Genomic DNA, 57,314 nt, shown 5'->3' with positions numbered 1-57,314 from the left:
GCCGGTGTCGTGGGTGACCGACACGTCAGACAACATCATCATGTTCAGTCCGAACGCGAGCGGGTCGAGGTCGGCGGACACGTCGGTGATGACGTCCTTCTCCCGGAGCTTGTTGAGTCGGTAGTGGATGGCGGACTTCGAGAAGCCCAGCTCCTCGGAGAGTTCCTCCAAGTTGACGTCGAAGTCGTCCTCGATGCGTTCGAGAAGCTGGAGGTCGACGTCGTCGAGGTCCGCGACGGGGCGATCTGTGTTTTCCATACGACCTTCAACTTCGGACAAACTCAAAAAGATACTGGTGACATCGAACGCAGACAAACAATGTGGTTAATTCCCGCTCATTTTTGATTTCTGTTCGATTCGCGCGGTCGCTCGGCAGTCCTACGCGGGGACTGCCTGCCGGCTACTCGCAAGCGACTGGACTGCCGGCCGGCTGCTCGCGCGCGGCCGGTCACGACCGGCCGCGCGCGAGCAGCCACCGCGTGGCGGCCGTCCCACCGCGCGACGGCCACGCAGCAACCGTCCACCGACCGCGCTCGGTTCTCCGTCCACCGACCGCGTTCAGTCCTCCATCGCGGCGTCGGAGACCGACAGCGCGTCGTCGATGTGCGAGACGGCCTCGTCGACGTCGTCCTCGGTGATGGTGAGCGGCGGCGCGATGACGAGCGTGTTGATCATGTTGGCGACGTAGGTGCCGTTCTCGTAGGCGCGCTCGGCGACCTCGTCGACGACCGTCGACCCCTTCGAGATCTTGTCCTCTCGGCGGCCGAACGGCACCCGGCCCTCGCTCGACTTGGTGAGTTCGACGCCGCGGAACAGGCCCACGCCGCGGGTGTCGCCCACGCTCGGATGGTCGTCGGCGAGGTCGTCGAGGCGCTCGCCCAGATACTCGCCCACGTCGGCGGCGTGCTCGACGAGGTTCTGCTCCTGGTACGTCTTCACGGCGGCCAGCCCCGCCGCGCAGGCGACCGGGTGGCCCGAGTACGTGTGGCCGTGACAGAGCATCTCGTCCTCGAAGTGGTCGGCGATCTCGCTCGTGACGATGGTCGCGCCGAGCGGGGCGTACGCGCCGGTCAGGCCCTTCGCCATCGTCATGATGTCGGGCGTGACGCCGAACACGTCGGAGCCGAACCACTCGCCCGTCCGGCCGAATCCGGACATCACCTCGTCGCAGATGAGGAGCGCGCCGTGGTCGTGGGCGATCTCCTTCAGCCGCGGGAGGTACTCCTCGGGCGGGACGAGGATGCCGTTCGAGCCCACGATGGGTTCGACGAGCACGGCGGCGACCGTGTCGCCTTCGAGTTCGAGCATCTCGTCGATGTAGTCCAGACTCTCCATCGGGTCCATGTTCGAGCCGTAGGCGTACGGGTCGGGGGCCTTGATGGTGCCCGGAATCCCGGGCTCGGCCTTCAGCCGCCGGGGGTCGCCGGTGACGCTGATCGAGCCGGCGGTCGCGCCGTGGTACGACCGGTAGCGCGAGAGGATCTTCTGCTTGCCCGTGTAGAAGCGCGCGATCTTGATGGCCGCCTCGACCGCCTCGGTCCCGCTGGTCGAGAAGAACGTCTTCGAGAGGTCGCCCGGCGTCACGTCCGCGAGGAGTTCGCCGAGTTCCGCGCGCGGCTCGGTCGTGAACCCGGGCGCGAAGTACGCCCCGGTCTGGGCCTGCTCGGCCATCGCGTCCGCCACGTCGTCAGCCGAGTGGCCGAGGTTCGAGCACATCAGCTGTCCCGAGAAGTCGATGCGTTCGCTCCCGTCGGCCTCCGTGAACCGGACGCCGTCGGCTTCCACGATCTCGGTCGGCGAGACCTCGCTCTGGTACGACCACGTCCCGAAGACGTACTCCTTGTCGGTCGCTTCGGTCTCCGTCGGGCGGTCGTCTACCGTCTCCTCGTATGCCATATATGGGGACAACTGACACTGCACGAATTAATAAACCTTCCGACCTTCGGGATAATCTTCTTACTCTATCCACGATAGCGGTGATTACTCCGAATTTTGTTCACTACTCCATCGCGACTGGAACGCCTCCGCGACGCCGCCGCTGGCGAGCTGCTGGACCACGTAGAACGCGGTGACGGCGATTGCGGGGCCGGCTCCCGCGCCGAGCGAACCGGCGATTATCAGCCCGATGCCGAGGTTCTTCAGCGTCGAGGAGAAGAAGACGGCCGTCAGTTGTCGTCGCCCCGGGCCGATCGCCTTCCCGCCGGTCGCCTTCCCGCCGACCGCCTTCCCGCCGACCGCCTTCCCGCCGACCGCCTTCCCGCCGACCGCCTTCCCGACCGCCAACACGAGCGCGAGGCCGACGCCCATCACGGCGAGCGCCGCGAGCGCGACCTCGCCGAGGTACGCGACCGACGTTCCGGCCACGTCGCTCGACGCGACGCTGACGTACACCAGCGCCACGATTGCCGCGAGCGACCCGCGTCGGAGGTGTGTCTCGTCGAGCGCGCGCTCCGGGACGGCCCAGTACAGCGCGACGGCCCCGCCGACCACCACGAGGAGCCGCCGGACGACCGGCACCACGTCGAGCGACAGGTCGGCGGTCAGGGTCGCGGAGAGAATGACCGGCGCGACGACCGGTGCCAGCAGGATGGAGACCAGCGCGACCACGGCCGCTAGCCCGGTGTCGCCGTCGCCCAGCCGGGTCCAGACGATGGCGCTGCCCGCGGTCGTCGGCGCGGCCACGGCCACGAGGACGCCGGTCGTCGCGGCGGGCGAGAGGACGACCCGGCCGAGCACCACGGCGACCGCCGGGAGTGCGAGATAGCCGATACTCAGGCTCTCGGCGACTGCCCGCAACGAGGGCGAGGGCCCACCGCCGGTCCGGGCGTCCCGGAGCGACCCGAACACGAGAAAGACCACGATGGGCGTCGTCAGCGGCGCGAGCGCGTCGCCGACCGAGGGGACCGCGACGCCCGCCAGCGCCGCGACTGCGACCAGAATCACCTTGTAGCCGCGCACGAGCGCGCTGGCGAGCGCGTCCGCGACGCGCTCGCCAGCGCGCCGCGCGGCGACGCGACTCCCGTTCACACTGGCCCAACGAGCGAGGAGCTACAACAGTGTACTGATGCCCGCCGACCCGCTGGAAATTTTTCAGCGAGGATTGCCGTTTTCTCCGCTTTCGGTCGCCGATAGCTGTCGGTTCAGCAGCTCGACCCCGCCAGCAGTGCGAGCCCGGGGGAAAGCGCTCGCTCCAGCAGTGCGAGCCCGGGGGAAAGCGCTCGCTCCAGCAGTGCGAGCCCGGGGCGAGAACGCTCGAACGGCGTCCCGAGGACGTAGGTTTATTACTAGCTGTGTCAATCGATACCCCGTGACGAAGGAACTGTGTTTCGAATCCGCGGCCGACCTCGTAGACGACATCCGAAACGGCGTCGTCTCGCCGGTGGCGGTCGTGGACGCGTATCTCGACCGCATCGCCGAGCGCAACGACGAGGTCAACGCCTACGTGACGGTGCTCGGCGAACGAGCCCGCGAGGCGGCCGAGGAAGCCGAGCGGGCGGTCGAGCGCGGCGACGACCTCGGCCCGCTCCACGGTCTCCCGGTCGCCATCAAGGACCTCACCGAGGTCGCGGGCGTCCGGATGACGTTCGGCGCGAAGCCGTTCGAAGACCACGTCGCCGAGCGCGACGCGGCCGTGGTGCGCCGACTGGAGGATGCGGGGGCCATCGTGCTCGGGAAGACCAACACCCCGGAGTTCGGCCTGAAGGTCACGACCGACAACCTGCTCGCGGGACCGACCTCCACCCCGTTCGAGATCGGGAAGAACGCGGGCGGCTCCTCGGGCGGGTCGGCGGCCGCCGTGGCCGACGGGATGGCACCACTCGCGGAGGGGTCCGACGCGGGCGGGTCGGTGCGCATCCCGTCGGCGTTCTGCGGCGTAGTCGGGTTCAAGCCGTCCTACGGCCGCGTGCCGGTGGACAGCCGCCCCGACGCGTTCGGCACCCACACGCCGTTCATCCACGAGGGCGTCCACGCCCGAACGGTCGCCGACGCCGCGCTCGCGCTCGACGTGCTGAGCGGTCCGGACCCATGCGACCCGTTCAGCCTGCCCGACGACGGCACGGACTTCAAGGCGGCGGCCGAGCGCGACGCCACCGACCTCTCGGTCGCGTACACCCCCGACTTCGGCATCTTCCCCATCGACCCCGCGGTGCGCTCGGTGGTCGAGGCCGCGGTCGAGGACCTCCGCTGGGCCGGGCTGTCGGTCGAGGAGGTCGAGGTCGACCTCGGGCACACCCTCGACGAGCTCATCCAGGACACCTCGATGGTCCAGTGGGAGGTGTCGGTCGCCACGCTCGCCGACCGGCTACAGGAGGCGTTCGACCTCGACGTGACGGGCGCGGACAGCGACCAGTTCCCGGACGGGATGGTCGAGATGGCCGAGAACGGTCGCGAGCACAGCGGGGTCGAGTACACCCGCGCGAGCCGGGGCCGGACCGACGTGTTCGACGGCGTGCAGGACGTGTTCGACGAGTACGACATCGTGGTCAGCCCGGTGACGACCGTCCCGCCGTTCGAGAACGGGATGCTCGGCCCGAGCGAGGTGAACGGCGTCGAGGTCGACTCCCGGTCGGGCTGGTTCCTCACGATGGTGTACAACCTCACGGGCCACCCGGCCGCGTCCGTACCGGCGGGGCTGACCGACGACGGCCTGCCCGTGGGGCTGCAGGTCGCCGGCCGGCGGTTCGCGGACGAGGACGTGTTGGCTGCCAGCGCGGCCCTCGAAGCCGTTCGCCCGTGGCGCGACGATTATCCCGGCGCGCCGTGAGCGGCACCCGGACGCCCTTCGGCGAGGCTTCGGCGGCAAGCTGGCGGGTCATCGCCTCGACGGCTCCCTTCGCGGGCGTGTAGTCGGCCGTGGCTCGCCAGCCCACCAGCGCCGCGATGGAGCCCGTGTTCACGATGGCACCGCCGCCCGCGTCGTCCATCCCGGGCAGGACGGCTCGGCAGCCGTTGAACGTCCCCTCGACGTGGACCCGGAACGTCCGTCGGAGGTCCTCGACGGTGATCTCCTCGAAGCGGCCGCCGCTGCCGACGCCCGCGCAATTGACCGCGACGGTGGGGTCGTCACCGCCTTCCTCGGTCGCGACGCGGACCGCCTCGTCGACCACGGCCCGGTCGGACACGTCGCCTTCGAGCAGTCGCCTGCTCTCGACGCGCTCCTCGAACGACGCCCGGCCGTCCGCGGGGTCGGCGTCGAGGTCGAGTCGTCCTGCCCGTCGCCGGTACACCCCGCGAGCGACGCCGCAGCGGCCGCAGTACCGGCGACCCGGAGCACGGGCCGACGACTGACCTCGTCGGCAGACGATCTATCCGATGACATAGCAGCGCCCTTGGTACTTACCCACATAAAGGTTCCCCGAGATCTCCTCGTGGCACAGAAATTTTTCACGTTCAACACGATGTTCTGAAGAACGTTCGAAAAAATGCCGATTCAGCCGGACATCCAAAAGACATAACGTCTCCGCACCGCTCTACACCGAGTATGAGGATTCCTCACAGTGACGTCGACGTACCGACCGACCTGTACGTCGGCGGCGAGTGGTCGCCGGCCGGCGACGGCGGGCGGCTGGAGACGACGAATCCCGCGACCGGCGAGCCGATCACCGAGGTCGCGGCGGCCACGGCCGACGACGTGGACCGCGCGGTCGCGGCAGCGCGCGAGGCGTTCTCGGCGTGGCGCGACACCGACCCGGACGAGCGCGGGCGCATCGTCCGCCGGATCGGCGAACTGGTGCGCGAGCACCGCGAGGAACTGGCCGCCATCGAGAGCCTCGATCAGGGCAAGCCGCTCTCGCAGGCGAAAAGCGACATGGGCGGGGCCGCCCGCTACTTCGAGTACTACGCGGGCGCGGCCGACAAACTCGAAGGGACGAGCGTCCCGGTCGGCCCGGACCAGATCGACTTCACCGTGCGCGAGCCGTACGGCGTGAGCGCCCAGATCACGCCGTGGAACTTCCCGGGTAACCTGTTCGCCCGCGGCGTGGCACCCGCGCTCGTCGCCGGCAACACCGCGGTCGTCAAGCCCGCCGAGCAGACGCCGCTGTCGTCGCTCAAGCTCGCCGAGTTGTGCGCGGAGGCGGGCGTCCCCGACGGCGTCGTCAACGTGGTGAACGGCTTCGGCGACCCCGCGGGAGCCGCGCTCTCGTCCCACGAGGGCGTCGACACCATCACCTTCACCGGGAGCGTGCCGACCGGACAGGCCATCATGAAGCAGGCCGCCGACACGGTCACGCCGGTCACGCTCGAACTCGGCGGGAAGAACCCGGCGCTCGTGTTCCCGGACGCCGACCTCGACGAGGCGGCCACCTGGATCGACCGGGCCATCTTCACGAACGCGGGACAGGTCTGCTCGGCCGCCGACCGCGCCATCGTCCACGAGTCGGTCTACGACGAGATGGTCGAGCGCCTCGTCGCGCGCGCCGAGGACTACGACCTCGGCCCCGGCGCGGAGGACCTCGACATGGGGCCGCTGGCCTCGGCCGAGCAGTACGAGAAGGTCACCAGCTACATCGAGACGGGAGTCGAGGAGGGCGCGACGCTCGCGGCGGGCGGGAATGCGCTCGACCGCGAGGGCTACTTCGTCGAGCCGACCGTCTTCACCGACGTGGACAACGACATGCGCATCGCCCAGGAGGAGATCTTCGGCCCGGTGCTCACCGTCATCCCGTTCGAGACCGAGGCGGAGGCGTTCGAGATCGCCAACGACGTGGACTACGGGCTCACGAGCGGCATCTTCACCAGCGACGTGCGCCGCGCCCACCGCTTCGCGCGCGACGTGCAGGCGGGCAACGTCTACGTGAACAAGTGGTTCGGCGACACGAACCAGACGCCCTTCGGCGGCTACAAGCACAGCGGCATCGGCCGCGAGAAGGGCCTGGAGGCGCTCGACTCGTACCTCCAGACCAAGAACGTCGCCATCAACCTCGCCGAGGGCGAGTCGGACTCGCTCCCCGGCGCGTAATCGGCCGGACACCCCGGGATCTGATCGACCGCGCTCCGCAGTCGCCTGGGGTGTCCCCGGCCATCGCCTTCGGCCGGGCCGTTCCCGACCATCGCCTTCGGCCGGCGCATCCCCATCTAGGACGGCGGGGCTGGCGACGACCCGGCGACTCGACGGTCGCCGGGTCGTCGCCAGCCTCGACTTCGTTCGGACGCCGTTCACTCGCCTACACACTTCTTCGAAAAATTGCGCATAGATTGGCGATAGTTTGATACGGGAGAGAAATAACACTGTGGTATGGGTTTCACCGACAAGACAGCAGTCGTCACGGGAGCGGGCTCCGGGATGGGTCGCGCGACGGCGCACCTGTTCGCCGAGCGCGGCGCGAACGTCGTCGCGGTCGATCTCGACGCCGAGGCGGCCGACGAGACGGTCGACGAACTCGACGACCTCGGCGACGGCGGTACACTCGCCGTCACCGCCGACGTATCCGACGCCGACGACGTCGAAGCGTTCGTCGAGCGCACGGTCGAGGAGTTCGGACAAATCGACGTGCTCCACAACAACGCGGGCATCCCGCAGGAGTCGACCCCGGTCGAGGACGTGACCGAGGAGACGTGGGACACCATTCAGGACGTGAACCTCAAGAGCGCGTTCCTCGGCGCGAAGTTCGCCGTGCCGCACATGCGCGAGCGGGGCGGCGGGGTCGTCCTCAACACCGCGTCGACCGCGGGCATCCGACCCCGGACCGGCCTGTCGGCGTACGCCGCCTCGAAGGGCGGGATGATCACGCTCACCAAGCAGTTGGCCCACGAACTCGCCGAGGACGGCATCCGGGTCAACGCCATCTGTCCGGTCGCGACCGACACCGACATGCTGCCGGACTTCGCGGGCGGCGACCTCAGCGTCCAGGGCATGGCCGACACCATCCCGCTCGGGCGGCTGGCCGAACCGGAGGACATCGCCAACGCCGCGGTGTTCCTCGCCAGCGAGGAGGCCGAGATGATCACGGGCACCGCGCTCGAAGTAGACGGCGGGCGGGACATCTGACATGGCCGAACGCACAGCCGTCTCGAAACAGGAGATCTACGACGCGGTCGAGGCTCGCGAGGACGACATCGTCGAGTTCCTGCGCGAGTTCGTCGCCATCGACACCGAGAACCCGCCGGGCAGGAACTACCGCGAAGGAGCCGAGTTCCTCGGCGAGGCGATGGCCGACCGCGGCTACGACACCGAAACCATCGAGGTGCCAGACGATGTCGTGGCCGAGCACTACCCCGACCGGACCGACCACGAGCGGGTGAACGTGCTCGGTCGGAAGTCGGGCGATGCCGACAGCGAGGGCGAGCGAGACGACGACGGCCCGCACGTCCACTTCACGGGCCACTTCGACGTGGTGCCCGCGGGCGAGGACTGGACGTACGACCCGTACGACCCGGTGGTCGAGGACGGCCGCCTCTACGGCCGCGGCTCGAGCGACATGAAGTCCGGCATCGCGGCCAGCCTGTTCGCCGTCGACGCGCTCGAAGCCGCGGGCGTCGACCTGCGCGGGTCGGTCACCCAGAGCATGACCGTCGACGAGGAGACCGGCGGGTTCACCGGCCTCGGCCACCTCGTCGACGAGGGATACATCTCGCCGGAGAACACCGACTACTGCGTCTACACCGAGTGCTTCGACTCCTCGCGTATCTGTCTTGGCCACCGTGGCGTGCTCAAGTTCCACGTCACCGCGCGCGGCGAGAAGGCCCACGGCTGTATGGCCCACGACGGCGCGAACGCGGTGATGGCGATGAACGACTTCCTCACCCGCGTCGGCGAGTACGAAGACGAACTCCACGAGCGCACGACCGACCTGCCGGTCACTCCGGCCGAGTCCCGCAACGCCGACATCTCGGCGACGATGGTCGACGCGGGCTACTCCGAGAACGTCATCCCCGACCGCTGTCGCGCGACGTTCTACCGCGTGCTCGTCCCGGGCGAGACTGTCGAGTCGGCCCGCGAGGAGATCCGGGACCTGATGGACGCGGCCGAAAGTGCGACCGGCCACGGCTTCGACTACGAGGAGATCATGTTCGCCGAACCCGCGAGCGTCCCCGAGGACTGCGAGGTCGGCCGGGCGTACACCGACAACATCCTCGACTTCTACGACGAGACCGATCCCGTGGTCTCGCCCGGGTCGGACGACCAGCGCTTCGTGGTCAACGACGCCGGCATCGAGGAGTGCATCGTCTACGGGCCGGGACTGCTGGACCAGGCCCACGTCGTCGACGAGTACGTGCCCATCGAGGAGGTCGTCACCGCGGCGAAGGTGATGGCCGCCTCGACCGCCGACCTGATGGGGGTGACCGAATGACGACCGACCCGCTGGGGGTGACGGGATGACGGCAACCGACTCGGGCCCGAATTCGGGCTCGGACTCGCCGTCGGGAACTCCGGCCGAGCGCCTTCCCGACCCCGAACAGGTCGTTTCCCGCGCGGAGGAAGCCACCGCGGACGGCGACGTGAACCTCGTCGTCGCGGGCGCTGTCGACCCCGAGACCGTCGAGCGCACGGACGATGGCTACGTCGGCGAGTCCGCCGGAGCCGTCGGGCGTCTCGCCGCCGCGGTCGAGGCCTGCGAGACTGTCGCGGAGACTGGCGGCGCTGCCGCCGACGTGGCGCTCCACTACCCGGAACCGGCGTTCACTGCCGACGGTCCGTGGCTCGTCCTCGCACCGCTCGGAGGGTTCGCCTCGACCGTCACGAAGGGCACCGGCCGGGCCGAGGTCACGGTCGAGTACGACGCGCGCTCGGACCACACCCTCGACGGCCTCGACGAGCGCGTGTCGGCGCTGACCGAGGCGCTCGCGCCCCACCACGACCACTATCCGGTGGAGTCCGACGACCGGGGCACGTTCACCACGGGGCTGACAACGTTCGCGCTCGACTCGCTGTCGGTCGACGGGGACCTCACCGCGACGTTCGACGTGTCGACGACCCCCGCGACCAGCCCGAGCGCGGTCGAAGCTCGCCTCGCGGACGTTGCAGATTCCGCCGATCTCGACGCTCGCGACGCCAGCGACGGCGTCGCTGGCGTCGCGAGCGTCGAGTCGGTCGACTTCGAGACGGTGACGGGCGTCGAGCGCGCCGCGCCCTCGGCGAATTTCCGCGAGGCAGTCGAGGCGGCCCACCGCGAGGTCCGCGGGGACTGCGAGTACGAATGGCTTCCCCAGCCCGGCGTCTTCGCCGAGATTCCCGGCGCGGAGAAGCTGGCGCTCGGCACGGGGACGCCCGGCGCGCAGGAGTTCTCCGCCGAGCAGCACCGGACCTGCGTCGACCTGCTGGCGTCGACGCTGTCGAGGCTGGAGGTGGTCGCGTGAGAACCGTCGCCAGCCCCGTCGAGGGGACGGAGGTCCGCGTCGAGCCCAAGCAGTCGCCGGGAATCGAGGTCAACGGCGTGCCCGCGACCGTCGACTACGTCGGGAAGGCCGACGTGCGGGTCGACCTCGTGGACGAGACGCGCTCGGACCTCGTGGACGGGACGCGCTCGTTCGTGGTCGAGCACGTGCTCGGGGTGCTCGGCCTCCGGGGCGTGACGGCTGCGAACGTGGTCGGGACCCGAGAGGAATGGGACTTCGCCCGGCCCGAGCACCGCTTCTGCTACGCCGCCGAGATGGACCCGGGCAACGTCGTGGGTCACGCCGCAGGCCTGCCGAACCCCGCGCTCGCCGAGGCGCTCGGCGAAGCCGACCTCGCGGCGGGCGATTCGCAGCCCCGCCAGACCGTGACCGAACCGGTGACTCACGCCGCGAACGGCGGCGAGATCGAGCTCCGGCCCCGCGAACACGGCGCGGGCGTCCGGTTCGACGTGACGTACGGCGACGCGACCATCGAGGCGGAGGTCGACCCGCGCGCGGACAACGACGAGGAGCTGATCGAGTCGGTGATGGACTCGAAGACGCCGTATCTCAGCCCGAGCGAGGAGGAGGCGGTCACCCACTCCATCGTGGATCTGGTCTCGGACGTCGCGGTCGTCGGCGGGTTCGACGACCTCGTGGTCGAGGCCGAACTGGCCGACGCGTACCACGAGCTGACGATAGGTGCGTCGTGCAAGGCCCACGAGAACGGGCTGGTCGAGCGGCGGCGGGAGTCGTAACCTCGAAACGTTCCGAAACTCCGCGCTCGGGTTCGCGATGCCCTCGCCGCCGAGGTCTGGAACGCTGATTAATGTTTGTGCGGACTCCGTCTCGGAACGATTCTGTTCAACGACACCGAATTATTTTCGTAGATTTTCGGAGACGCAGAGAATCTTATAGAACGCGACTCGAAGCGACGCTAAACTTTTATGGCGCTGCCCGACCATCCCCTTGCCAACGAATGACGGCCGATCTCCCGAGCGTGTACGGCGGCGACGTGCTTCACGTGGACCTCGACGCTGGCGAGCACCGGATCGAGTCGCTGGACTCCAAGACCGCGCGGCGATTCCTCGGCGGCAACGGGCTGGCCGCGAAACTGGTCCGCGACCACGTGCCGACCGACGCGGACCCGTTCGACCCGGAGAACGTGGCGGTGTTCGCGGTCGGCCCGATGACCGCCACTCCGTTCCAGAGCACCAGCCGCGGCGTCGTCGGGTTCGTCAGCCCGATGACCGACGGTTTCTTCGACAGCACGTTCGGCGGCACGTTCCCCGCCGCCCAGAAGTCGACGGGGTTCGACGCCATCGTGCTCCACGGAGAAGCCGACGAAACGGTGTACGTCCGCGTCGACGAAGATGGCGCGAGCCTCGAACCCGCCGGAGAGCTGTCGGGGAAGGGCACGTACGATACCTGCGCGGAAATCCGCGAGCGCGAGGGGCAGGGGTACGACACCCACGTCGTCGCGGCCGGCCCCGCCGGTGAGAATCGGGTGCGGTACGCCTGCCTGCTCCACGACTCGGAGCGCCGCGAGGGCGTCGCTGGCCGGGGCGGTAGCGGGGCCGTCCTGGGGTCGAAGAACGTCAAGGCCGTCGCGGTCCGCGAGGGCGACTTCCAAGCCGAGCCCGAGAACGAAGGCGAACTCCGCGACCTCGCGACCGGCCGGATGGGCGAACTCATGCAGGAGACCGAGATGCTCCAGACCCACGGGACCGCCGGGCTCGTCAACCCCGTCAACGAGATGGGGAAGCTCGGCCGCCGGAATCTCCAGTCCGAGCAGTCCGGTGAGGCGGAGGCCGAGGCGGTCAGCGGCGAGCGCATCAAGGAGGAGTTCGTGGTCGAGGACACGACCTGCACGGCCTGCCCGGTCGCCTGCGGCAAGCACGTCACCGTCGAGTCCGAGGGCATCACGGAAGGAAAAATTCCGGAGTTCGAGAGCCTCTACGCCACGTCGACGATGCAGGAGGTGTTCGACGTCAAGCGCGTGATGAAGGCCAACGATCTCTGTGACCGGCTCGGGATGGACACCATCAGCTTCGGGGTGACCGTCGCGTTCGCCCGCGAGTGCTACGAACGCGGCCTCGTTCCGGACGAGGCGTCCCCGCATCTGGAGTTCGGCGACGCGGACGGGCTGGTCGACCTCGCCGAGCAGATCGCCCACCGCGAGGACTTCGGCGACGACCTCGCGGAGGGGTCGTTCCGGCTCGCGGCCGACGTGGGCGACGGCGCGGACGAACTCCTCTACGGCGTGAAGGGCCTCGAAATCGCGGCCCACTCGGCGCGCGGGCTGAAGGGGATGAGCATCGGCTACGCCACCGCGACTCGCGGCGGCTCGCACCACGACACCCGGCCCACGCTCCAGTATCAGGGCGAGCACGACGAGACCACCGAGGGAACCCCGGAGTTCGCCGCGCGCTCCCAGCACTTCACGGCGCTGGGCGACTCGCTCACCCAGTGTCGGTTCGTCAGCGAGGGCGGGTGGGGCAAGTACGTCAACGACCGCTACCGCGACGCCATCAACGCCGCCACCGACTGGGACCTCACGACCGAGGAGGTCGAGGAGATCGGCGAGCGCGTGTACAACCTTGAACGGCTCATCAACGTCGAGCGCGGGGTCGCCTCGGCCGAGACGGACACGCTTCCCCACCGCGTCCAGCACGAGGCCATCCCGGACGGTCCCGCCGAGGGGATGTACTGTCCGCCCGAGGAACTCGACGAGATGCTCGAGCGCTACTACGAGTTCCGCGGCTGGGACGCCGCTGGCGAACCCACGAGCGAGACGCTCGACAGGCTGGAACTCGCGTAGCGTCTCGGCGCTTCGCCTCGACTGCACCCCGTTTTCGCCCACGTTTTTCACCGCTCCGACCCAACCGCGGGTATGACCTGTCCCGACTGCGGCGGCGACCAACTCGCGTTCCGCGTCCCCGCGGACCTGCGCGACCACCTGCCCGAGGCATCCGCCGCGGTGGCGATCTGCACGCGGTGTCTCGCCATCGACCCCGTCGAGGAGTCGGACGTTCCCGAGGGGCCGCCCGACTTTTCGGCCATCAGCGACGCCTTCCCCAGCGGCGACGCGGGCGTGGCGATGGCGCTGGCGGTCGGGCTGCTCGACTCGCTGGCGCTGTACCGCGCGGAGCTGTCGGCCCTGCTGGAGCGCGTCGAGCGTGCGGGGTCCGATCCGTTGCTGGTGCTGGACCGGCTGGCCGCCAACTCCGGCGTCGACCCCCACTTCGACGTCGACCGGCGACGGACGCAGGCCGAGCAGTTGCTGTACGGCTGAGAGGACGATACTCGCTGAGTAGCTGGGCCGGGCCGGTCGGCGGCGCGCGCCGACCGGCCCGGCCCAGCCAGTGGCGTTAACTCGCTGGACGCCGTCCGTTGCATCCGTCATGGCCGACTCCCTCTTCGACCGCGAGACCCTGCTCGACATCTCGGTCAACATCATCCCGATGGTCATCATCCTCTTTTTCACGCTGTTCCTCCTGTTTTTCTCGCCGTTCCCGGACTACCCGTTCGCACAGGTCGTCGCCATCGGACTGCACGTCGTCCCGTTCGTCCTGCTCGGGCTACTCACCTACGTCGCGGCGACGGTCATCGAACGCTGACCGACTGCATACCGGCCCGAAGAGCCCAGTGAGGTCCACGCGGCCGCAGTCCGTCAGTTTCACTTTCGCTCCGGACGGCTCACCTTCTTACCCTCGCACCGACAGGTAACGAGTATGAACGCTCGATTCGCTCGCGCGGAACGCCCGGCTGACGGCGACGACCGCACCGTACTCGACGTGTCCGGCGTCGAGACCGACCGCGTGGACGAGTACGTCGGCGAGTGGCTCGCGGACGCCGAGGTGTACTTCGAGCGCAAGGGCGGCAAGACGTTCCTCGTCGCCGGGGAGTGAAGCCGTCGCTCGCAACTCGATCAACAGCCGAGCGGACGCGACCGGCCGACGGTCCACCGGGGGCGCGCTGGTGAATCGTCCACCGGTCGCGCGCCGGTGGCCTTTCCACTGGGGGCGCGCTGGTGGATCGTCCACCGGTCGCGCGCTGGTGAACCGTCCACCGAGAGCGCACCAGCAGTTCTCCCGCGAGCGAGGCGGCGGCGCTCTGCGCCGTCGCCGAGCGAGCGGCCCAAGCGAGGACCAGAGCGAACGCAGTGAGGGGCGGGACGAGCGCAGGTTTTTGATCAACCTCTTGCCAGCGAGGCCGCGGCGAGCCGACGGCTCGCCGGGGCCGAGCGCAGCAAAAGGTTGTACGTAAACGTTTAGGCCAGTCGGCGAGTAGCCTCGGTCATGCCGGACTGTCCACTGGCCGACGAGTGCCCGAGTTTTCAGGAACGGATCGAGGGGATGGGCTGTCAGCACTACGGCGACCGCGGGGGAGCCGAGTGGTGCAACCACTACAGCCAGCCCATCTCGGAGCTCAAGACCGCGCCGGTCCAGCCGGGCGAGGAGGTCGTGGTGGACGTCGAGGACATCCACGAGAGCGGTGCCGGCGTCGGCCGCACGGAGGACGGCTTCATCGTGATGGTCGACGGCGTGCTCCCGGACGCCCGCGCGAAGGTGAAGATCACGAACGTCCACGGCAACCACGCGCAGGCCGACGAACTCGAACGCCTGCCCATGGACGACGAGAAGGAGTCGGCGACCGACGCCGACGGCGAGTCGGAGGAGGCCGACGGCGAGGCCGACGACGCCGAGGCGGCCGACGACGACGCCGACCAGAGCGACAAAGACGACCGCGGACCGCGCCTCGGAAGCCGCGACAACTTCTGGGGTAGCTGAACCCGGCCCTCACCGGGCCGACGGGGTGGACAGTCCCAACAGCGTTCGTCGCCGCACAATAGCGTTCGTCGCCGCGGGTTTTTTCGGGTGGCGTGCGTACACTGGTCCATGAGGCGAATCTACCGCGCTCCGGTCGATGGTCCACCGGAACGACAGCGCCCCCGGGCCTCGCCCGCCGGACGGGGGGGTCGACCGTGAGCGACGACCACGACGTGGACGAGATCCTCGACCGGACGGGGTTCGACGCCGAGACGAACGTGCTGACTCGGCGACAGGCGGAGGTGCTGGTCCTGCGCGAGCGCGGCGTCGCGCAGGCCGACATCGCCGACCGACTCGGCACCTCCCGCGCGAACGTCTCCAGCGTGGAGGCCAGCGCTCGCGAGAACGTCCGGAAGGCCCGCGAGACGGTGGCGTTCTCCGAGGCACTCCGGGCGCCGGTGCAGGTGACCGTCGAGGTTGGGACCGACCTCTACGACGTGCCGACGCGGGTGTACGACGCCTGCGACGAGGCCGGCGTGAAGGTCAACCACGCCGCGCCGGAGCTGATGAAGCGCGTGAGCGACGCGGCCGGGGACGCGGTGTCGGGCCGGGAGGTCCAAGAGGACCTGCTCGTCGGCGTGACGACCTCGGGCGAGGTGACGGTGCGGACTTCGAGAGAGTCACACACGGAGTAGCGTTCCGTCCAGAGTACGGGTCTACGTCTCGCGTGTTCCGCAGCCATTCTCCCGATATTCGTTATCTCGACAATAACCGTCGGTAGCCGACTGGCCGAAGTTCTCCCGCAGATCATCCGCCACCCCGAGAACTTTTAGCTCGGACTCCGAACCGGTGAGCATGGACCTCGGAATAGCGGGCAACGCAGCACTGGTAACGGCGAGTTCGAGCGGGCTCGGCCGGGCGTCGGCGAAGGCGCTCGCGGCCGAAGGCGCGAACGTCGCCATCTGCGCGCGAGGCGAGGAGAAGCTACAGGACGCGAAGGAAGAGATCGACGCGGCGGGCGACGGTGACGTGGTCGCGGTGCCAACCGACATCACCGACCCCGACGAGATCGAGGCGCTGGTCGATGCCACCGTCGAGGAGTTCGGCGGGCTGGACCACATCGTCACCTCGGCGGGCGGACCACCCAGCGGGAGCTTCCTCGACACCACCGAGCGCGACTGGTACGAGGCGTACGACCTGCTGGTGATGAGCGTCGTGAGACTCACGAAGGCCGCCCACCCGCACCTCGTCGAGAGCGACGCCGGCAGCATCGTGAACGTGACCTCGACCAGCGTGCGCGAGGCCATCGACGGTCTGGTGCTCTCGAACGCGGTCCGGCGCGGCGTCGTCGGCCTGATGAAGACCCAAGCTCGCGAGTGGGCACCCGAGGTGCGGGCCAACGCGGTGCTGCCCGGCGCGCACGAGACGCCACGCATCCAGGAACTCGTGGAGGCGTCGGTCGAGCGCGGTGAGTACGACAGCTACGACGAGGGGCTGGCAGACTGGTCGGCCGACATCCCGCTCGACCGCGTGGGCCAGCCCAGCGAGTTCGGTGACGCCGTCGCCTTCCTCTCCAGTGAGCGCGCCAGCTTCGTCAACGGCGTCGCGATGCCGGTGGACGGCGGGCGGCTCCGGAGCTGACGTGGCGGGGACGGCCGACGGCGACTCGCCGCCCACGGTGCTCTCGTGGAGCGGCGGGAAGGACGCCAGCTACGCGCTCCGGGAACTGATCGAGTCCGGCAACGAGCCAGTCGAACTACTCACGACAGTTTCGGCGGACACCGGCCGGTCGAGCATGCACGGCGTCCGTCGGGCCCTCTACGAGCGACAGGCCGCGGCGCTCGACCTGCCGATCCGGTTCGTCGAAATTCCGGACGACGCCTCGAACGACGAGTACGAGTCAGCGATGGCCGAGGCGACCGCCGAGTACGAGCAGCGAGGAGTCCAGCGCATCGCGTTCGCCGACCTCTATCTCGAAGACGTGCGGGCCTACCGCGAGGAGCGCCTCGCCGACACAGGAGTCGAGGGGCACTGGCCCATCTGGGGCCGGGACACAGGGACGGTCGCCCGGGAGTTCGCGGACGCCTTCGAGGCCATCGTGGTCGCGGTTGACGGCGAGGCGCTGGACGCCTCGTTCGCGGGTCGCCGCCTCGACGCCGACTTCCTCGCGGACCTGCCCCAGGGCGTCGACCCCTGCGGCGAGGACGGCGAGTTCCACACGTTCGTCTCTGACGGGCCGATCTTCGACCGCGCCGTGGCGGTCGAGTGCGGCGAGCGGGTCACGAAGCAAGTCGGCCCCGACGACACCCCCGTCCATTATTGGGACCTGCTTCTCCAAGCCTGACTCGCGGAGACCGGTGCGTCTAACTCCCCCGAAAAGAACGAGCTTCGTGTCCTCACTGCGCCCCGAGCACCTCGTCGGGTTCGATCCAGACGACGTGGTCTCCGTCAGCGAACACGCCCTTCACCGAGCCGCTGGCGACCGTGTCGTCGAGCGCGTCGGTGGCTACGCGGCGAACCTGATACACTTTGTCGACGAGCCACCCGACCGCCTCCTCGGCTTCGAGGACGACGACCTTACTCTTCGAGCTGTCGGTGTCGAAGTCGAGCAGTTTCGTCGGGTCCACTATCGCCGTGGTCTCGCCGCGCAGGTCCATGACGCCCTCGACGTGCGCCGGGGTGTCCGGCATCGGCGTGACCCCGCCCGTCCGGACGACCTCGACCACGCACTCGATGCGCATGCAGCACCGCTGGGAGCCGAGCGCGAACTCGAGTACGGTGAGGGCCTCGGTCCTGTCGTCGGCTCCGGTGTCGGTCTCTCTCGCGCTCATCGGTCTCCCTCCGTCCATTCGAAGCCGTTTCCGTCGGCGGTCAGTCTATGGCCGCTAGAGTCGCCCGCTGCGGGCGCGACGTCGTCCTCGTCGACGGATACCTCGAACTTCCCGAGGAGCGAGTCGAGTTCCTGGGACTTCTCCGAGAGGCTCTCGACCTCGGTAGTGACCTGGCTCAGCGAGGCGGTCTGCTCTTCGGCGGCCGCAGAGACGGTCTGGGCCTCAGCGGAGGTCTCCTCGCTGATGCTCGCCACTTCGCTCGCCATCGAGACGATCTCCTCGGTCGAGGTGGCCTGGTCCTCTGTCGCCTCGTTGATCTCCTGGACGCCCTCGTTGGCCTCCTCCACGTCCGCGACCACCTCGTCGAGCGTCCCGAGGCCTTCGTCGATGGTCTCCATGCCGGCGTCGACGCGCTCGCGCATCTCCTGCATGTCCTCGACCGTTTCGGAGGTCGAGTCCTGAACTTGCTCGATGAGGTCGCCGATCTCTTGGGTGGCGTCGCGGGTGTCCTCGGCGAGATCTTTGACCTCGTTGGCGACGACCGCGAAGCCCTCGCCCGCTTCGCCCGCCCGGGCGGCCTCGATGGAGGCGTTGAGTGCGAGGACGTTGGTCTGCTCGGCGATTCTATCGATCATCTCCACGATGTCGCCGATCTGGGCCATCTCGTCGTCCAACTGCTCGACGGTTTCGACAGTCTCGACCGTGGTCTCCTCGATGCGGTCCATCTCGTCCATCGCCTCGTCCGAGAGTTCCCGGCCCGTGGCACCCTTTTCCGCCGCCTGGTCGGACAGGGTGGCAACCTGATTGGCCGACGCCGCGATCTCCTCGATGGTGGCCGAGAGGGTGCTCATCTCGTTCGTGACCTCGTCTACGTGGTCGGCCTGCTCGACCGCGCCTGCAGAGATGTCCTCGATGGACTCGGCGACCTCCTGGCTCGCGTTCTCGACCTCCTCGGCCCCGCTGCTCGCCTCTTCGCTGGTGTTGGCAACGTCTACCGAGAAGTCCTTGATCTGCGTGATGGTCTGCTCGATGTCGGCGATCATGTCGTTGAACTGTTGGGCGATCTGCTCCATCGCCTCGCTCCGGCTCTCGGGGTCCATCCGCTGGGTCAGGTCGCCCGCGGCCGCCGCTTCCATGACGCCACCGAACTCGTGGGCCTTCTGTTCGAGCGCGGCGTTGAGCGCCTCGGCTTCGGCCTGCGCCTCTTGGGCCTCGGCTTGCGCTTGTTCGATGTCTGTGATGAGCGCTTCGAGATCGTGGTGCATCGCATCGAGCGACTCGCCGAACTCCCCGGGCACCTCCTCGTCCAGCACCGGGTCATCGAAATGCTGGTCGGCCAGCGCGTCGGCCTGATTCGCGGCCGTGTTGAGGTAGGACTTCATCGACCCGAACGCGGTCGTCACCTCGCCGACCTCGTCGATGCGGTCGGTCTCGTCGATCTCCACCCCGAGGTCGCCAGCCGCGATGGCGTTGGCCTTCTCCGCGAGGTCGTCGAGCGCGTTGACAGTGTTGCGACCGATGGTCGCGCCCAGCACGACGAATCCCAGCACGAACATCCCGAGCAGCATCAGGATGTCGTTCCGAACCGTCGATTTGAGGGCGTACGCGTTCGACTGCGGGACGTGCATTAGGAGGACCCAATCGGTGCCCTCTATCGGTGCGACCGCCATGATGTGTTTCCGGTCCATGACGCCCTTCATCGGGCCCATGTCCATCGTCTCGGTCTTCCCGTCGAGCCCTTTCTTCAGCGCCATCGAGTCGGCCTTGCCGTACTCTGTGAGGATGGCCGATTTGTCCGACGCGACGACGACGGTCCCATCGGCGTTGACGACCACGGTCTTGGTCCCCTCGATGGATTGCTTGAAGTGGTTCGCCCGGGCGGCCGTGTCGACGGTCAGCAGGATTGCGGCGTCCCTCCCCTCGACCGGGGTGGCGAACGCGGTGACCTTGCTCCCACCGAGACTGAACGGCTCGGAGACCGCGGTCGTCCCGTTCTCGCCGAACGCCAGCGACCCTTCTGCCCACTCGACGCTGCTCTCTTCCAGCGACATGCCGACCGCGCTATCGTCCGTGCTGTGGACCACTTCTCCGGTCGAGCGGTCGACGTAGTGTAACGCGTGGGCCGCCTCCGGGAGTTCCCCGAACTGCTCGTCGAGTTCCCGGTCGATTTCGCCGCCCGACCCGCTTCGGAACGCTTCGTTCTCACCGAGCGCGGCGGTGAGCCGCTTCTGCTCGGCTATCCACTCGGATAGCTGGTCGGCCTCCAGAGCGGCGAGCGATTCGAGCTCGTTGTGTTTTTCGTGCGTCAACTCTGCAGACACTTCTTGCTGTATCCATAAACTGACGCCTGCAGTGGCGACGAGCATCACGAGCAACACTGCCCCGAACTTCCGAAGGTAGCTTTTCCTGATGGAATTAGGTAATAATTGTTGGAACTTCACATCCCGATATCTCAGAACCTATTTATAGTCATTAGGGTCGAATTATCACTGTTAATATGCTATAATCGGCCGCGAGAATTTTGGTCATTGGCAGTAGTACCACAAGACATCTTCGCGATTTAATTATAGAATGCAAGATGTAAATAACATCTTACACCTACCTGCCCGACCTCCATTACAATTAATTCTACAGTACGGACACTCGATTCTTTCCGCCCGCTTCATCTCCTTGACGACTCTCAGTTGTCACTTCCGAGTTATCAGCACCTGACTGCCCTCCGTTCAGCAGCCGGTCGTGGCTCCGCCGATGGAGGAGTATCACTTCGTCCACGGATTCTCGATGGCCGGACGACCACCGCCGTTCGCAGTCAAGACTCGATCTTCTCGACGATCTTCGTCGCCTGCTCGCGGGCCTTCTCCTCACCGACGTTCTTCTTGATCAACACGCTCTGGACCAGCCAGTCGTCGTCGCCCACCCGGTCGCCGGTCCGGACTTCGGCTCCTTCCGAGACGTCCCGAGCGGCGTTGGCGGCCCAGTCGGGCGTCCGGATCTCGTCGAACTCGTCCGGGTCGCGGAACCGGACGTGGATGAATTCGTCGCCCGTTTCGACGGTCTGGACGTCTGGCGCGTCGGCCATGCGTCGAGGTTCGACGTTCCGAGTGAAAACCTGAACGGCCGTCAGTAGTCGATTAGAGGTACTCCTCGACTTCGAGAACCTGCTGGCGAGACGGATGCGTGTGGTCACGGTCACTCGTGACGAGCGGTGCACCTAACTCCCGAGATACTCCTGCGGCGAGAGCGTCGACCGCCGACAGGTACGGGCCTTGATCGTCGGTTTCATCCGCTATCTCTGTAGCGTGTTCCGCGGTTTCTTCACTAACAGGATACGTTTCGACCCATTCGAGATTCTGTCGGCTCTGCCGGAGTGAACTTTGCTCGCCGTACACTCCCCCGAGTAGAAATTCGACGTACACCGGGACCGGAACCACGAACTCCTCGTCACTGTGGTCTAACAGATACTCCTTCGTAGCGGGGTGCCCATCTTCGTAGTCCATCAGAAACGAACTGTCGAGGACTTTCACTCGTCATCCCCCTGCTTGGCGATTTCTTCAATCCGCTCGGCACTCTCGCGCTCCCCTCGGTCGTGAATCTCCTCGACTACCTTGCGCTGGTTCGTATCTTTCCACGCACCAAATCCAGCGAGGAGGTCACGGTCGTCGTCGAGCAGACGGTCAACGACGTCGTCGAAACTCTCTCCCTCGCGTCGGCGTACTTTCAGCCGTTCGTAGCTCTCCTCGCTGATTCGGACGTGCTTGTCGGTAGTGCCCATACTGGATGTAAACGCCCGAGTTAACATCAAACTTTGGCACGTTAAAACCGGTCCTGCTCGCGCAGTTCTGCCACCACCTCGCGCACGCGCTGGGCGTCGTCCTTCGGTGCGACCAGCACCCTGTCGCCGTAGGACGCGACGACCAACCCTTCGACACCGACGACGCTGACGTGGGTGTTCTCGTCGGCGGCGACGACGTTGTCCGCGGCGTCGATGGCGAGCGCGTCCCCGAAGATCGCGTTGCCGTCCGCGTCGCTTTCGACGACGCGCTCCATCGCGTCCCACGATCCCACGTCGTCCCACTCGAAGTCGGCCAGCACGACGTACGCCTCGTCGGCCCGCTCCAGCACCGCGTAGTCGACGCTCACCGACTCGACCTCGCGGAACCCGCGCTCGGGGTCGCCCTCCTCCAGCGCCGCGACCAGCGGGGCGAGCGGTGAGTCCTGAGCCTCCCGGAGCAGTGCTTCGGGCGTCCACGCGAACAGGCCGGCGTTCCAGTAGAAGCCCTCCTCGACGAACCGGCGGGCGGTCGACTCGTCTGGTTTCTCCCGGAACTGCTCGATTCGGGCGTATTCGCCGTCGTTCTCGCCCGGTCGCGGTTCGATGTAGCCGTACCCCGTCGCGGGTCTGGTCGGCTCCACGCCGAACGTTACCAACCCCTCCGTTTCGACTGCGGCGCGGACCGCGGTGCGGGCCGTCGTTTCGAAGTCGCCCGCGACGAGGTGGTCGCTCGGGACGCAGAGCAGCACGCACTCGCCGATCTCCGTTCGTGCGCGGTGGGCGGCGTACGCCAGCGCAGGCCCGGTGTCTTTTGCCTCGGGTTCCACGAGCACGTCCGCCTCCGGGACCGCCTCGGCCACCCTGTCGGCGTGTTCCGCGGCGGTCGAGACGTAGATTTCGTCGGCGAAGCCCACGCGCTCGACGGTGTCCCGAAGGAGCGAACTTCTTTCCTCGGTATCGTCGCCGGCGTCGCTCTCGCCGAACGAGAGGAACTGCTTGGGCCGGTCGGCCCTGCTCGCGGGATAGAGCCGGGTTCCGGTCCCGCCGGCCATCACGACCGCGACGAGCGGGCAGTTCGGCTCGTTCGAACCGGGTCGCCATCCGGCGTCGTCGCCCGCCATGCTACCACGTCTCGATGCGGCCGTCGCGCAGGTCGCGGACGCACCCCTCGCAGTCGGGGTGGTCGGGGTCGAAGCAGGCCGGGCGGGCCTTCGCGTCGAGTTCGACGGCCCGGCGCTCGGCGTACCGCCGACAGACGATTCGAGCCTTCCCCTCCTCGTCCTGCGGCAGATCCGCGAGCGCGGCCCGCCGGGCGTTGGCGTAGGCCCGCTTGGCGTCGGCGTACTGTCGCCCCGCAGACCGGATCTTGGTGCGGAGGAAGTTCCGGAGGCGGTCGTCCATTTGACTGGAGGTTCGGGGCCGGGAAAGATAGGTCTGTTCGTGGGCTACCAGTCTACGGAGTTCCCACCAACTGCACGTTCCGCCCGCGTCTCTAGATTTCCCAATCTGACACCAGCAAAATCGTGTTTAAGGCGAGAGAGTACAGTAATTAAAATATTTATGAGGTTGTTGTGAAGAAGCCCCCGATGGGTGACCTACGTTCTAATCGAGATTTTATCGGGCTGCTCGCGGGCCGCATTATAACGAATATCGGCGATAGCCTGTACACTATTGCGGCGATGTGGTACGTTCACGAACTGACGTCCTCTCCGTTCTACACCGGGGTAGCGGGGTTTCTACTAAACCTTCCACGCCTGTTTCAGTTTCTGGTCGGTCCACTCGTAGACCGCTTTCCAGTACGACGGATACTGGTCGCCACGCAGTTGACGCAAGCGGTACTCGTCCTGTCGATTCCGTTCATCGCGCTGCAGTACGAACTCTCGGTCTGGTACGTCATCGGACTGATCCCGATGTTGGCGATGCTGAATCAGTTCGTCTATCCAGCCCAGAACGCTGCACTCCCACGTATCGTCCCCCAAGAGAGCCTCACTAAGGCGAACTCGCTCTTCTCGTTCTCCTACAGATCCGTAGACATCATCGGGCAGGCTATCGGTGGGTTACTCGTCGCGGCAATCGGGGCGGTTTCGATCTACGTCATCGATTCCATCACCTTCCTCCTCGCGTGTGCGTGTTTCGCGGCCGTATCGGTCGGTGTTAACGGGGATGATACGGACGAAGACGAGGACGGAGACAGCCAGACCCAGGACTATCGCAGCGAACTCCGGGAAGGAATTCAGTTTGTCTGGAACTCCTCACTGCGATACATCATCCTGAGTGCCGTCGTCGCGAACTTCGCGATGGGACTGTCTATCGCGATCCTTCCTGCCTTTGCGGATTCCTACGGCGGAGCGAACGTGTACGGATACCTCATGGCGTCGGTCTCGGCAAACATCCTAGTGGGGTCGCTTCTCGCTTCGAAATTGGAATCCTATCCGTTCTCCCGAATACAAGCGCTGATGTTCGCCTTCAGTGCGGTTCTGTGGTTCGCGTCTGTATTCATGGGCAACGTCTGGCTCACCATCGTCATCTTCGGACTTGCTTGGGTTCCAGTCGGCGTGTACAACGTGATGATCCAGACGATACGACAGACGGCGGTGCCGGAGGACCTCATCGGCCGCGTCACGTCGGTCGCAGTCAGTGGGTCAGCGTTAGCGGCACCGCTCGGGTCCATCAGCGGCGGGGCGATAGCAGAGGTCATCGGCGTCAGGTTGACGCTGGCAGGCGTGAGCCTGTGCTTCCTTCCAGTCGTCGTGATATTCGCCACCCACCCACAGTTGCGCAATCTCCCGTCGCTTGCGTCGATCTCTCCGGACGATATAGTCCTTGAGACGTCGAAAAGCAGCTAGAGGACGGGGACGGACGAACTGGATATTTAACAACACTTTCGTTGCAATAAATATTTACGGCAAGGATTATAATAGAAATCAAGATGAGTGGAAAAGATGGGAAAGGGCCGGACGAGACGGACACCGACCGGTATCAGTCGCAACTGAACGACGTGATCAACGGGGGCGGTTGTACCGAGATCTGGGAGAAACTCTCGGAACGACGCACGGAAGACGACTCGTCGGATAACGCGGAGTAATCGACCGGTTCTGTCTTCGTCATCCGACAACGCACTGGCTGCCGATTTCGAATCCGTTGGTCATCTGCGATTCGGCGTCGGAAAATCGGCGTATTCAGGATTTCACCCGTCCAGACAGAGATATTTCTACGATAGCTAGACATAAATACAAAATAGTCTCAGTAAGTTTTATCAACGACAGGGTAGATTTTCGAATTGTGTCAGAATCTACAAAGTCGACGGTCAAAGACGACGTCGACAGCACGTGGGAGCAGTTCATGGACCGCGTTAGCACCTTGCGGAACCTTCGCAAGGCGGAGTACATACTGCTCTGGGATCAGGAGGTCATGATGCCCGAGGGCGGGAAGGAGGCGCGCTCCCAGCAGGTCGGGAAAGTTTCGTCTGTCATTCACGACCTGGCGACGGACGACAAGATGGGCGAGATGCTGAACGAACTTGAGAACGCCGATCTCTCCTACAGGAAGGAGCGGATCGTCGAAAAGATCAGGGAGCATCGCGAGAGTGAAATCAACCTCCCGGAAAGCCTCGAGGAAGACATCATGTCCACGAAGTCGAAGGCCCACCTCGAATGGCGGAACGCCAGAGACGCGGACGACTTCTCGGAGTTCGCCCCCGCGTTCGAGCGCCTCGTCGAGCTTCGGAGTAAACAGGCCTCGGTCATAGACTCCGACGCCGACCCGTACGCGGTGCTCTACGCCGACTACGACCCCGATAGCGACTTCGAATCCATCGTACAGATACGGGACGAGGTTCGAGACGAACTCGACCTGCTGATCGGGAAGATCCGCGAGAGCGACGTCGAACTGGAGACCGACGCGTTCCGGGGGACCTACGACCCGGACGTCCAGCAGGAACTCTGCAGGGACATGCTGGACATGATCGGCTGGGACTCGGACCGCTGTCGTCTCGACTCGGCACCCTACCCGCTCACGTCTGGGTACCAGTACGACTCGCGCATCGCCGGTCCGTTCGACGAACACGACTTGCTCCAGACGATCAGCTGGGTGCTCCACGAGGCCGGTCCTGCCAAATACCAGCTGGCGCTCAAGGACGACGAGTACGGCAACCCGGTCGGTGACGCTAACGACGTTCTCCACCACGTGATGGCTCGGTTCTGGCAGAACCAGATCGGCCGATCCGAGGAGTTCTGGGAGCAGCTGATGCCGAAGATCTACGAGCGGTTCCCGAACACCACGCACGTCACCGCACGCGACGCCTACGAGAGCATCAACTACGTCCGCGACGACAGGCTCGTCCGAACGCAGGCGAACGAACTCACGCGAGCGCTTCACATCGTCATCCGATGGGAGATCGAGCAGGACCTGATCGAAGGCAACCTACACGTCGAAGACGTGCCAGCAGTCTGGAACGACAAGTGCGAGCAGTACCTGGGCATCCGTCCGGAGTCGAACGCCGAAGGCTGCCTCCAGGACGTCCACTGGGCGAACGGAGCGTTCGCTTACTTCCCGGTCTACTTGGTCGGGTCGGTCATCGCCGCACAGCTGCACGACGCAGCGGTCGACGACATCGGTGACCCGCGAAAACTCGCTGGCGAAGGGGAGTTCGACGTCATCAACGACTGGCTGCGCGAGAACGTCCTCAAACACGGCAAGCTGTATCCCATGCCGGAGCTGATCGAGGACGTCACTGGGGAGAAGCCCAACGTGAAGTACTACATCGACTACGTGACCGACAAGTACGGCGACCTCTACGACCTCGACAGCTACTGAGCAGTCGGTTCGACGTCGCTCCCGAAAACTTTTCCGGGCGGCTGAACGCGTCACGCTGGAGAGAGTCGTGGCTAGCAGACCGCAGTGGGGTTCGCGTCTCGTCGTCCTGCGTGGGCTTCCTGCTCGAAGTCGGGTCAGCGTTCACGGACTTTCTATAATACTGAAGCTATACTGATAATACATTAAAATAGGGAAAATTTATACTCGGTGATTTCTGAGTTTACGGTAGTCTATACGCGGAGGCTACTGTTCCAAATGCTAACAAGTGACCTCGGATCGTGGCGGGCGGAGTTTCCTACGATCTCGCAGGAAGAGATCGTTCACCTCAACCACTGCATGGTGTCGCCATTGCCCCAGCGCGCGCTAGACGCTCGGCGAGAATGTGAACGAAAATGGCAGACGGCGCATCCCCATCCGTGGGACGAGTGGTACGACAAGATCGACGAAGCGAGGGAGCGATTCGCCGATCTCATCAACGCCGACACGTCGGAAATTGCAGTCGTCCCGTCTGTCACACAGGCGGTTTCACAGATCGCTAGCGCGTTCGACTCCGACGGCGGACAGGAGGTGGTCATGACCGAGATGGAGTTCCCGTCGATGTGGCAGTTCTGGGACGCCCAACAGCGCCAACGGGACGTCACGGTTCGGATGGCAGAGTCGACCGACGGACGGCGCATCACCGAGGACGGGTACGCGGAGGCGATAACCGACGACACGGACCTCGTTACCACGTCGCACGCATTTTCCGCCACTGGGGGAACGATGGACCCGAAGACGGTCGCCGACCTCGTCCACGACAGAGGCGGCTACCTCTTTCTGGACGCCTACCAGTCGGCGGGTATCGTTCCAATCGACGTGGACGAACAGGACGTCGACATGCTGGCGGCCGGCACTACCAAGTTCTTGCTAGGCGGTCCGGGAGCCGCGTTCCTCTACGCCGATTCGGATCTGATCGCCGAACTCGAACCGTCCACTCTCGGGTGGTTCAGTAGCGACGACCGGTTCGAGGTCGAGGACCCCGACTACGCGGAGGACGCGACCCGATTCCAGCTCGGCACACCTCCTATTACGAATATGTACCAGGTGAGTGCGGGGCTGAGCGTGGTCCAGGAGGTCGGCGTCGACACGATCACCCAAGCTATCAGCGAACTCACCGACCATCTCATCACCGGGGCCGAGGAGCGCGGCTTTACTACGGCGACACCGAAAGACTCCGACCTTCGTGCCGGCATCGTGAACATCAAAGTCGATGACTACGAGGCGGCCTGCGAAAAGCTCGTAGACGACGGGTTCCGACTGAGTTACATCGAGAGCCGGGTCGTCGACAGCGGCATCCGGTTCTCGCCACACTTCTACACGACTCACGAGGAGATCGAGGCGGCCCTCGATTCGCTCGAAGAACACGCGACGCCGTACTCGGGATGAGCCGGGAGTTCGAGCAGTCGATCACCGTCGCATTCCCTTCCCGACCCGTCCCGCTCGGTCGATTCGTTCCGAACTCGTCGCTAGACTACTCATCAAAACCGAACGAAAATTTTAATTCTTTAAGAGAGTATAAACTCGTATGAGAACTCAGTCGGTAGCACGACCAACTAACGGTGATTCTGCTCCGTACGTCGTTGTCGAGTCCGCTTGTGCGCCATTCCGGAGGAAACGACCGTGGTAGTGTACACGACCAGCGACGACGAGTTCGCGTCGGCGGTCGACCGGATCGCTACCGTTCGAGGGGAGTCCGTCGTCACGGAGTTCGAGTCGGCAGTGGAGCGCGACGGGGCGGTCGTCTGGGTCGACTCGCCGTCGAACTTCGCCGAGCGAACGCTGTCGGCACTCCAGCGGCGGTTGCTCGACCGCGGCCCCGAGGACGGAGCCTTCGGCCTGATCAGCGGCTTCACGCCGGCGGACGCCGAGGATCTCTACTGCACCCGAACGGACCCGAGCGGCGAGGACGTGCTCCTGTGTAGTCACCACCTCGACCCCATCATGCCCGACCAGTTGCCCGAAACGCCGGGGTTGCTCACCGGGGATCGAGCGACTGCGAAAGCGGTCGAGAACCGAACGGAGACGCCGATTCAGTCGTTTCAGGTTGCGTCGGCCGGGCGAGAGATCCACATCTCTCTCTCGGACGGATACCTCTGTGGATTCCCCAGTTCACGGGACGTCGAAGCGTTCTCGGGCCCACAGCCGTTCTGCGTTGACGACGGCGAACGGGACTGTCCACTGGACGGTCAGTTGGTTCCAACGGACGCCATCGATGCGGCGCATCTCTTCTTGCTCTCCTGCACGACAGTGATCGACAATGGTTCGGCTGGACTCCCGGTTCACGCTGCGATGGGGCTGCTCGACGGTGCGGAGTCGATGATCGGTTCGTACCGCGTCTCGACGAGTCGCCCCCACGAACTGTTCTTCCATAACAGCCTCCTGCAGGCGGGGTACGACGTGACCGAACGGTGCTACCTCCTGAACAAGAACGCACACGCGAATGGGTTGATGTTTCATCCGTACGTGGCGTTCGGGAAGCCGGACGCAGCAATCGACGACCCCCACGAGCCCACGTTCGACGTCGAGGTTCGTGCCGGCGAGCAGTTGGACTCCGACGTTCGATCCGGCGACGACTGTCACGTTCACCTGACGGACATCGACGCGCACGTGATCGACTTCCGAATCCCGCAGACGAACGTGCCAACGCACGACGACCGCCTGTACGTCCGAACTTTGAACGACGTGGATGAGCAGGTGTACTACGCCGCGTTCGAGCAGGACGGCGACCTTCGCGTCCTCGTGTACACCGGTGGGCGGATGCAGCTCGACGCCCTGGAACTGGCGGTCAGTGCCGAGCGGATTCATCACGTTCAGCGACAGATCGCACTGGACTCGGTCACTGTCCTGCCGCACTTAGACCGGCTCGGGTTCGTGGACGACGCGATGGCCGAACAAGTCGATCAGTTCGAGAACCAGGTTCGGTCGTTCGTCAAACGGACGAAAGACGAGAAGTACAAGACCGACCTCGACGCGAGCGTTCAGCAGCAACTCGACAGTATTCACGGCCACGAAAGCCACGTCAGGGAGGCGTTCCTGTCGCTCCTGCGCGAGAATCCGAGCACGCCACATCGGATCTACTCGGGGAACGTCGTCTCGGAGGACAGCTATCCGGTTCGAGAGAGCTGTCCGTACTGCTCCGACGCGCCGGTGTTCGTCGAACAACTCGACGGCTGGTCGGGAATGGAGAGCCGCCTCCTGGGGAGCTGTGGGAACTGCGGTCCGATCTTCAACGTCCCGGCGAACGGGGCCTGTTCCGATCCGACGTACCCGGTCGTTCACTGCGATTTCTCGGGCGACGAGCGCACGCAGTCGGTCGAGATAGCGTTCGAGAACGACACCGATACGCCGATGCGGACGACGTTCCAACCGGTACTGGACCACATGGACAACGTCGCGGAGCAGTTCTTCGAACCGGAGCGAGAGGACGTGGTTCTGTCCCCCGGCGAGTCACACACCGCCGAGTTCGTGATCGACACCGGACAGATCCCCGACTACCGGTACAAAGTTCGGGGTCAGGTGGTCGCAAACCTCGACCTGTACACAGGGAACACGACGACGGTTTTGGGCGACAAAGCGGGATATTACCCGCCGCATCTCCGGTAGCCGCCCCGTCTAATCCCGGTTCGGGAACTGCTTCGCTCGTCGTCAGCGTCGCTCGGTGAAGACCTCGAGGTCGAACCCCTGAGAGACCAAAAGAAATTTATCCAAGTATAAGTAGTATTTATTATGAATTATAGGGAAATGATGTTCCTCCGTGCAGTCCGTAAGAATGGGCTCGTCGCGGTGCTCGCGACGTCACCCTCGACACCGGCGGAAGTCGCCGAGGAGACCGGTATCACGGAACGCGCTGCGTCGATCTCCCTCGAAGCCCTCGTCGGTCTGGGTTTCCTGACTGCGAACGACGGGACGTACGAGGCCACCGACCGGTTACGACGACTTCACACGGACGACGTAGCGGAGATGTCGTCGCTCGCGTTTCGATTGGACGGTCTCGAACGGTGGATCACGCTCCCGGAGACGATGTACACGAACGACCCGGTGGACTCCCCGGAGAACTACACGAATCACTACATGGGGGCGATGCACGACATGGACGAAGAGACGGTCCGCGCTTGCGTGACCGCGGCCGTTCACCAGCACCCGGACGCCGAGCAGGTGGCCGACGTCGGTGGCGGTCCGGGAGCGTTCGCCAGGGAGTTCGTCAAGCAGGGACACGAGGTCACGCTCGTCGACCGCCCAGACGTGATCGGTCTCGACGAACAGCTCCTCGACTCGGAACCGATCACCCTGGTCGAGGGCGACATCCGGGAGTCGGTTCCCGGCGAGCACGACCTCGTGTTCTGCTCGCGCGTGTTCCAGACGCTCAGTCCCGAGGAGAACCGTCGGATACTGAACGCTGCCTACGACGCACTCTCGCCGGGCGGGTCGGTCGTGCTGATCGAAGTCGTCCGCGGACGTTCGCCGGACGCCCGGATGTTCGGGGTGACGATGCTCGCGCAGGCCGATAGCGACGGGAACACGTACACGGAATCACAGTATCGGGACTGGTTCCACGACGCAGGCTTCGAGGACGTACGCGTCACGGACGTTCCGGGGACAAAGTACCAGACCGTCGCTGGCGACCGCTGAACGCCGACGGTACGTCGCCCGCAAGACGCTCGCTCGGTGGCAGTGCCGCTCCCGAGTCGGGAACGTTCGCGCCGATCTCGCGGGAGCACGTACCGATATAAATTTATGCTGCCGTTCCACAATTAAATGTGTAGGGGTAGCCAAGCACGGTCAAAAGCGCGGCACGCAAAGTGCCGTCTCCAAGGAGTTCGGAGGTTCGAATCCTCCCCCCTACATCCTGCCTGGTCGCGGGTGAAAATCCTGCGTCACGAGTGAAAACCACAGTGCCCGTCGTCGAGATCTCCGCGGACCGTTCGAGTCGTCCAGTTCCGTCAGTAGGCGCGGTTGATTTCCAAAAAAGAAGGCATCGAAAGAATAACGTCGCGGCCTCCTCGTATGCTTTTGCATGATCATCGTTTGTAATTCTGCGCTGGGCTCCTATCGCCAGTTAGCGGCGGAGATCGCAGCCGAGAACGACACCGAGGTGGTCGACTCGGTCGCCGAGGCCGATGATGGGCCACTTCTCTACGTGACCGGGCCGACCGAGGTCGACGAAGCGGTCGTCCTTTCGCTTCAGCAACGACTCGCGGAACTCGGTCCCGACGCCGGTGGGTTCGGCGTCATCACCGGCCCCACCGCGTCCGCTGCTCGGGAACTGTACGAGCGCGGCGCAGCGGACGGCGTGGACGCCAGCCAGCGGAGCGAGCACTCGATTCTGCTACGCGAAGAGACGACCGACTGGTTCTCGTACGATGACGAGACGTCGGTCTCCACGGGCGACGACGTCACCGTCGCCGACCTCGGATCTACGTTCTCCGACCTCGAATCGCTCTCCATGCTGGTCCACGGGCGGTCGATGCACTTTTTCTTCGGCGACGGGTTACTCTGTGGCTTTCCACAGACGCGTCCGAAGCAGTTCGACGGTCCACAGCCGTACTGCGTCACCGACGACGGACGGATGGACTGCCCGCTCGAAGGGGAGCTTCTCCACGCTGACGAGATTCGCGTTCCACACCAGTTCGTCGACTCCTGTGCGTCGATGCTCCCGGAGAACGACTACGAGGGCATCCCCGTCCACGTCGGGATGGGGTTGCTCGACGGAGCGACGAATCTCATCGGCGCGTACCGACAGATCGACTCGCTCCCACAGCTTTCGTTGCTTCACTACTGTCTCGTCCGTGCCGGGTACACCGGGGCCGAGCGCTGTTATCTCCTCAATCTCGCCGCCCGAACCTACAACACCGCCGTCTACCCGTACCTGTTGTTCGGTCGCCCCGAGACGGTCGCGTCATCGGCCGACGACCAGTCGTTCGAGGTCGAATCGATAGAGGGGAACAACGTGACGCTGCGAGACGTCGACGCCCACGTCGTGGACGTGCGACTCGACCTTCCGGTGTCGGGCGAGGAGTTGTACGTTCGCAATCGCACCGACGCACTCGCGGACGCGCCAGTGTACGCGGTCGCGTTCGAGTCCGGAGACGACGCTCGGCTCCTCGTCTACACTTGGGGTCGGTTCGAGTTGGAGGAACTCGTCCTCGAAGTCGACACGAGTCCGGTCCGTCGGGACGAACAGTCGATCACGGTCGATGCTCTCAGGAACGCCGACCGGCTTCGGTCGTTGAACTACCTCGACAGCAAGGCCAAGGGACAACTGAAGGACCTCCGCAACCGGATCGAAGGGTTCGGTGACGACGTACACGAGCAGCGGTACGACATCAACGCGCATCGGGAAGTCGGCGAACAGATCTCGGACGTGACCGACGCGCTCGGCCGGATCGAAGACCGCGTCCGCTCGAAACTGGAGAGTCGGTACTCGACGTTCCTCTCGGACGACTACCGCGAGGACTTTCGCAGAACGGCGACGAACGCCGTAGACCGACGCTGTCCGAACTGCGGTCGCCGCGTGTTCGAGAAGCGAATGGAAAGCGCCTCGGGCGTCGCTCGGCGCCGCCGAGACATCTGTCCCCTGTGTGGGGTCACTGCCGACGTCCCGGCTCTCGACGGGGCCGTCGGACGGCCTCGGGTCGATGGCGAACTCGTCCCCGTCCACGACGGCGTCGAAGTCGACGTCGCGTTCCAGAACCGTCGGGACGTCCCGGTCCGTGCGACGTACGTCCCGTGGCTGGGCACCGACAACGACGAGTACCGGGGACGCGACGTGTTCGACCCCGACGCGGTGACGACCCGATTGGCACCGGGCGAACAGAAGTCGGTCACGTTCGACCTGGACGTCTCTGACCTCGAACCGAACGAGTACTGGGTCTGCGGATACGTCCTCGGTAACCTGAACGTCTACCAGGGACTGCGGAAGATGGTCGTCGGAACCGACTACGGCCACCTTCGCAACGACCTGCGGAAGTCGGACGAGTGACCGAACCGGTCCACCGACGACACCACAGTACCTCTATCAGTCCAGTAGCCTGCTCAGTCCACAGTAGCCCGATCAGTCCACAGTAGCCTGCTCAGTCCACGTACCACGACAGCGGAAGGTAGCCGCCTCGCACGTCTCCGGAGGTCGGGACCGTTCCGATCGTCCGCCAGCCTTCGTCGGGCCGGCGTCGCAGCAGCGTCCCGCGATGTGTCACGCCCAGGATGTCGTCGCCGACTGCACACCATCCAACCGCGACCTCCTCTGGAGTCGGCGACGGCACCGCTTCGAGCGTCTGGCCGTCGTGGCACTCGAACAGTGCGTGGTCGGCGTCCTCGTCCTCCCACGACGACGACGATTCGAGCGCGCCACCAGCGTAGATGCTCCCGTCGTGGACGAACGCACCACGGAAGTACCGCTGATCGTGTTCCTCGTCTAGCCGCGCCCATGTGCGTCCGAGGTCCGTCGAGCGGTAGAGTCCGCTCCCCGTCGCGACGACCATGGTCTCGCTGTCCTCCATGACGATGCGATGGACGTCGTCCAAGTGGGGCGCGTCGAACCCGTCGATGGACCTCGTCGTCCACGACGCTCCGCGGTCGTCGCTGACGTGAATCCCGCCGACCTCGACTCCGGCGATGATCGAGTCCGGTGCGTCCGGATGCGTGCAGAGACTTCGCACCTGCGCGACGTTGTCGTGACGAGGCAGGCTCCAGTCGCCCTGTTCTCGCAACTCCCGAAACTCGGAGACCGCCTCCCATGCCTGCTCGTCGGTGGGAAGCGTCGAGTCGGCCGCGGCGACGAACAGTCGGGCGGGTCGCGTCCCGGCGTACAGTCTGTCCCCGGAGGGAGTAGCAGCGACTGCATACACCTTCTGCTCCGGGAGCGAGAGCTCCGTCCACTCGCGGCCGTCGGGCGAGTGGTACAGCCCCGACCTCGCGGCGACAAACAGCCCCTCCAGCCCCTCGAACTGCTCGATGTGGAACACGTCCTCGGCGTCGAGTACTTTCTCGGCCGTCACGTCCCCCGATTCGATGACGCCGCTGACTCGGTAGACGCCTTCGTCGCTACCTGCAAAGAGCATGGTCCATGTACTATCTCTCACATCTTATTTCCACCGAAACTTTTTCATTCTGTGAACTTTCCACGGACGAGAAATCCCGAAGTCGCGTCGGCGGCGTCGGGGTCGGCGGCGGGCCGAGCAGCGCATGAACTATCCGTCACGACTATTCAAAGATTTTAATATCGGTGCGTACTGTTTTTAAACCGACTATGACTGATGTCGCTGTCGTCGGTGGCGGTCCCGCTGGGCTCAGTGCCGCACTGTTCACGCAGAAGAACGGTCTCGACACCGTCGTGTTCGATACGGACGAAACGTGGATGCATCTGGCTCACCTGTTCAACTACCTGGGCATCCGGAGCATCGGTGGCGAGGAGTTCATGGCGATAGCTCGAGGGCAGGCCGAGGACCGCGGTGCGACCCTCAACCAAGGTGAAGAAGTCACCGAGGTGTCGAAGGCCGGCGACGGGTTCGAGATCGTCACGGAAGCGGACACGTACGACGCCGATTACGTCGTGCTGGCAACGGGGCGAAGTCGTGAACTCGCCGAAGACCTCTCCTGTGAACTCACCGAGGAGGGTGAGATCGACGTCAACGTAAAGATGGAAACGAGCGTCGAGAACGTGTACGCGACGGGTGCGATGGTCCGAGGCGAGGAGATGGAGGCCATCATCTCTGCTGGCGACGGTGCGGCCGCTGCGTTGAACATTCTCTCCAAGGAGAAAGGGGAGCCGTTCCACGACTTCGACAAGCCGGGAGACGTTCCGACGCTCGCCGAAGACTGACGACGCGTTTTCGTGGAGGCGAAGCCGCTTCGGACGGAGACTGTAGACGAAGTCGACTTCGAGGAGGCCGTGGCGGCCTTCTACACCGGGCGAATGGGAGCGTCGGACCCGCAGCCCACCGTTACTCCGCAACTGCACCGACCCAGTCTAGCTGTGCCTCGGTCAGCATCGCGTGGTTGTACACCGTCACTTGCCCGTCGGTTTCGGACCGAACCGCGTCCACCATGGCCGACAGCTCCGAAGCACTGCCGAGGACGGACGGGTCCAGCGTGAGGCCGACGTCTATCGGAACTTCGACGCGCCGCCGGAGTGTTCGAATCCGGTCCCGTACGACGTCCGGGTCGGAGACGTAACAGAGCGCGGTCAGTCTATCGGAGTGGGTCTCCAGCACGTCGAGGGTGCGGCCAGCGAACCGGTCGGGGCTCGACTCGCGAACGTACGTGTTCACTCGGACGCCGTCGGCGGCGGCAGCGATGCGTTCGAGGAGGGCGTCGATGGTCGATATCCTGAACTCGATGAGATCCCGCAGGACCGGCTCCTGACGTAGCAGCTCGGAGAGCGTCGGTGGGTCGGTGTCCGGTCTCCGGAACGATTGCCGAACGAGGTCCCGAACGACCGAGCGCGCCCGTTCCATGTCGACGGCGTGCGTCCGCGCGCGAGACCGGCACGCGTCACAGAAGCACTGCGAGAACAGCCGTTCTTCCACGTTCGTGGCGAGTACCTGTCGAGCGTCGTGACCGAAGGTCGTTCCGTGGCCGTGGAAGACGGAGGGGAAACGGATCGCTTCCAGTTCGACTGCCGTGACGTCGCGGTCGGCGGCTTCGGCGGTGATCGCCGCGAAGTACCGGCGAACCGCCGGATCGGACGGACAGAGTGCGTGTTCGTGCGACGTGCCGAAGGCGTCTTCCAGTTGGTACGCCGGATGCGAGGCACCCAGTCGCGAGTTGTGCATGTGGACGATCCACGCGTTCGTCTGTAGCCCGTAGCTGTCGGCGACCGAGACGACGTCTCCGAGGGGGTCGGACGCACCGTCGATGTCGTTTTGAATCGGCCGTATCGGCAGGTCTGCGAATCGGTCGTCGTCCGGGTCGAAGTAGCACCCGCCTTGGCGTCGTTCGAAGTGCGCGTCGGGAAATCGAGGTTGAAAGACCCGCGCCGAGTGGTGATGACAGGCGACGGTGAGCTTCTCGATCCCGCGTTCGACGAGCGACCTGCACGCGTCCTCGACTCCCTGTTCGTACAGCGTCCAGGGGTACGTCCAGACTCCTACCATACTATATGGGTCTCGCTACGTGCAAGAAAGCGTTGTCCATACGACGGGCGTCGCTGCCCGTCGGCGCTACCGGCGTCGACGGTCGCGTTCGAGCGGCGTCACCGGGGCGGATACGAATCGACCCACGGACGTGCGCGTTCGAACGCCGCACTCACGGCGAGCGTCCGGTCGTCGGCGAATCGGGGACAGAGTATCTGCATGCCGACGGGGAGGCCATCGACGAAGCCCGCCGGAATCGACGCGGCAGGGTGGCCCGTGAAGTTGACGAGATGCGTCATGCACCAGCCGATGGTCGGATCGACCTGTTGTCCGTCGATCTCCGCCGGACCGAGGGTCTGGCCGTCCGCGTCGTTTTCCACTGGAAGGCAGGCCAGCGTCGGAGAAACGAGTGCGTCGTAGCGCTCGAACACGTCCGTGATGGCGTCGTACACTTCGGTGTGGAGCGTCTGGACCTGCAGGTACTCGACCGCGGTCACGTCTCGACCGCGTTCGATCAACTCGACGACTTCGTCGGCGATCTCCGCACGACGTTCCTCCAACAGATCTATCTCCCGTTCCCGACCGATGGCGTCGGCCAGCGTGGCGTAGCCCACCGCAGTGGAGAGCCGCCACGCGTCGGTCAGTTCGTCGTGCGAACGGTCCAACGGGAACTCGACCTCCTCGACGGTTGCACCTGCTCGCTCGAACGCGCCGACGGCGTCCTCGACGACCGACCGAACCCGCTCTTCGACCGGGAAGGTGCCGAAGTCGGGCGTGTACGCGATCTCGAAGCCGTCGATAGAGCGTTCGGTCGCACGTCGATAGTCCGTCCCGTCGTCCGGGAGGCACGTCGGGTCGCGCGGGTGTGGTCCCGCCATCACGTCGAGCATCAGCGCGGCGTCTTCGACCGAGCGCGTGATCGGACCGTGATGCACGTAGTTGCCGATTGCGCCGTTGAACGCGTTCGGTCGCGACGCGTCCGCGACCCGTCTGTACGTCGGTTTGATGCTGTACACGCCGGAGAACGACGCTGGAATCCGCAGGGAGCCACCGGCGTCGCCGCCGTGGGCCATCGTCGCGAGCCCGTCGGCGACGGCGGCCGCACTCCCGCCGGACGAGCCACCGGCGTTCCTGTCGAGGTCGAACGGCGTGCTCGTGGGGCCGAACAGTTCGTTGTCCGTGGTCCCCTTGTGACCGAACTCCGGCGAGTTCGTCATCCCGAGGACGATTGCGCCGGCGTCTTCGAGTCGCTCGACGAACGTCGAGTCGTGGTCGGGCACGTTATCTCCGAACAGCGCCGAACCGAACGTCTGCCGAACGCCGCTTTTGAACCCGTAGAGGTCCTTCAGTGCGATGGGGACCCCCGCGAGTGGTCCGAGGCGCTCGCCGCGTTCGACTGCCCGCTCGACTTCCATTGCCGCTTCGCGTGCGCTCTCCTCGGTGGTCGTCACGTAGGCGTTGACGTCGGCGTTTCGACGGTCGATCCGCTCCAAGAAGTCTTCGACCACGTCCACGGGCGACGTTTCTCCCCGCCGAATCCGCGACGAGAGTTCGACCGCTGGCGTGTAGTACGGGTCCTCCATAGTAGCGAGTAATCGTCCGATTAATTTAATACTAAGGTAAGAAGTCTTATTTTTACGAGAGCGTGAGAGAATGTGTTCAGATTCGGCCGCTCCGGCGTAGTCGCGCTATCGTGCGCGCTCGACCGCCTCTTCGAGGACGGTGGTCACCCGCCGAATTTCGCTGGACGACAGATCGGCGTGCATCGGCAACGAGAGCACGCGCGAGGAGACCTCGACAGTCGTCGAGAGGTGGTCGACCGGGCCGTCGTACGTGTCTCGATAGTACGCGCTTCGATGCACCGGATCGAAGTACACCTTCGAGGACACGTCGTTCTTCGCGAGTAGTTCGACGACCGCGTCCCGGTCGATGTCGGGTGCGAACGTGACGGTGTAGAGTTGGTAGACGTGCGTGCCGTCGTCGGGGTCCGCCATCGGCTCAACGCCGTCGATTCGGGCGAGTTCGTCGGCGTACTCGCTGGCGACGCGGCGGCGGCGCTGGATCAACTCGTCGACGCGATCAATCTGCCCGACGCCGATGGCGGCGACGACGTCGGGCATCCGGACGTTGTTACCGACTGCCCGATACTCCCCGGTGTCGTGCGAGTCGAAGTAGTCGTCCGAGGCGCGACCGTGCGAGCGGAAGAGTCGGAGCTCTGCGGCGAGGTCGTCGTCGTCGGTGACGACGGCACCGCCTTCGCCGGTCGCGACGACCTTGTTCTGACAGAAGCTGAACATGGCCGAATCGCCGACCGTCCCGACCGTCGTATCGTCGAGGGTCGCACCGAACGCCTCTGCGGCGTCCTCGACGAGGACGAGGTCGTGTGCATCCGCCACGTCGGCCACCGCCTCGATCCGGCAGGGTGTTCCCGCGTAGTGGACCGGAACGATGGCTCTCGTGTTGTCGGTCACGACGTCGCTCACGCTGTTCGGATCGAGGCCGTAGCGTTCGTCCTCGATGTCCGCGAAGACTGGTTCTGCCCCGACGAGTCGAACGGCGTTGACCGTCGCGATGAACGTGAACGAGGGGACGATCACTTCGTCGCCGTCGCCGATCCCGTGCGCGCGGAGCGCGGAGACGAGCGCCGTCGTCCCGGAGTTGAACACGACGGCGTTCTCGACGCCGACGAACGCCTCGATGCGATCCTCGAACTCGCTGACGAACGGCCCGTTCGCCCAGTAACCCCCGCGAGTGACCGAGTCCACGACGTTCGTGACCTCCTCTCGTCCCCACGAAATTTCGAAGAGTGGAACGTCGTCGGGTCCGTCGTCCGGCCCCAAACCGCCGTCGGTCATAGCTTCGAGGTCGGTTTCTGGCGAGTCGTGCCTCGAACCGGCGACGACCGTGGCGGAAACTGTGACTTCACCCGTTCGGCGATCTCGCTCGGTGAGAGGAGTTTCGAGTCCACCGACGTGTACTCGTGATCGAGCGAACTCTCCATCTCGTACGGGAACTCCTCGCCGAAATCGACGTGTGGGAGGAGAACGAACTTGTCGTCGACTTCGTAGGTGTTCTCGATCTCGTCGGAGGAGACGAGTTTCTCGTGGACGCGTTCGCCGGGTCGGCCCCCGACAATCTCAACACCGATGTCCTCGCCGTCGTAGCCGTGGGTCGGCGCGTACTCGGCCCGGAGTCCCTCCGCGAGGTCTCCGACCCGGAACGCGGGCATCTTCGGGATGACGATCTCTCCCTGGGTCATGGATTCGTTGGCCTCGAGAATGAGATCGGCTGCACGGTCCGGGGACATAGTGAACCGCGTCATCTCGGGGTTGGTGACGGTGAGGGGGCCGCCGTTTCTGATCTGATCGAGGAACACCGGAACGACCGACCCGGTCGAACCGAGGACGTTGCCGAATCGGACGCAGTTGAAGCTGGTGTCGTGGTTGTAGGTGTTCGCCGCGACGACGATTCGCTCCATGATGAGCTTCGTCGCACCCATGACCGACGTCGGGTTCGAGGCCTTGTCCGTGCTGACGGCGACCAACGAGTCGATCTCCTCGTCGAACGCGGCACGGACGACGTGCTTCGTGCCCGTGACGTTCGTCTGTGCGGCCTCGAACGGATTGTACTCGCTGAGTCCCACGTGTTTGATCGCCCCAGCGTGGAAAACGACGTCGACGTCTTCCATGACCGTCCGTACTCGATTCTCATCTCGGAGGTCACCGAGGACGAAGTTGAGAGGGTGTCCGTTCCCGTCGAGTCGCCTCTTCAGGCGGAACAGACTCTGTTCGTCGTTGTCGAAGACTCGGACCTCTTCGACCCCCTCGTCGGCTATTCGTTCGACGAGTGTGCTCCCGATAAAACCACCCCCTCCGGTCACGAGTGCAGTTTTGTCCCGTAGTGAATTCATTTGTTAAATAGGATTCGTACCACCAAATAAAACTAGCGTTTTCAATTCTGGATTCGACAACTGGAGATGAATAGAACGTCTCGATGTCCGAGTGCGGGATAGCGCCGACCGGCGACGACAACTCGACGCGACCGGCGACGACATCGACGCCACCGTACCGCCGAACGAGCTCTTCTCACCGGTACTCGAGAAACAACAAAGTATAATGCTCTTTGAAAGGAAGAGGGGGTATGCGAATCGACGAGAGGAGAACGGGGGACGGTTCAGTGTTCTTCATCGCCGAGGCTGGAGTCAACCACAACGGAACTCTCTCTCGCGCACGGGAGCTGATCGACGTCGCTGCGGAGACTGGTGCGGACGCGATCAAGTTTCAGACCTTCACTGCTGACCGACTCGTCACGAAAGAGGCACCGAAGGCCAACTACCAGACCGAACGGAGCGGTTCCGAGGAGGTGCAGCGGGACATGCTCGAACGATACGAGCTGAGCGAATCCGATCACGAGGAACTGCTCGATTACTGCGAGTCGAGGAGGATAACCTTCCTCTCGACGCCGTTCGACGTCGAGAGCGCCAACCTCCTCGACGAACTCGACGTTCCAGCGATCAAGATCGGCTCCGGCGACCTCACGAACCACCCGTTGTTACGGCACGTCGCTCGATTCGAGCGCCCGATGATCGTGAGTACGGGGATGGCGACGATAGCGGAAGTCGAGGACGCCTACGCCGCGATACGGGAGGCGAGCGACGAGGTTCCAGTGACGCTGCTCCACTGCGTCTCGTCGTACCCGGCCGAGATGGACGCCGTCAACCTCCGCGCGATGGCGACTCTGGACGACCGTTTTCCCGTCCCGGTCGGCTATTCGGACCACACGACGGCACTCGAGACGCCGGGGTTCGCCGTTGCAGCCGGGGCGACCGTCGTCGAGAAGCACTTCACGCTCGACCGGACGCTTCCGGGGCCCGACCACGAAGCGTCGCTCGAACCGGGCGAACTCGTACGAACGGTCGAGATCGCTCGCTCGGCGGCGACCGCTCGCGGGAGTCGTGAGAAGGCACCGGTAGCTGCCGAGATGGAGAACAGGACGGTTGCACGAAAGAGCCTCCACGCTGCGACTGCCCTCGAACGGGGCGAGACGATCCGGCGGGACGCGGTGTCGGTCCTGCGACCTGCGGACGGACTTCCGCCTTCGGAACTCGAATCTGTCGTCGGTCGTCGCACGACGGCGGCGCTCGAACCGCACGACCCGATAACGGGGGCCGACGTCGAGGGCGACAACTGGAGTGAGGGACAGACGTGACACGGACCATCACCGTCGTGACCGGAACGCGCGCGGAGTACGGACTTCTCAAGTCGTCGATGACGGAGATCCGGCGGCGGTCGGAGCTACAACTCACGGTCGTCGCGACCGGAATGCATCTCTCCCGACAACACGGCTCGACCGTCGAGGAGATCCGCTCGGACGGGTTCGACGTGACCAGCACCGTCGATACGCTCCTCGAAAGCGACACGGGAGTCGGGATGGCGAAGTCGCTCGGACTGGGAATCAGCGGCCTCGCGGAGACGCTCACCGACATCGACCCGGACGTCGTGCTGGTTCTCGGTGACCGAAACGAGGCGTTCGCGGCGGGCGTCGCCGCGGCACATCTGCAGATCCCCGTCGCGCACGTCCACGGCGGTGACGCGATGCAGGGGGCCACGATAGACGACAGCATCCGACACGCACTCACAAAGTTCGCACACCTCCACTTCCCCGCGACCGAGCGGAGCAAGGAGCGGTTACTGGGCCTCGGGGAGGAGGAGTGGCGGGTGACGACGGTCGGAACGCCGGGGGTCGACGACGTCGTCGCTGGCGAGTACGACGACGCCAGCGTCCTCAGAGCGGAGTTGGGATTCGACGCGGAGCGGCCGCTGCTGCTCGTCGTCCAGCATCCGGTGACGACACGGCCACGACGGGCGGGCGAACAGATGCGACGCACGCTCGACGCGGTCACCGACTTCGACGGTCAGATCACCGTCATCTATCCGAACACCGACGCGGGCGGCAAGCGGATCATCGAAGCGATCCGGTCCCACCCCGAGTCGGAGCAACTGACGACCTACGACAACCTGCCGCGACGGCAGTATCTCGGCCTTCTCGACGCGGCGGACGTCATGATCGGCAACTCCAGTAGCGCCATCATCGAAGCGCCGTCGTTCGGTCTTCCGGTCGTCGACGTCGGCCCGCGACAGACCGGCCGAGAGCGTGCGGCGAACGCGACGAGCGTTCCCCACGAGACCGACGCGATACGGAACGCCGTCGACGCCGCACTCCACGACGACCGCGTCGAGCGGCGAGCACGGACGTGCGACAATCCGTACGACCGCGGTGGAGCGGGGGAACGAATCGCAGATCGATTGGCGACGGTCCCACTCGACGACGACTTGCTCACGAAACGGATCACCTACTGATGATGGTCACGAAACGGATCGTCTACCGATGACACCCACGAAACGGATCACCTATCGATGAAAGTCCTGTACTGTGCAGGCGAACAGGCGCGAGTCGTCCTCGACATCCTCGACCGGCGGGACGAGGCGGACGACGTGGTCGTTCTCGACGACGACCCGGATCGACACGGGGAACGGATCGGCGACGCGGAAGTCGTCGGCGGGAGCGAGAAGCTACCGGAGTTCGACGCCGCCGAGACGCGGGCGCTCGTCGCGTTCGGTGCGAGCCAGGGCGTTCGACTCGAACTCGCGGAACTGATCCGGAAGCGAGGAATCGAGTTCTTCGAAGCCATCGACGACGACGCGACCGTGTCCGCGACTGCCACGCTCGGCGAGGGCGTCACCATCAACGCACAGACGTACGTGGGGCCCGGCGTCCACCTCGACGACCACGTCCTCGTCGACAGCGCCGTCAACCTCTCGCACGACGTTGCGGTCGGTGCCGGGAGCATCGTCGCTCCGAACGCGACGCTCGCAGGCGGGGTTCGCGTCGCCGCCGACGCGTTCGTCGGCGCGGGTGCGACCGTTCGCGACCACGTCGAAATAGGCGAGAGTGCGCTCGTCGGCGCAGGATCGGTCGTCGTCGAAGACGTCCCGCCGGAGGCGACCGTCGCTGGCGTTCCCGCAGAGCCCCTCGAACAGTCACGACGCTAGCTGATCGTCCACCCGCCGTCGACCACGAGGTTCTGTCCGGTCACGTACGAGGCGGCGTCGGACGCCAGGTAGACGACCGCACCGACGAGGTCGTCCGGATTCGCCATCCGTCCGAGCGGCGTTCGCTCCTCGTACTGCCGGACGAAGGTTTCGCCTTGGTCGTTGTACACCCCGCCGGGACTCACGGCGTTGACTCGAACGCCGTGTTCGCCGAGGTACGACGCCAGATACCGCGTGAGGTTGAGAACGCCGCCCTTGATCGCGGCGTACTCCACCGGACTCGTCAGGTCCGTTCCCTCGTACAGGGTAAAATCGGGGGCCTGTACGCCGTAGATCGAGCCGAAGTTGACGATGGAACCGCCGGTTTCCTGTGCTCTCATCGCGGCCGACGCCCGATACGCGGCCGAGAAGTAGCTGTTCAGATTGAGGGTGACGTTCTCCTCCCAGTCGTCCAACGTCATCTCCTCGTACGACTGCCCGTAGTTCTCGTTGCGCGGGTAGGCGCTGTTGACGAGGACGTCGAGCGAACCGAAGTTCTCGACCGTCGTCTCGATCAGCGTCTCCACGTCGTCTTCGTCGGTAACGTCGACCGACGCGAAGTGGGCGTGTCCGCCGATCTCGTCGGCAACCTTGCCCCCGCGACTGGCGTCCACGTCGGCGACGACGACGGTCGCACCGTGGTCCGCGAGCCCGCGACTTACCGCTCGTCCGATGAGTCCGGCACCACCGGTAACGACCGCCGTCTTCCCGTGGAGGTCGAACGCGTCCGTCATCGTCGCGCTCCAGCCGAAGGCCGGTCGGCGAGTCGGTGATTCGGTCGCGGCCGCGTTCGCCGGCTGTTCGTCGCGAGTCGGATCGTTCGCAATCGTTGCATAGATCTCTTTTCGGCCCGAAGGCATTAAAATACGAGCCATTTTTAGAACATTCCAGAATTCACAAAATCAAAATAATAAAGGCAGCCCGTCTGGACCCTTCACTAAATGACGTACAAGGCTGGTGTCATCGGGTTCGGTCGGGTCGGCCGGAACCACGCCGAGGCGTTCATCGAATCCGACGAGATCGACCTCGCGACGATCTCCGACCTCGACGAGACGTTGGTCGCCGAAATGGGCGAGCGGTGGGGCGTTCCGGACACCAATCGCTACTGCGACCACGCCGCGATGCTCGACAGCGAAGCGTTGGACGTCGTCTCGGTCGCGACGCCGGACCGTTACCACCACGCTCACGTCCTCGACGTCGTCGAGTCGTCGGCAGATCCGGACGTCATCTGGTGTGAGAAACCGATTGCGACGACGGTTAGCCGCGCCGACGAGATGGTGGCTGCCTGCGAGGAGGCCGGCGTCGAACTCGTCGTCAACCACTCCCGGCGGTTCTCGTCGCTGTTCGAGACCGTCCACGAACTGCTTCACGACCGAACGCTTCTCGGCGAGGTGCAGTCGGTGCGCCTGTTCGCCGGGGCGGAGTTCCTCAACATCGGCACGCACTACGTCGATCTCGTCCTCTATCTCCTCGACGCGAAGGTTCGAAACGTCCGTGGTGGGTGCGTCGAACCGGTGGCGTCCGAGGGGGCCACCCGGTTCGAGGGAGGGGGAACGTTGGTCATGGACAACGGCGTCGTCGCGTACGTCGAGCCACGACCCACCGCTGCGAGTCGGCTCACCGTCGAGGGGACCGCGGGGACCCTGTCCTTGCCCCTCAGCATCGCAGCGGACGCCCCGCACGAGGTGCGCTACCGGCGCGTCGACGAAGACGGGTGGACGTCAGTCAGTCCGCCGGAACCGCTCGAAGAACTGTGGCAGACGGACATCTCGGGGCGACACTCGACGCACGAATCGGGAATGGTGCCCGCACAGCGACTCTTCGAAAACGCCACCGAACACATCGCGGATGTCCTCGCAGGTCGCGCCACCAACCCGTCGCCGGGAACGCGGGCGACTCACGGACTCGAAACGCTCGCCGGAATGGTCGTCTCGGAGTACGCCGACACCAACGTCACGCTCCCGCTCGCCCGTCCGTTCCGGGAGATCCCGCTGCAACTGGACGAGCCCCTGGACGTGACCGGGGGAGCGGGACGACGTGATTCGAGAGACGAGTCCTCGACGCGATAACCTGTGCTGATCGAGACGCACCCGAACGGCCAACTGACCGACCCGGCCGGACGAACTGGTGGGAAGGGAGGGGGAACTTGCGGGTGAGGGTCCGAACGCTTCGAGGCTCCCGGTTCGGGTTCGGCTCGAATTACGGAAAGCACCACGTTTACCTCCCGCACTGCCGATGGCTACCCTACTCGAATGCTCACGGGCATCGACCTCCAGACCTACCTCGTGTTCGTCTCGGCCGCGATGGCGCTCATCCTCACGCCCGGCCCGGACACCGTGTTCGTGCTCACGCAGGGCGTCTCCGCGGGCAAGCGCGGCGGGGTCGCCTCCGCGCTGGGAGTCAGCACGGGCATCCTCGTCCACACGACCGCCGCGACCCTCGGACTCGCCGCGCTCCTGCGGGCGTCCGCGCTCGCGTACGCGGCGGTCAAGTACGCTGGGGCGGCCTACATCCTCTACCTCGGCGTGCAGACGATCCGGCGGCGCGACGAGTTCGAACTCTCCGGGGGCGCTTCCGGCGGCGCAGCTGAAACCGCCGACCCAACCGCGACAGGCCCCACCGCGACCGACGCCGACCTCGCGAGCGGCTACCTCCGCGGGGTGACGGTCAACGTGCTCAACCCGAAGGTCGCGTTGTTCTTCCTCGCCTTCCTCCCCCAGTTCGTCGGCTCGGGCGCCGGTTCCGGAGTTGGGGCCGCGACGCCGGCCGTCGAGATGCTGGCGCTCGGCGGAACCTACGCCGCGCTGACCGCGCTCTACCTCGGGACGGTCGGCCTGCTCTCGGGCGGCGTCCGGTCGGTGCTCCGGGCTCGCCCCCGCGCGGCGGACGGCCTGCGCTGGGTGTCCGGGTCGGTGCTGGTCGGCCTCGGCGCGGCGCTCGCGCTCGAATCCTCGTAGGCGGGCGTCCGCATAGGTGCGACTCCTCGGAGGCGGGAAACGGCCGGAGAGCCGTCGAGAGCTTCACCTTCACTTTCACTCCGGGTACCAAGCGTTTTATACCATAGCGCACTAACCCGTCGCATGTCTCCCGAAGAAAACGACGCGGAGACGGATACACCATGAGCGATGTGCGCCAGCACGCCGAAGAAGTCAGCGAACAGTTCTCCGAGCATCTCGACCTGTCCGTCGAGGAGGTCGAGGACCGCCTCGACAACCTCGTCAACGAGTACCGGGTCCCCCTCGAGGAGGCCCGACGCAGCGTCGTGAGCCACTACCTCGACGAGGCGGGACTCGAACGCGACGAGATCCGCAGCGGTGGCGGCGGCACCGAGCAGATGAACGTCGAGGACGTGGACCGCGACGAGATGTGGCTCGGCCTCACCGCCAAGATCGTCGACCTCTGGGACCCGCGGAGCGACGCCGTGGGACAGGTCGGCCTGCTCGGCGACGAGACGGGCCGGATCAAGTTCACCAAGTGGGCCGACTCCGACCTCCCGGAACTGGAGGAGGGAACGGTCTATCGCCTCGGCAACCTCGTCTCCGACGAGTACCAGGGCGACTACTCGGTGAAGCTCAACCGGACGACCACCGTCGAGGAGGTCGACGAGGAGATCGAGGTCGGCGACGACACCGTCGAGGTCGAGGGCGCGCTGGTGGACATCCAGAGCGGCTCCGGGCTGATCAAGCGCTGTCCCGACGAGGACTGCACCCGCGTACTCCAGAACGGCCGGTGTTCCGAACACGGCGAGGTCGAGGGCGAGTTCGACCTCCGCATCAAGGGCGTCCTCGACGACGGCGAGGAGGTCCACAAGGTCATCCTCGACGAGGAGGCCACCGAGGAGTTCACCGGTATCGGCCTCGAAGAGGCTCAGGAGATGGCGATGGACGCGCTCGACACGACCGTCGTCGCCGAGGAGATGCGCGAGCAGACCCTCGGCCGGTACTACCGCGTGAGCGGCCCCACGATGGGCCGCTACATCCTCACCAACGAGGTTGAGGAGCTCGCCGGGCCGGCCGACGCAGAGGACGTTCTCATCAAAGCGAGGTCGATCTAAATGTCCGGAACACCCACCCGAGAGGTCGCCCGCCGCGTGTTCGCCGGCGAGTTCAACGACGCGACCCACACGTTCAAGGAGTCCGACGAGGAGCGCGCACCGGTGTACGCCCTGCTTCCGACCGGCGAGCGGGCCAACCGCATCTTCGTGGTCGGTACGCTCACCGAGACCGAGGACGTCGGCGAGGACAGCGAGTACTGGCAGGGACGGGTCGTGGACCCGAACGGCGACCCGTTCTTCGTCTACGCGGGCCAGTACCAGCCCGAGGCTGCGAGCATGCTCCGCGAGCTCGAACCGCCCGCGTACGTCGCGATCACGGGCAAGCCCCGGACCTTCGAGACCGACGACGGCACGGTGAACGTCTCCGTGCGACCCGAGTCCATCACGCTGGTCGACGCCTCGACCCGCGACCGATGGGTGGTCGAGACGGCCGAGCGGACGCTCGACCGCATCGAAGCATTCGACGACGACACCAACGAGTACGCCCGGATGGCCGACGAGCAGTACGGCTCCGACCTCGGGCAGTACCGCCAACTGGTCATCTCGGCGCTCGAAAGCCTCGACGAGAGCGACGGCGGGGCGGCCGACGAGGCTGAAGAGGCCGGGACGAGCGAGACCGACGCCGCCGAACCCGAACCGCAGGGCTGACTCCGGGCCGCAGGCCTCAGCTCCGGCCCGCAGTCGGCCAGGGCTGACGCGACGACTGCAGACCGGAACGACGACGATTGCAGTCCCAGACGATTGCGACTGCAGGCCGAAACGAGAGTCACGGTTGCGCGAGTGCGCTCGCGGTCGCGCAACCGTGCCAGCATCGCCACGCAACCGATCTCGGGGGGACCGTTGCGGGGGAGACTGAGAGACAGGAGAGTACGCGACCACGGGAGAACAGCCCACCGACCAGCCCAGCGACCGCGCTTCGAAAGTGCGCCGGGTGGTACCAGCACCCGTCGCTGGGCGTGCCCCAGATACGAGCAGCCCAATGTCTACGGATACGCCACGGTCACAAGAAAGTACCGGGACGATCACCGGACCGCACGACGGCACCGACAAGGACGGCGATCTCGACCACCGCTACTGGCGGTGCCGGCGGTGCGGTCTCGAGAGCATCGACTCGCGGCTCCGCGAGGGGTGTTTCAGGTGCGGCGCGGCCGCCGCGCGCAGTTCTGCGGGGGGCGGCCCCCCCGCCCGCGCGGGGGGCGGGGACGCGGGCGGCGCTCTTCCGTGCGGGGGGCGGCCGCGCCGCACGCGAGGAGCGCGAACAAGCCGACGACGAGTCCGAGGTCGAGCGCGACCGACCCGAGGTGGAGCGTGGTTGACGACCGCGCGTCGCCCAGCGCCGGCTGGCGGGAGGTCGCCCGCGAGATGGGTGTCAGCACCGACGCCGAGGAGCCGGTTCGCGGTTGTCCGACCTGTGGTCGGGAATCGAAGAACGTCCTCCGGGACGTGTACGAGTGCGAAGAACACGGCGTCTTCCGGGCGTCTGCGGGGGCCGGCGAGGACTCGCCGGCCCCCGCAGACGCCGCCGCGGACGACTCGTCCGACGGCGAACGCGACCCATCAGAGGAGGCGACCGACCGGGCGACCGGCCGCGCCGATTGACGCCGACTAATCGGCCCGTTCTCCGACCGTCCCGCTCGGACTGGTCAGCGGCCGACTACTCGGCTTCGCCGGCCTGTCCGGCCCCGATGACGAGCACGGGCCGGTCGCTCTCCAGCAGCACCTGCTGGGTCACGCTGCCGAACAGCGCCTTGCCCGTGGGCGAGCGCCCGCGGGGCGCGAGACACAGCAGGTCGGCGTCCAACTCCTCGGCGGTCTCGATGATGGCCTCCGTGGCGTCGCCGCTCGACTCGGCGTACCCGACCTCGATCCCCGCGTCTTCGAGGTGTTCGGCCGCCCGGCGGACCGCGGCGACCTGATGGACCGACGCGCCCGAGGGGTTGTCGGTGAAGTCGTGGAACAGCTTTACCTCGATCTCCTCTCCTTTGGGGAGGTCGGCGATCGCGCGGGCCTGTTCGAGTGCGCGCTCCTCGTCGGTGCCGATGGCCGCGAGTATCCGGTACATACGCGTTCGTTCGAGGGCCCGCCTCTTAAGTTTCGCACCGACTCTCGGTTCCGGGGAACCGTCACAACGCCTTTCGCTTCGCCCCGAGCAGCTCAGTCGAGTGACTCGCCGAGCGCGTCCTCGACCCGTTCTTCGAGCAGCCCCGACGCCACGAGCGCGTCGGCCGTCTCGATCTCCTCGTGGAGGGTCCGATCCTCGACCAGCGGCGGCACCGCCTCGCGGACCGCCTCGTAGGCCGCGCCGGTGCCCACGCCGTGGTCCAAGTCGTCGTCTCGCGGGCGGTGCCCGCTCGACTGCTCCGCGGCCATCGCCTCGCGCGTAACGAACTCCGCGGCCTGCGCGCCGCAGAGCAGTTCGATGCCGACCACGGTGACGGCGTTCTCGACCGCGGCGCGCGCGTCGAACGCCGACTGGGCGCTCATGCTCATGTGGTCCTCCTGATTGCCGCTCACCGGCGTGTTGTCCATCGAGGGCCGCCCGGTCGCACGGTTCTCGTTGACCAGCGCGACCGCGGTGTACTGGGCGATCATGTAGCCCGAGCGTAGCCCCGACTCCTCGGTGAGAAACGCCGGGAGATGAGACTCCTGGACGTTCGGGTTCACCATTCTGTCGACCCGGCGCTCGCAGATGGCGGCCAGTTCCGTCACCGCGTTCGTGAGGTAGTCCAGCGGGAGCGCGAGCGGTTCGCCGTGGAAGTTCCCGCCCGACAGCACCGCGGCCTCGTCCGTGCCGGAGGCTCGCGGGTCAGTCTCCGCGGCGTCGAAGATGAGCGGGTTGTCGGTCGCGCTGTTGAGTTCGACCTCCACCGCTTCGCGGAGGTGGCCTATCGCGTCCCGGACCGCGCCGTGGACCTGCGGCAGACACCGCAACGAGTAGGCGTCCTGCACCCGGTCGCAGTTGCGGTGGGACTCGACGATCTCCGAATCGGCGGTGAGCCGCTTGACGTTACGCGCGCTCTCGGCGTGGCCCGCGTGGGGCCGGACCGCGGCGATGGAGCCGTCCGACGACGCCGTGGTCCCCATCGTCACCTCGGTCGTGAGCGCGCCGGCCACGTCGGCCGCGCGGACGGCCCGCTCGGCGTCCACGACCGCGAGCGCCGCGAGTCCGACCGTGAGCTGAGTGCCGTTGATGAGCGCGAGGCCCTCCTTGGCCCGGAGTGTGAGCGGTTCGAGATCGGCCGCGGCGAGCGCTTCGTCACCTGGCAGTCGCTCGGTGCCGGACTCGCTTTCTACGTCCGCCTCACCCTCCCCGATCAGCACGAGCGCGAGGTGCGCGAGCGGCGCGAGGTCGCCGCTCGCGCCGAGGCTCCCCCGCGACTTCACGACCGGGTGGATTCCCTCGTCGAGCATCGTCAGGAGGTGGTCGACGACGACCTCGCGGACGCCCGAGTGGCCCTTGACGAGCGCGTTGAGTCGGCCGAGCAACAGCGCTCGGACCTCCTCGCGGGCGAGTTCCCGGCCCGCGCCCGCGGCGTGGCTCCGGACCAGATTCAGCTGAAGCTGTTCGATCTCCTCCTCGGGGATGCGCTCGTCGACGAGTTCGCCGAAGCCCGTGTTCACGCCGTAGACGGCTTCGCCGCTCTCGACGACTTCCTCGACGCGCTCGCGGGCCGTTCGGACCCTCTCGCGTGCGTCCTCCGGTACGACGACCGGCGCGTCCTCGCGGGCGACCCGGGCGACGTCTTCGGGTTCGAGGGTCTCGCCGTCGGCTTCGACCGGACCGGCGTCCGATCCCGACTCGTCAACCACGATAGACCACCTCGCCGCCCTTCAGCACGGTGTCGACCGCGTTCACGCCGAAGTTGTACGGGACGTGGACGTAACTCGGCGCGTCCAATACGGCGATGTCGGCGGGCGCGCCCTCCTGAAGCGTCCCGACTTCGGCTGGCAGGTCGAGCGCCGTGGCGGCGTTCGTGGTCGCGGCGACGAGCGCCTCGGCGGGCGTCATTCCCATCTCGACGCACGAGAGCGACGCCGCGAAGCCCATGCTCTGGCTGTAGCAGTTGGGGTTGAAGTCCGTCGCGATGGCAACGTCCGCGCCGGCCTCGACGAACTGCCGGGCGTCGGCGTAGTCCGCGCCGAGGCCGAACGCCGTCCCGGGGAGCAACACCGGCACCACGTCGTTCTCGACGAGCGCCGCTACGTCCTCCTCGGTCGAGTGGAGCAGGTGGTCCGCGCTCGTGGCCCCGACCTCCGCGGCGAGCTGCGTGCCGCCGATACGGGCGAGTTCTTCGGCGTGGACCTTCGGCGTGAGTCCCGCCTCTTTGCCCGCCTCCAGTACGCGCCGGGACTGTTCGACCGAGAAGACGCCCTCCTCGCAGAACACGTCGCAGAACTGGGCGATGCCCTGCGACTCGACCGCGGGTATCTGGTCGTGGACGACCTCCTCGACGTACTCGTCGGCGCTCCTGCCTTCCGGCACGGCGTGAGCGCCCATGAACGTCGGGACCACGTCGACCGGATGGCGGTCGTCGGCGCGGTCGATGAGCTCCAGCATCCGGAGCTCCGTCTCGGTGTCGAGCCCGTAGCCGGACTTGACCTCGACCGTGGTCGTCCCGTGGGCGAGCATCTCGTCGAGGTGCCCGAGCAGGTTGGCCAGCAGTCGCTCGTCGCTGGCCTCTCTGGTCGCGCGGACCGTCCGGAGGATGCCGCCCCCGTCTTCCAGGATCTCCTGATACGTCTTTCCCCGGAGCTTGGCCTCGAACTCGTCGGAGCGGTCCCCGGCGAACAGCGCGTGGGTGTGCGGGTCCACGAACCCCGGGATCACCGCCTTCCCGTTGGCGTCGACCGCGTGGGCCGCGTTCTCAGGCGGGAACTCGCGGGTCACTGGTCCGGTGGGACCGACCCGCGCGACCCTCCCGTCTTCGACCGCGACCGCGGCGTCCTCGTAGACGGCGAGTTCGGTGTGAACGTCTCCGTCGCGCTCGCCGTCCGTTCGCTCCTCGCCGTCCGCTTCGTCCGCCCGGTCCTCGTCGGTCGTTTCGAGCGTGACGACCTGCGCGGCGTCGTGGACGACTGCCGTCAGCGTCATGACCCACCCTTCGCGCCACGGGCACTTAGCAGGTGGGCGACGGCTCGCGCCCCGGCGGTCGCGGTCAGGTTCGTCGTCCCGGGTTCGAGCGGCGGCGCGCACTCGACGACCTCGAAGCCGGCGAGCCGGTCTTCCGCGCCGAAAAGTCGCAGCATCCGGAACAGCTCCCGCGAGGAGATCCCGCCGGGCGTGGGCGCGCTCACGCCGGGTGCGGCCGACGCGTCGAGCACGTCGAGGTCCACGCTGACGTAGATGCGGTCCACGTCGCCCATCGCGTCGATTGCGCGGTCGACTGCGGCGACTTCGTCGTCGCCGACCTCCTCGCTCGTGACGACTTCGCCGCCCCGCTCGCGGACGAACTCGGCGTACGCCGTGGAGGTCTCGAAGTGGCGCGCGCCGACGCAGGCGTAGGCGTCGAGCCCCGCCTCGTACAGCTGGCGGTACGGCGTCCCCGAGGTCGGCCCCACGCCCTCGCGAACCTCTCGCACGTCGAGGTGGGCGTCGAAGTTGATGACGCCGAGCGAGTCGTCGTCCAGCAGCGGCGCGGCGTTCGGGTAGGTCAGCGAGTTGTCACCGCCGAGGAACACCGGGAACGCGTCGGTGTCGTGGACCTGCTCGGCGACGCCCCGGACGCGCTCCTGCAGATCGGCGACGGAACTGTCGTCGGTCGCGAATTCGCCATCGCCCAGCGTCACGTCGCCGAGGTCCGCGACCGACCCCACCGGCCCCGCGTCGAAGTGGTGGGTCTTGGTGCCCGCGAGTCGCTCGCGGAGGGCAGCGGGGCCTTCGGCCGCGCCCGTGCGACCGATGACCGCCCGGTCGAACGGTTCCCCGACCAGTACGGCGTCGAAGCGGTCGGCGTCGTCGATGCTCGCCAGTTCGACCACGTGGCCGAACTGCTCGTCGTTCGAATCGTTCGAGGGTCCCATCCAATCGGAGGTGCGTTCGAGTCCGGTCATTCGTCCGCCCTGTCGCGCATCGGCACCGCGACGTTCGACGCCTCGGCCTCGTCGATAGCTTCCTCGTATCCGGCATCGGCGTGGCGGATCACGCCCATGCCCGGGTCGGTGGTGAACACCCGACGAGCCTTCTCGGCCGCGAGGTCGGAGCCGTCGAGCACTACGTGGTTGTTCGCGTGGAGCGCGTTCCCGATGCCGACCCCGCCGCCGTCGTGGACCGACACGATGTCGGCTCCCGCCGCGCAGTTGAGCAGCGCGTTCAGGATCGGCCAGTCGGCCACGGCGTCGGAGCCGTCGCGCATGGACTCGGTCTCGCGGTTCGGACTGGCGACGCTCCCGGCGTCGAGGTGGTCGCGCGTGACGACGACGGGGGCCGAGATCTCTCCCTCGGCCACGAGGTCGTTGATGCGGAGCGCGAACCTGGCGCGCTCGGTGAGAGCGTCCCGGTCGTCGCCCTCGTCGCCCGCTTCGGCGGCTTCGCTGCCTTCGTCTCGATGCGGCTCCGGCGCATCGCCCGCTTCGGCTTGATACCCCAGCCAGCAGACGCGGGAGGGCAGCCCTTGGAACTCGACCTGCTCCTGCGCGAGGTCGATCCAACGGTGGAGGTGGTCCTTCTCGGGGAACAGTTCCTTGACGGCCTCGTCGGTGCGGTGGATGTCGTCGGGGTCGCCCGACAGCGCGGCCCACCGGAACGGTCCCTTCCCGCGGCAGAACAGCGGCCGGATGTACGCCGGCACGAACCCGGGGTAGTCGAACGCGTCGTCTCGCCCTCTGTTCTCCTTCACCTGCCCGCGGATGTTGTTACCGTACTCGAAGGCGATTGCGCCCTCGTCCTGCATCGCGAGGATGGCGTCGACGTGGCGCTCCATCGTGTCCAGACTCTCCTCGCGGTAGCGCTCGGGGTCGTCCTCGCGGAGTTGGTCGGCCGCCGCGACGGTGTAGCCCGAGGGGTAGTACCCTTCCAGTTCGTCGTGGGCGCTGGTCTGGTCGGTGATCACGTCCGGGACGAAGTCGCGGTCGAGCATTCCCTCCAGCATGTCTGCGGCGTTCATGTGGACGCCGACCGAGTAGGCTTCGCCGGCCTCCGCAGCCGCTCTCGCCTTCTCGATCGCCTCGTCCAAATCGTCGGTCTTCTCCTCGCAGTAGCCCGTCTCGATGCGCCGGTCGATGCGCTCTTCGTCGACCTCCGCCGCGATGCAGACGCCGTGGTTCATCGTCACCGCGAGGGGCTGTGCGCCGCCCATCCCGCCGAGGCCGCCCGTGACGACGATCTTGCCTTCGAGGCCCCGGTCGTCGGGGTAGTGCTGGGTGGCCAGTTCCGCGAGGGTCTCGTAGGTCCCCTGGATGATGCCCTGCGTGCCGATGTACGCCCACGAACCCGCGGTCATCTGGCCGTACATGATGAGTCCCTTCGCTTCGAGCTCGTGGAAGTGCTCCCAGTTGTCCCACTTGCCGACGAGATTGGAGTTGGCGATGAGGACTCTGGGCGCCTCTTCGTGGGTCTCGAACCGGCCGACCGGCTTGCCCGACTGGACGAGCAGCGTCTCGGCGTCGTCCAGCTCGCGCAGTTCGGCCAGAATCGCGTCGTAGGCATCCCACGACCGCGCGGCGCGGCCGGTGCCGCCGTAGACGACGAGTTCCTCGGGCTTCTCGGCCACCTCGGGGTCGAGGTTGTTGTTCAGCATCCGGAGCGCGGCCTCCTGTCGCCAGCCCTCACACTCGATGTCGGTGCCGGTGGGCGCGCCCTGGTACTCCTGCCACTGGTCGCTCGGCTCGCCGATAGACCACTCGGGTTCGGCGTCCTGCTCGTCTCCCGACCCGGCGTCATCTCGCTCCTCGGTTTCGGGGTCGTCTGGTCGGCCTTCGCTCATGGAGTAGTGTTCGGGCGCGAGACGCAAATACCTGAATACCACCATAAGGAGGGTATTTTAAATACCCCGGAGGAGAATCTCCGCGAGATGCACGAGGCGCTCCTCGGAATCACACACCCCGGCGCGTACGCCGCGGCGACCGCAGGCACCGACACGACGGTCGAACTCTGGTGCAACGATCACTGCGACCTCCTGCACGTCGGCGGTTCGGGCGGCGAGGCGGTCGTAGCGCACGTCGAGGAGGTAGTGGGGGTCCGCGAGCGAATCGAGGAGGACGACGAGCGCCTGCTCATCACCGCCGAGTGCCTGAAAGAGCGCGAGGACGACCCCATCGAGGCCCGGCTCGCCGACCACGACTGCCTGCTGGTCCCGCCGCTCCGATACGCCGAGGGTCGGAAGTGGTGTCGGGTACTGGCGCTCGACCCCGCCAACCTCACCGCGTTCTACCGCGACGTGGCTGCGGAGTTCCCCGTGACGGTCGAGCGCAAGCGCGAGGTCGGGTCCGTGACCGCCGATCAACCCCTGCTCACCCTCGACTCGGCGCTCCCGGACCTCTCTCCTCGGCAGCGTGAGACCCTCCGGACCGCGGTCGAAATGGACTACTACCGAATTCCGAGGGGGAGTATGACCGCAGAGGTCGCGGCCGCACTGGGCGTCGAGCGACGGACCGCCGAGGAGCACCTCCGGCGGGCGGAGAACAAGGTGGTCGCGGGACTCGCCGAGTACCTCTGACTACCAGTTCTGCGGCAGGTCGATACCCGCCGCCGCGAACCGCTCGCTGACCGCTTCGAGGTACGCCGAGCGGATGGTCACGAACGCCTCGCGGGAGGGCCGGTCGATCCAGTACCTCGCCTGCACGCCCGCCCGGCCGTTGTCGAGTTCGACCACCCGGACGGTCGGCGACGGCCGGTCGAGCACGTCCTCGTGGTCCTTCGCGGCATCGACGAGTAGCGAGGCTACCTCGCCCAAATCCTCCTCGTCGTCGACGTGGAAGGTGTGCGAGAGCCGGCGCGGGGACTTGGCGACCGCGTTGACCACGGCGGTGGTGGCGAGTTGGGCGTTGGGCACGGTCAGGAGTTCGTTGTCGAACGTCCGGACGCGAGTCACCCGGAAGCTTACGTCCTCGATGATGCCCTCCCTGTCGCCCCAGCGGATCCAGTCGCCGATGTTGAACTGCGGGTCGGTGACGATGAACACGCCACCGACGAGGTTCGAGGCGATGTCCCGGCTGGCGAACCCGAGCGCGACCGTGAGCGCCGCGACGATGGTCGGCGGCAGCGAGAGCAGGTAGCCGTAGTCGGCGGTGTCGAGCGCGAATCGGAGCGCGACCACCGCGACCGCGGCGTGGAGGAGTTTCACGAGCGCGCTGGCGACCGTCTGCTGGATGCGCCGGGTGCTCAGCGCGCGCTCGGCCAGCGGGACGAGGACCCGGCGACCGACCGCGTACAGCACCGCGAACGTGACGACGAACACGCCGACGTCCCAGAGGATGCCGAGGTAGCCGTCGAACGGCAGAGCAGACACGTCGATTTGGAGAGACGTTCGCACTGTCGGGAAATCCACGACTGACGCGACCCTCAATATTCCGGCCGTTCAGTCGAGTGCGCGCCCGGCGGCGCGGTCCGGACCGC

Annotated in this window: 53 protein-coding genes, 1 tRNA gene and 1 pseudogene (1 of these 55 running past the window's edge); 32 read left to right on the top strand and 23 right to left on the bottom strand. The window is 66.1% G+C overall.

The features are described from left to right. The 3 genes from DPQ64_RS12570 to DPQ64_RS12560 all read right to left on the bottom strand — a co-directional run. Positions 1-258, bottom strand: partial view of an Lrp/AsnC family transcriptional regulator gene (locus DPQ64_RS12570; protein ID WP_115864672.1) — the beginning only. The gene continues 264 nt to the left of window position 1, outside the view; 258 of the gene's 522 nt are visible here — the first part of the coding sequence; the start codon lies at positions 256-258; its stop codon lies beyond the left edge, outside the window. 300 nt (positions 259-558) lie between these two features. Next, on the bottom strand, positions 559-1,896 hold the full coding sequence (locus tag DPQ64_RS12565; protein ID WP_115864671.1) for an aminotransferase family protein: 1,338 nt from the start codon (positions 1,894-1,896) through the stop codon (positions 559-561). An 84-nt stretch (positions 1,897-1,980) separates the two neighbouring features. After that, positions 1,981-3,027 (bottom strand): bile acid:sodium symporter, encoded by a 1,047-nt coding sequence (locus tag DPQ64_RS12560; RefSeq protein ID WP_115864670.1) that lies wholly within the window; start codon positions 3,025-3,027, stop codon positions 1,981-1,983. A 280-nt stretch (positions 3,028-3,307) separates the two neighbouring features. Between DPQ64_RS12560 and DPQ64_RS12555 the strand changes: the two genes are divergently transcribed. Further along, positions 3,308-4,765, top strand: a complete 1,458-nt coding sequence (locus DPQ64_RS12555) for an amidase (protein ID WP_115864669.1) — start codon at positions 3,308-3,310, stop codon at positions 4,763-4,765. A gap of 16 nt (positions 4,766-4,781) precedes the next feature. Here the strand turns inward: DPQ64_RS12555 and DPQ64_RS19625 are convergent. Next, positions 4,782-5,228, bottom strand: a pseudogene (locus DPQ64_RS19625) (SDR family NAD(P)-dependent oxidoreductase); the annotation flags it as partial. Positions 5,229-5,482: 254 nt separating this feature from the next. Here DPQ64_RS19625 and DPQ64_RS12545 point away from each other — a divergent pair. The 13 genes from DPQ64_RS12545 (at position 5,483) to DPQ64_RS12490 (ending at position 17,433) form a co-directional block, all read left to right on the top strand. Continuing rightward, positions 5,483-6,961, top strand: coding sequence for an aldehyde dehydrogenase family protein (locus DPQ64_RS12545; RefSeq protein WP_115864667.1), 1,479 nt, complete (start codon positions 5,483-5,485; stop codon positions 6,959-6,961). A 276-nt stretch (positions 6,962-7,237) separates the two neighbouring features. Then, positions 7,238-7,990 carry an SDR family oxidoreductase gene (locus tag DPQ64_RS12540; RefSeq protein WP_115864666.1) on the top strand — a complete coding sequence of 251 codons (753 nt, stop codon included), beginning with the start codon at positions 7,238-7,240 and terminating at the stop codon, positions 7,988-7,990. Between the two features lies 1 nt (position 7,991). Next, positions 7,992-9,293, top strand: a complete 1,302-nt coding sequence (locus tag DPQ64_RS12535) for an ArgE/DapE family deacylase (RefSeq protein ID WP_115864665.1) — start codon at positions 7,992-7,994, stop codon at positions 9,291-9,293. Positions 9,294-9,318: 25 nt separating this feature from the next. Beyond that, positions 9,319-10,299 carry a hypothetical protein gene (locus DPQ64_RS12530; protein WP_115864664.1) on the top strand — a complete coding sequence of 327 codons (981 nt, stop codon included), beginning with the start codon at positions 9,319-9,321 and terminating at the stop codon, positions 10,297-10,299. Next, positions 10,296-11,075 (top strand): hypothetical protein, encoded by a 780-nt coding sequence (locus DPQ64_RS12525; protein ID WP_115864663.1) that lies wholly within the window; start codon positions 10,296-10,298, stop codon positions 11,073-11,075. The genes DPQ64_RS12530 and DPQ64_RS12525 overlap by 4 nt, the downstream gene beginning before the upstream one ends. Before the next feature lie 221 nt (positions 11,076-11,296). Beyond that, the gene (locus tag DPQ64_RS12520; RefSeq protein ID WP_198662124.1) at positions 11,297-13,138 is read left to right on the top strand and encodes an aldehyde ferredoxin oxidoreductase family protein; all 1,842 of its coding nucleotides are present in this window, start codon (positions 11,297-11,299) and stop codon (positions 13,136-13,138) included. Between the two features lie 72 nt (positions 13,139-13,210). Next, the gene (locus tag DPQ64_RS12515) at positions 13,211-13,612 is read left to right on the top strand and encodes a DUF6276 family protein (RefSeq protein ID WP_115864661.1); all 402 of its coding nucleotides are present in this window, start codon (positions 13,211-13,213) and stop codon (positions 13,610-13,612) included. A 109-nt stretch (positions 13,613-13,721) separates the two neighbouring features. Beyond that, entirely contained in the window at positions 13,722-13,937 is a 216-nt protein-coding gene (locus DPQ64_RS12510; RefSeq protein WP_115864660.1) for a DUF6684 family protein, read from the top strand. A 114-nt stretch (positions 13,938-14,051) separates the two neighbouring features. Then, positions 14,052-14,228, top strand: a complete 177-nt coding sequence (locus DPQ64_RS18840; protein ID WP_157971694.1) for a hypothetical protein — start codon at positions 14,052-14,054, stop codon at positions 14,226-14,228. A gap of 390 nt (positions 14,229-14,618) precedes the next feature. After that, a complete protein-coding gene (locus DPQ64_RS12505; protein ID WP_115864659.1) occupies positions 14,619-15,110 on the top strand; it encodes a TRAM domain-containing protein in 492 nt (163 codons plus the stop codon). A 194-nt stretch (positions 15,111-15,304) separates the two neighbouring features. After that, positions 15,305-15,784, top strand: a complete 480-nt coding sequence (locus DPQ64_RS12500) for a Tfx family DNA-binding protein (protein WP_115864658.1) — start codon at positions 15,305-15,307, stop codon at positions 15,782-15,784. A 160-nt stretch (positions 15,785-15,944) separates the two neighbouring features. Next, positions 15,945-16,730 (top strand): SDR family oxidoreductase, encoded by a 786-nt coding sequence (locus DPQ64_RS12495; RefSeq protein ID WP_115864657.1) that lies wholly within the window; start codon positions 15,945-15,947, stop codon positions 16,728-16,730. A 1-nt stretch (position 16,731) separates the two neighbouring features. Continuing rightward, a complete protein-coding gene (locus tag DPQ64_RS12490; protein ID WP_115864656.1) occupies positions 16,732-17,433 on the top strand; it encodes a Dph6-related ATP pyrophosphatase in 702 nt (233 codons plus the stop codon). 52 nt (positions 17,434-17,485) lie between these two features. Here the strand turns inward: DPQ64_RS12490 and DPQ64_RS12485 are convergent, their stop codons facing one another. The 7 genes from DPQ64_RS12485 to DPQ64_RS12455 all read right to left on the bottom strand — a co-directional run bounded on the left by DPQ64_RS12485 (position 17,486) and on the right by DPQ64_RS12455 (position 23,093). Then, positions 17,486-17,920: a chemotaxis protein CheW gene (locus DPQ64_RS12485; RefSeq protein ID WP_115864655.1), complete on the bottom strand. Its 435-nt coding sequence runs from the start codon at positions 17,918-17,920 to the stop codon at positions 17,486-17,488. Then, on the bottom strand, positions 17,917-20,229 hold the full coding sequence (locus DPQ64_RS12480) for a methyl-accepting chemotaxis protein (RefSeq protein WP_198662123.1): 2,313 nt from the start codon (positions 20,227-20,229) through the stop codon (positions 17,917-17,919). Before DPQ64_RS12480 ends, DPQ64_RS12485 begins: the two co-directional genes overlap by 4 nt. 500 nt (positions 20,230-20,729) lie before the next feature. Next, positions 20,730-20,999, bottom strand: a complete 270-nt coding sequence (locus DPQ64_RS12475) for a hypothetical protein (protein WP_115864653.1) — start codon at positions 20,997-20,999, stop codon at positions 20,730-20,732. 52 nt (positions 21,000-21,051) lie between these two features. Beyond that, complete coding sequence (locus tag DPQ64_RS12470) at positions 21,052-21,444, bottom strand: PIN domain-containing protein (protein WP_157971693.1); 393 nt, start codon at positions 21,442-21,444, stop codon at positions 21,052-21,054. After that, complete coding sequence (locus DPQ64_RS12465) at positions 21,441-21,692, bottom strand: antitoxin VapB family protein (protein ID WP_115864651.1); 252 nt, start codon at positions 21,690-21,692, stop codon at positions 21,441-21,443. The genes DPQ64_RS12470 and DPQ64_RS12465 overlap by 4 nt, the downstream gene beginning before the upstream one ends. Positions 21,693-21,733: 41 nt before the next feature. Further along, positions 21,734-22,813 carry a mannose-1-phosphate guanylyltransferase gene (locus tag DPQ64_RS12460; protein WP_115864650.1) on the bottom strand — a complete coding sequence of 360 codons (1,080 nt, stop codon included), beginning with the start codon at positions 22,811-22,813 and terminating at the stop codon, positions 21,734-21,736. A gap of 1 nt (position 22,814) precedes the next feature. After that, entirely contained in the window at positions 22,815-23,093 is a 279-nt protein-coding gene (locus tag DPQ64_RS12455; RefSeq protein ID WP_115864649.1) for a DUF7091 family protein, read from the bottom strand. Positions 23,094-23,278: 185 nt separating this feature from the next. Here DPQ64_RS12455 and DPQ64_RS12450 point away from each other — a divergent pair, with 185 nt between their 5' ends. The 8 genes from DPQ64_RS12450 (at position 23,279) to DPQ64_RS12420 (ending at position 33,525) form a co-directional block, all read left to right on the top strand. Continuing rightward, a complete protein-coding gene (locus tag DPQ64_RS12450; RefSeq protein ID WP_115864648.1) occupies positions 23,279-24,538 on the top strand; it encodes an MFS transporter in 1,260 nt (419 codons plus the stop codon). 83 nt (positions 24,539-24,621) lie between these two features. Then, positions 24,622-24,777, top strand: a complete 156-nt coding sequence (locus tag DPQ64_RS19280; protein WP_198662122.1) for a hypothetical protein — start codon at positions 24,622-24,624, stop codon at positions 24,775-24,777. Positions 24,778-24,974: 197 nt separating this feature from the next. Beyond that, complete coding sequence (locus DPQ64_RS12445) at positions 24,975-26,507, top strand: carboxypeptidase M32 (protein WP_198662121.1); 1,533 nt, start codon at positions 24,975-24,977, stop codon at positions 26,505-26,507. A 255-nt stretch (positions 26,508-26,762) separates the two neighbouring features. Continuing rightward, on the top strand, positions 26,763-27,932 hold the full coding sequence (locus DPQ64_RS12440) for an aminotransferase class V-fold PLP-dependent enzyme (protein WP_115864647.1): 1,170 nt from the start codon (positions 26,763-26,765) through the stop codon (positions 27,930-27,932). A gap of 234 nt (positions 27,933-28,166) precedes the next feature. Then, a complete protein-coding gene (locus DPQ64_RS12435; protein WP_157971692.1) occupies positions 28,167-30,149 on the top strand; it encodes a hypothetical protein in 1,983 nt (660 codons plus the stop codon). Between the two features lie 123 nt (positions 30,150-30,272). After that, complete coding sequence (locus DPQ64_RS12430) at positions 30,273-31,175, top strand: methyltransferase (RefSeq protein ID WP_115864645.1); 903 nt, start codon at positions 30,273-30,275, stop codon at positions 31,173-31,175. A gap of 130 nt (positions 31,176-31,305) precedes the next feature. After that, a tRNA-Leu gene (locus tag DPQ64_RS12425) sits at positions 31,306-31,390 on the top strand. Between the two features lie 170 nt (positions 31,391-31,560). After that, positions 31,561-33,525, top strand: a complete 1,965-nt coding sequence (locus DPQ64_RS12420; RefSeq protein ID WP_115864644.1) for a hypothetical protein — start codon at positions 31,561-31,563, stop codon at positions 33,523-33,525. Between the two features lie 91 nt (positions 33,526-33,616). Here the strand turns inward: DPQ64_RS12420 and DPQ64_RS12415 are convergent, their stop codons facing one another. Then, entirely contained in the window at positions 33,617-34,624 is a 1,008-nt protein-coding gene (locus DPQ64_RS12415) for a WD40/YVTN/BNR-like repeat-containing protein (RefSeq protein ID WP_232820570.1), read from the bottom strand. Between the two features lie 167 nt (positions 34,625-34,791). Between DPQ64_RS12415 and DPQ64_RS12410 the strand changes: the two genes are divergently transcribed. Next, positions 34,792-35,364, top strand: a complete 573-nt coding sequence (locus tag DPQ64_RS12410) for an NAD(P)/FAD-dependent oxidoreductase (protein ID WP_115864642.1) — start codon at positions 34,792-34,794, stop codon at positions 35,362-35,364. A gap of 121 nt (positions 35,365-35,485) precedes the next feature. On the opposite strand, the gene DPQ64_RS12405 is transcribed toward DPQ64_RS12410, so the two are convergent. The 4 genes from DPQ64_RS12405 to DPQ64_RS12390 all read right to left on the bottom strand — a co-directional run bounded on the left by DPQ64_RS12405 (position 35,486) and on the right by DPQ64_RS12390 (position 40,496). Continuing rightward, positions 35,486-36,637, bottom strand: coding sequence for a hypothetical protein (locus DPQ64_RS12405; RefSeq protein ID WP_115864641.1), 1,152 nt, complete (start codon positions 36,635-36,637; stop codon positions 35,486-35,488). Between the two features lie 98 nt (positions 36,638-36,735). Beyond that, positions 36,736-38,199: an amidase gene (locus DPQ64_RS12400; RefSeq protein ID WP_115864640.1), complete on the bottom strand. Its 1,464-nt coding sequence runs from the start codon at positions 38,197-38,199 to the stop codon at positions 36,736-36,738. A 105-nt stretch (positions 38,200-38,304) separates the two neighbouring features. Further along, the gene (locus DPQ64_RS12395; RefSeq protein WP_115864639.1) at positions 38,305-39,471 is read right to left on the bottom strand and encodes a DegT/DnrJ/EryC1/StrS family aminotransferase; all 1,167 of its coding nucleotides are present in this window, start codon (positions 39,469-39,471) and stop codon (positions 38,305-38,307) included. Then, the gene (locus tag DPQ64_RS12390) at positions 39,468-40,496 is read right to left on the bottom strand and encodes a polysaccharide biosynthesis protein (RefSeq protein ID WP_232820571.1); all 1,029 of its coding nucleotides are present in this window, start codon (positions 40,494-40,496) and stop codon (positions 39,468-39,470) included. The genes DPQ64_RS12395 and DPQ64_RS12390 overlap by 4 nt, the downstream gene beginning before the upstream one ends. Positions 40,497-40,756: 260 nt before the next feature. Here DPQ64_RS12390 and neuB point away from each other — a divergent pair, with 260 nt between their 5' ends. Genes neuB through DPQ64_RS12375 form a run of 3 tightly spaced genes read left to right on the top strand, consistent with a single transcriptional unit; the run spans position 40,757 to position 43,668 of the window. After that, positions 40,757-41,824: an N-acetylneuraminate synthase gene (gene neuB / locus DPQ64_RS12385; RefSeq protein ID WP_115864637.1), complete on the top strand. Its 1,068-nt coding sequence runs from the start codon at positions 40,757-40,759 to the stop codon at positions 41,822-41,824. Next, complete coding sequence (gene neuC / locus DPQ64_RS12380; protein WP_115864636.1) at positions 41,821-42,975, top strand: UDP-N-acetylglucosamine 2-epimerase; 1,155 nt, start codon at positions 41,821-41,823, stop codon at positions 42,973-42,975. The genes neuB and neuC overlap by 4 nt, the downstream gene beginning before the upstream one ends. Positions 42,976-43,032: 57 nt before the next feature. Continuing rightward, complete coding sequence (locus tag DPQ64_RS12375; protein ID WP_115864635.1) at positions 43,033-43,668, top strand: NeuD/PglB/VioB family sugar acetyltransferase; 636 nt, start codon at positions 43,033-43,035, stop codon at positions 43,666-43,668. Here the strand turns inward: DPQ64_RS12375 and DPQ64_RS12370 are convergent. Beyond that, positions 43,665-44,441: an oxidoreductase gene (locus DPQ64_RS12370; RefSeq protein ID WP_157971691.1), complete on the bottom strand. Its 777-nt coding sequence runs from the start codon at positions 44,439-44,441 to the stop codon at positions 43,665-43,667. The two genes, DPQ64_RS12375 and DPQ64_RS12370, sit on opposite strands and share 4 nt — an antisense overlap. A 207-nt stretch (positions 44,442-44,648) precedes the next feature. Between DPQ64_RS12370 and DPQ64_RS12365 the strand changes: the two genes are divergently transcribed. From DPQ64_RS12365 to DPQ64_RS12345, 5 genes are all read left to right on the top strand, one after another. Continuing rightward, entirely contained in the window at positions 44,649-45,776 is a 1,128-nt protein-coding gene (locus DPQ64_RS12365) for a Gfo/Idh/MocA family protein (protein ID WP_115864633.1), read from the top strand. Positions 45,777-45,959: 183 nt separating this feature from the next. After that, positions 45,960-46,664 (top strand): LysE family translocator, encoded by a 705-nt coding sequence (locus tag DPQ64_RS12360; protein ID WP_115864632.1) that lies wholly within the window; start codon positions 45,960-45,962, stop codon positions 46,662-46,664. A gap of 161 nt (positions 46,665-46,825) precedes the next feature. After that, positions 46,826-47,761 (top strand): replication factor A, encoded by a 936-nt coding sequence (locus tag DPQ64_RS12355; protein WP_115864631.1) that lies wholly within the window; start codon positions 46,826-46,828, stop codon positions 47,759-47,761. Continuing rightward, positions 47,762-48,409: an RPA family protein gene (locus tag DPQ64_RS12350; RefSeq protein ID WP_115864630.1), complete on the top strand. Its 648-nt coding sequence runs from the start codon at positions 47,762-47,764 to the stop codon at positions 48,407-48,409. 660 nt (positions 48,410-49,069) lie between these two features. Beyond that, complete coding sequence (locus DPQ64_RS12345; RefSeq protein ID WP_115864629.1) at positions 49,070-49,360, top strand: hypothetical protein; 291 nt, start codon at positions 49,070-49,072, stop codon at positions 49,358-49,360. Positions 49,361-49,415: 55 nt separating this feature from the next. Here DPQ64_RS12345 and DPQ64_RS12340 read toward each other — a convergent pair whose 3' ends face one another. The 5 genes from DPQ64_RS12340 to hutU form a co-directional block, all read right to left on the bottom strand. Further along, on the bottom strand, positions 49,416-49,823 hold the full coding sequence (locus DPQ64_RS12340) for a universal stress protein (RefSeq protein WP_115864628.1): 408 nt from the start codon (positions 49,821-49,823) through the stop codon (positions 49,416-49,418). 92 nt (positions 49,824-49,915) lie between these two features. After that, complete coding sequence (gene hutH, locus DPQ64_RS12335; RefSeq protein ID WP_115864627.1) at positions 49,916-51,571, bottom strand: histidine ammonia-lyase; 1,656 nt, start codon at positions 51,569-51,571, stop codon at positions 49,916-49,918. After that, complete coding sequence (hutI, locus tag DPQ64_RS12330) at positions 51,564-52,853, bottom strand: imidazolonepropionase (RefSeq protein WP_115864626.1); 1,290 nt, start codon at positions 52,851-52,853, stop codon at positions 51,564-51,566. The genes hutH and hutI overlap by 8 nt, the downstream gene beginning before the upstream one ends. Beyond that, positions 52,850-53,812 (bottom strand): formimidoylglutamase, encoded by a 963-nt coding sequence (hutG, locus tag DPQ64_RS12325; RefSeq protein ID WP_115864625.1) that lies wholly within the window; start codon positions 53,810-53,812, stop codon positions 52,850-52,852. The genes hutI and hutG overlap by 4 nt, the downstream gene beginning before the upstream one ends. Further along, positions 53,809-55,683, bottom strand: a complete 1,875-nt coding sequence (hutU, locus tag DPQ64_RS12320; protein ID WP_115864624.1) for a urocanate hydratase — start codon at positions 55,681-55,683, stop codon at positions 53,809-53,811. Before hutU ends, hutG begins: the two co-directional genes overlap by 4 nt. Positions 55,684-55,770: 87 nt before the next feature. On the opposite strand from hutU, the gene DPQ64_RS12315 reads away from it, so the two are divergent. Continuing rightward, positions 55,771-56,415 carry a helix-turn-helix domain-containing protein gene (locus DPQ64_RS12315; protein ID WP_115864623.1) on the top strand — a complete coding sequence of 215 codons (645 nt, stop codon included), beginning with the start codon at positions 55,771-55,773 and terminating at the stop codon, positions 56,413-56,415. Here the strand turns inward: DPQ64_RS12315 and DPQ64_RS12310 are convergent, their stop codons facing one another. Next, positions 56,416-57,231, bottom strand: coding sequence for a mechanosensitive ion channel family protein (locus DPQ64_RS12310; RefSeq protein ID WP_157971690.1), 816 nt, complete (start codon positions 57,229-57,231; stop codon positions 56,416-56,418). Positions 57,232-57,314 lie beyond the last annotated feature (83 nt).

The organism is Halorussus litoreus (assembly GCF_003382685.1).
Classification (GTDB): domain Archaea; phylum Halobacteriota; class Halobacteria; order Halobacteriales; family Haladaptataceae; genus Halorussus; species Halorussus litoreus.
Note: the sequence above shows the minus strand (reverse complement) of the source record. Positions and strands in the feature narration are given on the sequence as shown.

What these genes read in the sequence shown, in the direction of transcription:
- DPQ64_RS12400 (WP_115864640.1), bottom strand. Translation starts at nt 38,199, where the DNA reads ATGGAGGACCCGTACTACACGCCAGCGGTCGAACTCTCGTCGCGGATT.
- DPQ64_RS12510 (WP_115864660.1), top strand. Translation starts at nt 13,722, where the DNA reads ATGGCCGACTCCCTCTTCGACCGCGAGACCCTGCTCGACATCTCGGTC.
- neuB (WP_115864637.1), top strand. Translation starts at nt 40,757, where the DNA reads ATGCGAATCGACGAGAGGAGAACGGGGGACGGTTCAGTGTTCTTCATC.
- DPQ64_RS12375 (WP_115864635.1), top strand. Translation starts at nt 43,033, where the DNA reads ATGAAAGTCCTGTACTGTGCAGGCGAACAGGCGCGAGTCGTCCTCGAC.
- DPQ64_RS12545 (WP_115864667.1), top strand. Translation starts at nt 5,483, where the DNA reads ATGAGGATTCCTCACAGTGACGTCGACGTACCGACCGACCTGTACGTC.
- DPQ64_RS12535 (WP_115864665.1), top strand. Translation starts at nt 7,992, where the DNA reads ATGGCCGAACGCACAGCCGTCTCGAAACAGGAGATCTACGACGCGGTC.
- DPQ64_RS12430 (WP_115864645.1), top strand. Translation starts at nt 30,273, where the DNA reads ATGAATTATAGGGAAATGATGTTCCTCCGTGCAGTCCGTAAGAATGGG.
- DPQ64_RS12410 (WP_115864642.1), top strand. Translation starts at nt 34,792, where the DNA reads ATGACTGATGTCGCTGTCGTCGGTGGCGGTCCCGCTGGGCTCAGTGCC.
- DPQ64_RS12420 (WP_115864644.1), top strand. Translation starts at nt 31,561, where the DNA reads ATGATCATCGTTTGTAATTCTGCGCTGGGCTCCTATCGCCAGTTAGCG.
- DPQ64_RS12485 (WP_115864655.1), bottom strand. Translation starts at nt 17,920, where the DNA reads ATGAGCGCGAGAGAGACCGACACCGGAGCCGACGACAGGACCGAGGCC.
- DPQ64_RS12450 (WP_115864648.1), top strand. Translation starts at nt 23,279, where the DNA reads ATGGGTGACCTACGTTCTAATCGAGATTTTATCGGGCTGCTCGCGGGC.
- DPQ64_RS12455 (WP_115864649.1), bottom strand. Translation starts at nt 23,093, where the DNA reads ATGGACGACCGCCTCCGGAACTTCCTCCGCACCAAGATCCGGTCTGCG.
- DPQ64_RS12505 (WP_115864659.1), top strand. Translation starts at nt 14,619, where the DNA reads ATGCCGGACTGTCCACTGGCCGACGAGTGCCCGAGTTTTCAGGAACGG.
- hutG (WP_115864625.1), bottom strand. Translation starts at nt 53,812, where the DNA reads ATGACCGGACTCGAACGCACCTCCGATTGGATGGGACCCTCGAACGAT.
- DPQ64_RS19280 (WP_198662122.1), top strand. Translation starts at nt 24,622, where the DNA reads ATGAGTGGAAAAGATGGGAAAGGGCCGGACGAGACGGACACCGACCGG.
- DPQ64_RS12395 (WP_115864639.1), bottom strand. Translation starts at nt 39,471, where the DNA reads ATGACCGACGGCGGTTTGGGGCCGGACGACGGACCCGACGACGTTCCA.
- DPQ64_RS12340 (WP_115864628.1), bottom strand. Translation starts at nt 49,823, where the DNA reads ATGTACCGGATACTCGCGGCCATCGGCACCGACGAGGAGCGCGCACTC.
- DPQ64_RS18840 (WP_157971694.1), top strand. Translation starts at nt 14,052, where the DNA reads ATGAACGCTCGATTCGCTCGCGCGGAACGCCCGGCTGACGGCGACGAC.
- DPQ64_RS12370 (WP_157971691.1), bottom strand. Translation starts at nt 44,441, where the DNA reads ATGACGGACGCGTTCGACCTCCACGGGAAGACGGCGGTCGTTACCGGT.
- DPQ64_RS12460 (WP_115864650.1), bottom strand. Translation starts at nt 22,813, where the DNA reads ATGGCGGGCGACGACGCCGGATGGCGACCCGGTTCGAACGAGCCGAAC.
- DPQ64_RS12515 (WP_115864661.1), top strand. Translation starts at nt 13,211, where the DNA reads ATGACCTGTCCCGACTGCGGCGGCGACCAACTCGCGTTCCGCGTCCCC.
- hutI (WP_115864626.1), bottom strand. Translation starts at nt 52,853, where the DNA reads ATGACGCTGACGGCAGTCGTCCACGACGCCGCGCAGGTCGTCACGCTC.
- DPQ64_RS12540 (WP_115864666.1), top strand. Translation starts at nt 7,238, where the DNA reads ATGGGTTTCACCGACAAGACAGCAGTCGTCACGGGAGCGGGCTCCGGG.
- DPQ64_RS12520 (WP_198662124.1), top strand. Translation starts at nt 11,297, where the DNA reads ATGACGGCCGATCTCCCGAGCGTGTACGGCGGCGACGTGCTTCACGTG.
- DPQ64_RS12530 (WP_115864664.1), top strand. Translation starts at nt 9,319, where the DNA reads ATGACGGCAACCGACTCGGGCCCGAATTCGGGCTCGGACTCGCCGTCG.
- DPQ64_RS12360 (WP_115864632.1), top strand. Translation starts at nt 45,960, where the DNA reads ATGCTCACGGGCATCGACCTCCAGACCTACCTCGTGTTCGTCTCGGCC.
- DPQ64_RS12440 (WP_115864647.1), top strand. Translation starts at nt 26,763, where the DNA reads ATGCTAACAAGTGACCTCGGATCGTGGCGGGCGGAGTTTCCTACGATC.
- DPQ64_RS12405 (WP_115864641.1), bottom strand. Translation starts at nt 36,637, where the DNA reads ATGGTAGGAGTCTGGACGTACCCCTGGACGCTGTACGAACAGGGAGTC.
- DPQ64_RS12465 (WP_115864651.1), bottom strand. Translation starts at nt 21,692, where the DNA reads ATGGGCACTACCGACAAGCACGTCCGAATCAGCGAGGAGAGCTACGAA.
- DPQ64_RS12495 (WP_115864657.1), top strand. Translation starts at nt 15,945, where the DNA reads ATGGACCTCGGAATAGCGGGCAACGCAGCACTGGTAACGGCGAGTTCG.
- DPQ64_RS12315 (WP_115864623.1), top strand. Translation starts at nt 55,771, where the DNA reads ATGCACGAGGCGCTCCTCGGAATCACACACCCCGGCGCGTACGCCGCG.
- DPQ64_RS12365 (WP_115864633.1), top strand. Translation starts at nt 44,649, where the DNA reads ATGACGTACAAGGCTGGTGTCATCGGGTTCGGTCGGGTCGGCCGGAAC.
- DPQ64_RS12350 (WP_115864630.1), top strand. Translation starts at nt 47,762, where the DNA reads ATGTCCGGAACACCCACCCGAGAGGTCGCCCGCCGCGTGTTCGCCGGC.
- DPQ64_RS12475 (WP_115864653.1), bottom strand. Translation starts at nt 20,999, where the DNA reads ATGGCCGACGCGCCAGACGTCCAGACCGTCGAAACGGGCGACGAATTC.
- hutU (WP_115864624.1), bottom strand. Translation starts at nt 55,683, where the DNA reads ATGAGCGAAGGCCGACCAGACGACCCCGAAACCGAGGAGCGAGATGAC.
- DPQ64_RS12565 (WP_115864671.1), bottom strand. Translation starts at nt 1,896, where the DNA reads ATGGCATACGAGGAGACGGTAGACGACCGCCCGACGGAGACCGAAGCG.
- DPQ64_RS12355 (WP_115864631.1), top strand. Translation starts at nt 46,826, where the DNA reads ATGAGCGATGTGCGCCAGCACGCCGAAGAAGTCAGCGAACAGTTCTCC.